At 63.7% G+C, this 56,194-nt stretch carries 53 protein-coding genes (1 of these 53 cut by a window edge); 28 read left to right on the forward strand and 25 right to left on the reverse strand.

Going from position 1 to position 56,194, the window contains the following annotated elements:
* Positions 1-75 precede the first annotated feature (75 nt).
* Entirely contained in the window at positions 76-1,149 is a 1,074-nt protein-coding gene (locus GEV38_RS21305; protein WP_043936262.1) for a diguanylate cyclase, read from the forward strand.
* 51 nt (positions 1,150-1,200) lie between these two features.
* Complete coding sequence (locus GEV38_RS21310) at positions 1,201-3,786, forward strand: EAL domain-containing protein (protein ID WP_015271518.1); 2,586 nt, start codon at positions 1,201-1,203, stop codon at positions 3,784-3,786.
* A gap of 42 nt (positions 3,787-3,828) precedes the next feature.
* Here the strand turns inward: GEV38_RS21310 and GEV38_RS21315 are convergent, their stop codons facing one another.
* Complete coding sequence (locus GEV38_RS21315) at positions 3,829-4,158, reverse strand: DUF2025 family protein (protein ID WP_015271519.1); 330 nt, start codon at positions 4,156-4,158, stop codon at positions 3,829-3,831.
* 123 nt (positions 4,159-4,281) lie between these two features.
* The gene (locus GEV38_RS21320) at positions 4,282-5,190 is read right to left on the reverse strand and encodes a LysR family transcriptional regulator (RefSeq protein WP_054573716.1); all 909 of its coding nucleotides are present in this window, start codon (positions 5,188-5,190) and stop codon (positions 4,282-4,284) included.
* 112 nt (positions 5,191-5,302) lie between these two features.
* Here GEV38_RS21320 and GEV38_RS21325 point away from each other — a divergent pair, with 112 nt between their 5' ends.
* The gene (locus tag GEV38_RS21325) at positions 5,303-6,061 is read left to right on the forward strand and encodes an SDR family NAD(P)-dependent oxidoreductase (protein WP_015271521.1); all 759 of its coding nucleotides are present in this window, start codon (positions 5,303-5,305) and stop codon (positions 6,059-6,061) included.
* A gap of 39 nt (positions 6,062-6,100) precedes the next feature.
* Here GEV38_RS21325 and GEV38_RS21330 read toward each other — a convergent pair whose 3' ends face one another.
* The 7 genes from GEV38_RS21330 to GEV38_RS21355 all read right to left on the reverse strand — a co-directional run bounded on the left by GEV38_RS21330 (position 6,101) and on the right by GEV38_RS21355 (position 11,006).
* Positions 6,101-6,970 carry an HlyD family secretion protein gene (locus GEV38_RS21330; RefSeq protein WP_015271522.1) on the reverse strand — a complete coding sequence of 290 codons (870 nt, stop codon included), beginning with the start codon at positions 6,968-6,970 and terminating at the stop codon, positions 6,101-6,103.
* A gap of 12 nt (positions 6,971-6,982) precedes the next feature.
* Positions 6,983-7,189, reverse strand: a complete 207-nt coding sequence (locus tag GEV38_RS21335) for a DUF1656 domain-containing protein (RefSeq protein WP_013973910.1) — start codon at positions 7,187-7,189, stop codon at positions 6,983-6,985.
* Positions 7,176-9,164 (reverse strand): FUSC family protein, encoded by a 1,989-nt coding sequence (locus GEV38_RS21340; RefSeq protein ID WP_054573717.1) that lies wholly within the window; start codon positions 9,162-9,164, stop codon positions 7,176-7,178. The genes GEV38_RS21335 and GEV38_RS21340 overlap by 14 nt, the downstream gene beginning before the upstream one ends.
* Before the next feature lie 272 nt (positions 9,165-9,436).
* On the reverse strand, positions 9,437-9,553 hold the full coding sequence (gene ccoM / locus GEV38_RS27945) for a cytochrome c oxidase subunit CcoM (protein ID WP_025340347.1): 117 nt from the start codon (positions 9,551-9,553) through the stop codon (positions 9,437-9,439).
* Between the two features lie 135 nt (positions 9,554-9,688).
* Complete coding sequence (locus GEV38_RS21345) at positions 9,689-9,850, reverse strand: hypothetical protein (RefSeq protein WP_173896008.1); 162 nt, start codon at positions 9,848-9,850, stop codon at positions 9,689-9,691.
* A 67-nt stretch (positions 9,851-9,917) separates the two neighbouring features.
* Positions 9,918-10,247, reverse strand: a complete 330-nt coding sequence (locus GEV38_RS21350) for a hypothetical protein (protein WP_003258942.1) — start codon at positions 10,245-10,247, stop codon at positions 9,918-9,920.
* 63 nt (positions 10,248-10,310) lie between these two features.
* The gene (locus GEV38_RS21355) at positions 10,311-11,006 is read right to left on the reverse strand and encodes a M949_RS01915 family surface polysaccharide biosynthesis protein (protein ID WP_015271525.1); all 696 of its coding nucleotides are present in this window, start codon (positions 11,004-11,006) and stop codon (positions 10,311-10,313) included.
* A gap of 161 nt (positions 11,007-11,167) precedes the next feature.
* On the opposite strand from GEV38_RS21355, the gene rapA reads away from it, so the two are divergent.
* Together rapA and GEV38_RS21365 are read left to right on the forward strand one after the other, a co-directional pair.
* Entirely contained in the window at positions 11,168-14,014 is a 2,847-nt protein-coding gene (gene rapA, locus GEV38_RS21360; RefSeq protein ID WP_041505639.1) for an RNA polymerase-associated protein RapA, read from the forward strand.
* 291 nt (positions 14,015-14,305) lie between these two features.
* Positions 14,306-16,570: a bifunctional diguanylate cyclase/phosphodiesterase gene (locus GEV38_RS21365; RefSeq protein WP_054573718.1), complete on the forward strand. Its 2,265-nt coding sequence runs from the start codon at positions 14,306-14,308 to the stop codon at positions 16,568-16,570.
* On the opposite strand, the gene GEV38_RS21370 is transcribed toward GEV38_RS21365, so the two are convergent.
* The gene (locus GEV38_RS21370; protein ID WP_173896010.1) at positions 16,470-17,357 is read right to left on the reverse strand and encodes an NAD(P)-dependent oxidoreductase; all 888 of its coding nucleotides are present in this window, start codon (positions 17,355-17,357) and stop codon (positions 16,470-16,472) included. The genes GEV38_RS21365 and GEV38_RS21370 overlap by 101 nt on opposite strands.
* A gap of 308 nt (positions 17,358-17,665) precedes the next feature.
* Positions 17,666-17,977, reverse strand: a complete 312-nt coding sequence (locus GEV38_RS21375; protein WP_003258939.1) for a DUF2288 domain-containing protein — start codon at positions 17,975-17,977, stop codon at positions 17,666-17,668.
* 359 nt (positions 17,978-18,336) lie between these two features.
* On the opposite strand from GEV38_RS21375, the gene GEV38_RS21380 reads away from it, so the two are divergent.
* The 8 genes from GEV38_RS21380 (at position 18,337) to nhaA (ending at position 27,334) form a co-directional block, all read left to right on the forward strand.
* Entirely contained in the window at positions 18,337-19,452 is a 1,116-nt protein-coding gene (locus GEV38_RS21380; protein WP_015271528.1) for a branched-chain amino acid ABC transporter substrate-binding protein, read from the forward strand.
* Between the two features lie 185 nt (positions 19,453-19,637).
* Complete coding sequence (livH, locus tag GEV38_RS21385) at positions 19,638-20,561, forward strand: high-affinity branched-chain amino acid ABC transporter permease LivH (protein WP_013973918.1); 924 nt, start codon at positions 19,638-19,640, stop codon at positions 20,559-20,561.
* Positions 20,558-21,814, forward strand: coding sequence for a high-affinity branched-chain amino acid ABC transporter permease LivM (locus GEV38_RS21390; protein ID WP_015271529.1), 1,257 nt, complete (start codon positions 20,558-20,560; stop codon positions 21,812-21,814). Before livH ends, GEV38_RS21390 begins: the two co-directional genes overlap by 4 nt.
* Complete coding sequence (livG, locus tag GEV38_RS21395; RefSeq protein WP_013973920.1) at positions 21,811-22,578, forward strand: high-affinity branched-chain amino acid ABC transporter ATP-binding protein LivG; 768 nt, start codon at positions 21,811-21,813, stop codon at positions 22,576-22,578. The genes GEV38_RS21390 and livG overlap by 4 nt, the downstream gene beginning before the upstream one ends.
* Complete coding sequence (locus GEV38_RS21400) at positions 22,579-23,280, forward strand: ABC transporter ATP-binding protein (RefSeq protein WP_013973921.1); 702 nt, start codon at positions 22,579-22,581, stop codon at positions 23,278-23,280.
* 243 nt (positions 23,281-23,523) lie between these two features.
* Positions 23,524-24,198: a COG3650 family protein gene (locus tag GEV38_RS21405; RefSeq protein WP_015271530.1), complete on the forward strand. Its 675-nt coding sequence runs from the start codon at positions 23,524-23,526 to the stop codon at positions 24,196-24,198.
* Between the two features lie 103 nt (positions 24,199-24,301).
* Positions 24,302-25,909, forward strand: coding sequence for an NAD(P)/FAD-dependent oxidoreductase (locus GEV38_RS21410; RefSeq protein ID WP_015271531.1), 1,608 nt, complete (start codon positions 24,302-24,304; stop codon positions 25,907-25,909).
* 249 nt (positions 25,910-26,158) lie between these two features.
* On the forward strand, positions 26,159-27,334 hold the full coding sequence (gene nhaA / locus GEV38_RS21415) for a Na+/H+ antiporter NhaA (RefSeq protein WP_015271532.1): 1,176 nt from the start codon (positions 26,159-26,161) through the stop codon (positions 27,332-27,334).
* 69 nt (positions 27,335-27,403) lie between these two features.
* Here the strand turns inward: nhaA and GEV38_RS21420 are convergent, their stop codons facing one another.
* Positions 27,404-27,868: a glycine zipper 2TM domain-containing protein gene (locus GEV38_RS21420; protein WP_013973925.1), complete on the reverse strand. Its 465-nt coding sequence runs from the start codon at positions 27,866-27,868 to the stop codon at positions 27,404-27,406.
* A 146-nt stretch (positions 27,869-28,014) separates the two neighbouring features.
* Between GEV38_RS21420 and GEV38_RS21425 the strand changes: the two genes are divergently transcribed.
* Complete coding sequence (locus tag GEV38_RS21425) at positions 28,015-28,248, forward strand: hypothetical protein (protein ID WP_015271533.1); 234 nt, start codon at positions 28,015-28,017, stop codon at positions 28,246-28,248.
* A 40-nt stretch (positions 28,249-28,288) separates the two neighbouring features.
* Here the strand turns inward: GEV38_RS21425 and pdxH are convergent, their stop codons facing one another.
* The 5 genes from pdxH to dinG all read right to left on the reverse strand — a co-directional run bounded on the left by pdxH (position 28,289) and on the right by dinG (position 35,895).
* A complete protein-coding gene (pdxH, locus tag GEV38_RS21430) occupies positions 28,289-28,936 on the reverse strand; it encodes a pyridoxamine 5'-phosphate oxidase (RefSeq protein WP_015271534.1) in 648 nt (215 codons plus the stop codon).
* 18 nt (positions 28,937-28,954) lie between these two features.
* Complete coding sequence (locus tag GEV38_RS21435) at positions 28,955-29,932, reverse strand: OmpA family protein (protein ID WP_054573720.1); 978 nt, start codon at positions 29,930-29,932, stop codon at positions 28,955-28,957.
* 99 nt (positions 29,933-30,031) lie between these two features.
* A complete protein-coding gene (locus tag GEV38_RS21440) occupies positions 30,032-31,177 on the reverse strand; it encodes a serine hydrolase domain-containing protein (RefSeq protein ID WP_054573721.1) in 1,146 nt (381 codons plus the stop codon).
* Between the two features lie 257 nt (positions 31,178-31,434).
* Entirely contained in the window at positions 31,435-33,669 is a 2,235-nt protein-coding gene (locus tag GEV38_RS21445) for a beta-galactosidase (protein ID WP_054573722.1), read from the reverse strand.
* Positions 33,670-33,750: 81 nt separating this feature from the next.
* Positions 33,751-35,895 carry an ATP-dependent DNA helicase DinG gene (gene dinG, locus GEV38_RS21450; RefSeq protein WP_013973931.1) on the reverse strand — a complete coding sequence of 715 codons (2,145 nt, stop codon included), beginning with the start codon at positions 35,893-35,895 and terminating at the stop codon, positions 33,751-33,753.
* Positions 35,896-35,993: 98 nt separating this feature from the next.
* Between dinG and GEV38_RS21455 the strand changes: the two genes are divergently transcribed.
* On the forward strand, positions 35,994-36,458 hold the full coding sequence (locus GEV38_RS21455; protein ID WP_015271538.1) for a CopD family protein: 465 nt from the start codon (positions 35,994-35,996) through the stop codon (positions 36,456-36,458).
* Between the two features lie 151 nt (positions 36,459-36,609).
* On the opposite strand, the gene GEV38_RS21460 is transcribed toward GEV38_RS21455, so the two are convergent.
* From GEV38_RS21460 to GEV38_RS21475, 4 genes are all read right to left on the reverse strand, one after another.
* Entirely contained in the window at positions 36,610-37,368 is a 759-nt protein-coding gene (locus GEV38_RS21460) for a hypothetical protein (protein WP_015271539.1), read from the reverse strand.
* Entirely contained in the window at positions 37,361-37,636 is a 276-nt protein-coding gene (locus tag GEV38_RS21465) for a DUF1145 domain-containing protein (RefSeq protein WP_013973933.1), read from the reverse strand. The genes GEV38_RS21460 and GEV38_RS21465 overlap by 8 nt, the downstream gene beginning before the upstream one ends.
* Before the next feature lie 98 nt (positions 37,637-37,734).
* Positions 37,735-38,454: an OmpA family protein gene (locus GEV38_RS21470; protein WP_054573723.1), complete on the reverse strand. Its 720-nt coding sequence runs from the start codon at positions 38,452-38,454 to the stop codon at positions 37,735-37,737.
* A gap of 89 nt (positions 38,455-38,543) precedes the next feature.
* Entirely contained in the window at positions 38,544-39,236 is a 693-nt protein-coding gene (locus GEV38_RS21475; RefSeq protein ID WP_003258902.1) for an OmpA family protein, read from the reverse strand.
* 159 nt (positions 39,237-39,395) lie between these two features.
* Here GEV38_RS21475 and GEV38_RS21480 point away from each other — a divergent pair, with 159 nt between their 5' ends.
* Genes GEV38_RS21480 through GEV38_RS21495 form a run of 4 tightly spaced genes read left to right on the forward strand, consistent with a single transcriptional unit; the run spans position 39,396 to position 41,062 of the window.
* Positions 39,396-39,890 (forward strand): DUF6231 family protein, encoded by a 495-nt coding sequence (locus GEV38_RS21480; protein WP_015271541.1) that lies wholly within the window; start codon positions 39,396-39,398, stop codon positions 39,888-39,890.
* A 2-nt stretch (positions 39,891-39,892) separates the two neighbouring features.
* On the forward strand, positions 39,893-40,369 hold the full coding sequence (locus tag GEV38_RS21485; protein WP_015271542.1) for a YchJ family protein: 477 nt from the start codon (positions 39,893-39,895) through the stop codon (positions 40,367-40,369).
* A gap of 2 nt (positions 40,370-40,371) precedes the next feature.
* Positions 40,372-40,857, forward strand: coding sequence for an LEA type 2 family protein (locus GEV38_RS21490; protein ID WP_015271543.1), 486 nt, complete (start codon positions 40,372-40,374; stop codon positions 40,855-40,857).
* Positions 40,858-40,864: 7 nt separating this feature from the next.
* Positions 40,865-41,062 (forward strand): SEC-C metal-binding domain-containing protein, encoded by a 198-nt coding sequence (locus GEV38_RS21495; RefSeq protein ID WP_054573724.1) that lies wholly within the window; start codon positions 40,865-40,867, stop codon positions 41,060-41,062.
* 54 nt (positions 41,063-41,116) lie between these two features.
* Here GEV38_RS21495 and GEV38_RS21500 read toward each other — a convergent pair whose 3' ends face one another.
* Positions 41,117-42,313: an MFS transporter gene (locus GEV38_RS21500; protein ID WP_173896012.1), complete on the reverse strand. Its 1,197-nt coding sequence runs from the start codon at positions 42,311-42,313 to the stop codon at positions 41,117-41,119.
* Positions 42,314-42,467: 154 nt separating this feature from the next.
* Between GEV38_RS21500 and GEV38_RS21505 the strand changes: the two genes are divergently transcribed.
* The 8 genes from GEV38_RS21505 to pdeM all read left to right on the forward strand — a co-directional run bounded on the left by GEV38_RS21505 (position 42,468) and on the right by pdeM (position 54,355).
* Positions 42,468-43,808: a PLP-dependent aminotransferase family protein gene (locus GEV38_RS21505; protein WP_015271545.1), complete on the forward strand. Its 1,341-nt coding sequence runs from the start codon at positions 42,468-42,470 to the stop codon at positions 43,806-43,808.
* A gap of 378 nt (positions 43,809-44,186) precedes the next feature.
* Positions 44,187-46,628 (forward strand): penicillin acylase family protein, encoded by a 2,442-nt coding sequence (locus tag GEV38_RS21510; RefSeq protein WP_054573726.1) that lies wholly within the window; start codon positions 44,187-44,189, stop codon positions 46,626-46,628.
* Positions 46,629-46,733: 105 nt separating this feature from the next.
* Entirely contained in the window at positions 46,734-47,075 is a 342-nt protein-coding gene (locus tag GEV38_RS21515) for a hypothetical protein (protein ID WP_054573727.1), read from the forward strand.
* A gap of 98 nt (positions 47,076-47,173) precedes the next feature.
* Positions 47,174-48,190 (forward strand): ligase-associated DNA damage response exonuclease, encoded by a 1,017-nt coding sequence (locus tag GEV38_RS21520; RefSeq protein ID WP_015271548.1) that lies wholly within the window; start codon positions 47,174-47,176, stop codon positions 48,188-48,190.
* On the forward strand, positions 48,187-49,845 hold the full coding sequence (locus GEV38_RS21525; protein ID WP_054573728.1) for an ATP-dependent DNA ligase: 1,659 nt from the start codon (positions 48,187-48,189) through the stop codon (positions 49,843-49,845). Before GEV38_RS21520 ends, GEV38_RS21525 begins: the two co-directional genes overlap by 4 nt.
* Before the next feature lie 223 nt (positions 49,846-50,068).
* Positions 50,069-51,184 carry a succinylglutamate desuccinylase/aspartoacylase family protein gene (locus tag GEV38_RS21530; protein WP_015271550.1) on the forward strand — a complete coding sequence of 372 codons (1,116 nt, stop codon included), beginning with the start codon at positions 50,069-50,071 and terminating at the stop codon, positions 51,182-51,184.
* Between the two features lie 67 nt (positions 51,185-51,251).
* Entirely contained in the window at positions 51,252-53,705 is a 2,454-nt protein-coding gene (locus tag GEV38_RS21535; RefSeq protein ID WP_054573729.1) for a ligase-associated DNA damage response DEXH box helicase, read from the forward strand.
* Positions 53,702-54,355 carry a ligase-associated DNA damage response endonuclease PdeM gene (gene pdeM, locus GEV38_RS21540; protein WP_015271552.1) on the forward strand — a complete coding sequence of 218 codons (654 nt, stop codon included), beginning with the start codon at positions 53,702-53,704 and terminating at the stop codon, positions 54,353-54,355. Before GEV38_RS21535 ends, pdeM begins: the two co-directional genes overlap by 4 nt.
* Before the next feature lie 10 nt (positions 54,356-54,365).
* Here pdeM and GEV38_RS21545 read toward each other — a convergent pair whose 3' ends face one another.
* Positions 54,366-54,593 carry a hypothetical protein gene (locus GEV38_RS21545; protein WP_015271553.1) on the reverse strand — a complete coding sequence of 76 codons (228 nt, stop codon included), beginning with the start codon at positions 54,591-54,593 and terminating at the stop codon, positions 54,366-54,368.
* Positions 54,594-54,686: 93 nt separating this feature from the next.
* Positions 54,687-55,253 (reverse strand): dCTP deaminase, encoded by a 567-nt coding sequence (gene dcd, locus GEV38_RS21550; RefSeq protein ID WP_003258001.1) that lies wholly within the window; start codon positions 55,251-55,253, stop codon positions 54,687-54,689.
* A gap of 328 nt (positions 55,254-55,581) precedes the next feature.
* On the opposite strand from dcd, the gene GEV38_RS21555 reads away from it, so the two are divergent.
* A complete protein-coding gene (locus GEV38_RS21555) occupies positions 55,582-55,791 on the forward strand; it encodes a cold-shock protein (protein ID WP_003254922.1) in 210 nt (69 codons plus the stop codon).
* Positions 55,792-55,915: 124 nt separating this feature from the next.
* Here GEV38_RS21555 and apbC read toward each other — a convergent pair whose 3' ends face one another.
* On the reverse strand, positions 55,916-56,194 hold the final stretch of the coding sequence (gene apbC, locus GEV38_RS21560; protein ID WP_015271554.1) for an iron-sulfur cluster carrier protein ApbC. 816 nt of this gene lie beyond the right edge of the window; only the last 279 of its 1,095 coding nucleotides appear in the window; its start codon lies off the right edge, out of view; it ends in the stop codon at positions 55,916-55,918.

The raw sequence follows: 56,194 nt of genomic DNA on the forward strand, positions 1-56,194 counted from the left end.
CGATGAAACACTGTTCAACAATATTCATGCGAGTTATGCGATAAACGGTGCTTCAGCAGAAGAACGATGATCAAGATGGATAAACGCAGCGGCAAAGGACTTTCATTCGCCAAACGCATCTACCTGCCGCGGGTCATCGGCCTGGGAATCGGCCTGTTCAGTGTCATGGCCGCCATGGCGCCGCTGTCACCGCCCATCTGGGCATGGCTGCTGGTGCTGTTCAACGGCCTGTTGTGGCCACATGTGGCCTACCTGTGGGCAGCCCGTTCGGCCACGCCCTACCAGGCAGAACAGCGCAACCTGGTTCTGGACTCCCTGATGGGTGGGTTCTGGACCGCCGCCATGCATTTCAATCCATTGCCCAGTGTGACCGTGCTTTCGATGATGACCATGAACAACGTCGCCGCCGGCGGCAAACGCATGGTCGTTCGCGGGATGCTGGCCCAGTTGGCCGGCATGCTCATCGCCACATTGTTGCTGGGCCCCGGCCTGCAACTGAATGCCACACCCCTGCAGGTCTATGCCTGCCTGCCGATGCTGACGCTCTATCCACTGGCGCTAGGCTGGGTCTGCTACCAGCTGGCGATCAAGCTGGCCGACCACAAGCGCCGACTGAGCACCCTGAGCCTCACCGACAGCCTGACCGGCCTGCTCAACCACGGTGCCTGGAAAGACCTGCTGCTGCTGAAGTTCCAGGCCTGCCAGCAGCAAAAGGGGCACGCGGTGATTGCCCTGATCGACATCGACCACTTCAAGACCATCAACGACACGTTCGGTCACGTTGTCGGCGACTGTGTGCTGCGCCAACTCGGCGCCGAGCTGCGGCACAACCTACGCGAAGGCGACCAGGCCGGGCGCTACGGCGGTGACGAATTCTGCGTAATCTTGCCGGATACCAGCGAAGCCGAAGCGTGCCTGGCCATGGAGCGCCTGCGCGAGCGGGTCGCCAGCTACCGCAACCCGCAGTTGCCGCACCTGCGCATCAGCCTGAGCATCGGCCTTTCGGCATTCGAGGCCGACCTGGAGTCACCCGAGCACTGGCTCGAACAGGCGGACAAGGCGCTGTATACCGCCAAGCATGCCGGGCGCGACCAGGTCAATTTTGCCCGCAGCGACGCTGCAACGCTCAGGCTGGCCTATCCTGATTGAACCTCCTTCCTGACTAACTGGCGGGAGGCTGCCTGAAGGAGCCGCTCGCGCATGGCCAGGACCGCCAACCCTCCACCCGCCAGCCCCACCCCGCGCTTCCAGGTGCGTCGCTTGATTGCCGGCTTCAGCGCAGTTTTCGGCCTGGCTTGCCTGGTCATCGTCGGCGCCCTGTTCAATATCGCGGGTACTCTTGACCATCAGGAGCGCCAGCGCAGCGCCTCGCAGGCATCCAAGGCGCTGGAGCAACGGTTGCTCGCATCGCGCCAATTCCTGTCCAGCTACGCCGTATGGGATGCTGCCTTCGAACACCTGGCGGGGCAGGCCGACTGGAAATGGGCCTACGAAGAAAAGAACGTGGGCGAGTCGCTGTACAGCGCCAGCGGCTATGAGGGAGTGTTCGTGGTGGAGGACGCACGCACCACCTACGCCTTGTTCAGAGGCCAGCCTACCCAGGCGGCGGCCAATACCTATATCGATGCAGCGCTGCAGCCAATCATCGACCAGGCCCGGGCGGCGGCCATCCCACGTGAACAGATCACCCGTTTCGTCCTGTTCAACGGTTGGCCGGCCGTGCTCAGTGCTGCGGCGGTGCGCCCGGACCGGGATGTTACCGAGAGCGAGGTCAGCCAGGCGCCGGTAATGCTGTTTGTCGACCAGCTCACCGAGGACAAGCTGGCGCAACTGAGCAGCGGTGCCGGCCTGACCGGCATGCACGTGGAGAAAGATGATGTGGGCGAGCACGGCCACCTGCGCATCGACCTCGGCGATACCGGCTACCACCTGTCCTGGAGCAGCCCGCTGCCAGGGCACCAGTTGCTGCGTGCTGTGTTGCCCCCGCTGTCGGGAGCCTTGCTGATACTTGGCCTGGTCATGCTCTACCTGTTCCGTCATGCCTTGCGCAGTTCGCGCGCGATCGACCTCACGCTCGCCGATCTGCAGCAGAGCAACCAGGCCCTGGAGGCCAGCGAGCAGCGTTTTCGCGCGGTGGCCGAGTCGGCATCCGACTGGATCTGGGAAACTGATCGGCAGCAACGCCTCACCTATCTGTCACAACGTTTTGTCAACGTTACCGGTTACCCGGTGGACGACTGGCTCGGCCACCCGCTCAATCAGTTACTGGCCTGCGATACCACGCCGCTCTCGCCGTGGCTGGATGCCCTGGCCGCGGCCGACCCGCAACAACTGGCCAACCTGCGCTGCACCTACCGCGACCAGAATGGCCAGAACCGCTACTGCCGGATTTCGGCCCGCGCCATCTGGTACGACGACAAGCCCGTCGGTTTCCGTGGCACCGCCAGTGACATCACCGACGAAGTCGATGCCCATGCACGCATCCAGCACCTGTCGCTGCACGACCCGCTGACCGGCCTGGCCAACCGCAACAAGCTAGCCCGCCACCTGGAACAGGCGCTGTTACGTGGGAGCGACTCGCCACCACTGACCTTGCTGCTGCTGGACCTGGACAACTTCAAGCCGATCAACGACTCTCTCGGCCATGCCGCCGGTGACGCGGTGCTGCAGGAGGTAGCGAACCGCCTGCGCGACACTACCCGCGACGGCGACCTGGTCGCGCGTTTGGGCGGCGACGAGTTCCTCCTGGTGCTCGGCGGCATGGACAACCGCAGCGAGATCGACCGTTTCTGTGCGCGCCTGATCAGCCTGCTGCAACAACCGATCATCTTCGATAACCAGCCCCTGCACGTTGGCGCCAGCATCGGAGTCGCCCAGACCCGTACCCAGGGCTTCGATGCCGGCGAGCTGATCCGCTGCGCCGATATCGCCCTGTACCAGGCCAAGGCCGACGGCAAGAGCACCTGGCGCTATTTCGCTGCCGAAATGAACCAGCAGATCCAGTACCGCCGCCAACTGGAGAACGACATGCGGCGAGCCCTGCGCAACCAGGAATTCGAGCTGCACTACCAGCCGCGCTACCGCCTCAGCGACCTGCGCATCGTCGCAGTCGAGGCCTTGCTGCGCTGGCAGCATCCGCAGGAAGGGTTGCTGGGGCCGGACACCTTCATCCCCTTGGCCGAACAGAGTGACATCATTGTCGCGCTGGGCCGCTGGGTGTTGCGCGAAGCCTGCCGCACTGCCCATGACTGGCCCGCCGATGTTCTGGTGTCTGTGAACCTGTCACCTGCGCAGTTCCAGCGCAGCGATGTGGTGGCGGATGTACGCGAGATCCTGCTGGAAACCGCTTTCCCCGCACAGCGCCTGGAGCTGGAAATTACCGAGAACGTGATGCTCAATGACATCGAAGGCGCACTGGGCACAATGCTGTCGCTCAAGGAGCTCGGCGTTCGCCTGAACATGGACGACTTCGGCACCGGCTACTCGTCGCTGGGCTACTTGCGCACCTACCCGTTCGACAGCATCAAGATCGACAAACGCTTTATCGGCGGGCTGAACAACACCGCTGGCAGCGACCGCGCCGTGGTCCAGGCCATCATCAACCTGGGCGAAGCGATGGGGCTGACGGTGACGGCCGAAGGAGTGGAAAGCGAGCAGCAGCTCAGGGCACTGCAGAAGGACCGTTGCCATGAAGTGCAAGGCTATTACCTGAGCAGGCCTCTGAACAGTGCGGGGCTCGAGGCGTTGTTGCAGCAGGCATCCCAGCGCTCGGCGCCCTACCTGTAGCGTAAGTTTGAAAGCTTGCGCAGCCCGCTCCTACAGGGATTTTCAGCACAGCTGCCGCAAGCTGCGCTCAGCCACGATTTCCGGCAGGTCGCGCCGGCGCAGGTAGGTGCGCAGCGGTTCACCGATGTTCAAACGGTCATCCACATGCTGCTCCAGCAACAGCGCCAGCCGTTCGCGGCAAAGAGCCATGCGCTGCCCTTGCTCGGGCCGCCAGACAAACTCGCTGCAGGGCGTGATGCTGGCATCGGCCACGTCCATGCCGAAAGAGTCTTCGGAAAAACGCACGATATGCACGCCGCGCTTGCCATGAAAACCGACAAAGCCCTTGAGCTGGTCGGCAGCGTTGCAGATGTCCTGTGAAGTGATGGCCATGACGTAACCTCGCAATGAAATCGGAAGATACGCACGCCAGGCGGGAAAGGGTTGCCTCTGCCGGGCAACTCGTGACTGGCAGCCTAACGCAAGCCATCACACAGGCGCCACGGTTTTCATCGATCAGCGACCACCGTCAACCTGTGAATGCAGCACCTCGCCCAACCATTGCATGAAGGCCTGCACCCGGCGTGGCACGTGCCGTTGCCGGGCATAAAGCAGTGATACGGGCATGGCCGGCGCCTGCCAGCCTTCCAGTACCGAAACCAGCTCACCGCGCTGCAGGTGCTCGGCCACGCCCACCGCCGGTACCTGGATCAGCCCCAGCCCGGCCAGGCAGGCCGCCGAGTAGGCCTCGGCATTGTTCACTGTGACCACGCCGGCCATGGCCTGGAAATGCAGTTCACCGTCCTGCAGAAATTCGAAACCGGCACTACGCCCCCCCAGAGTGCGCACGTAATGCACCAAGTGATGCTCGGCCAGGTCCTGCAGCGTGCGCGGCACGCCATGGCGGGCCAGGTAGGCAGGGCTGGCACAGTTGCGCATGCTCAGTTGCCCGACCGGGCGCGCCACCACGTCCAGGTCATGCAGGGCACCAATGCGCATCACGCAATCGAAGCCTTCACGCAGCAGGTCGACCTGGCGGTCGGTACAACTGAGCTCCACCTCCAGGCGCGGGAAGCGCTGCAGAAACTGCGGCAACGCCGGGATGATGACCCGCCGGGCCATCATTGTCGGCAGATCGACGCGCAGGCGCCCGGCCAGCTCGGCATCGTCGGCGCGGAACAAGCCCTCGATTTCGTCCATGCCCGACAGCAGGTCCTTGCTGCGCTCGTACAGCAAGGCGCCATCCTGGGTCGCCTGTACCCGGCGGGTGGTGCGGTTGAACAGCTGCGTACCCAGCAAACGCTCGAGCGCCCTGACCTGCTCCGACACAGTCGAACGGGGCAGCCCCAAGCTCTCGGCAGCCAGGGTGAAACTGCTGACCTCGCAGACACGAACAAAGGTGCGCAACAACTCCAGCTTGTTCAATTCAGCCCTCGTCTATCCGGTTTTACCGAACAGTATTTCCATATTCGCTGGATTTAACAGCACCACACCGACCAATAACCTGTGCTCATCAGCCCACCATGAGGTTTTCACCATGACCCGCAAGATTGCCCTGATCACTGGCGCCAGCCGCGGCCTGGGCCGCAACACCGCAGAACACCTGGCCGCACGCGGCATCGATGTCATCGGCACTTACCACAGCAAGGCGGAGGAAGCCCATGCCGTCGCCGCCCGGCTGGAGCAGGCCGGGGTCAAGGCCATCATGCTGCAACTGGACGTCAGCGACAGCGCCAGCTTTGCCGGCTTCGCCGAATGCCTCGGCGCAACCCTGCAGCAACACTTTGGCCACGAGCGCTTCGACTTTCTGGTGAACAATGCCGGGATCGGATTGAACGTGCCATACACCGAAACCAGCGAGGCACAGTTCGACCAGTTGCTGAAAATCCAGCTGAAAGGTCCGTTCTTCCTTACCCAGCGCCTGCTGCCGTTGCTGGTCGACAATGGCCGCATCGTCAACATTTCCACTGGCCTGGCGCGCTTTGCGCTACCGGGGTATGCCGCCTATGCCGCGATGAAGGGGGCGATGGAGGTGCTGACCCGCTATCAGGCCAAGGAACTGGGAGCACGTGGGATCCGTGTGAACATTCTGGCGCCGGGGGCGATCGAGACCGATTTTGGCGGCGGCGTGGTGCGGGATAACCGACAGGTTAATGAATACATTGCCGGCAACACGGCGCTGGGGCGGGTGGGCTTGCCGGATGATATCGGGGCAGCGATTGCGCTGTTGCTGGAAGATGGCAACGGCTGGATCAACGGGCAACGGCTGGAGGTTTCGGGCGGGATGTTCCTCTGAAATCGAGGATCTGGGGCTGCTTAGCAGCCCCTTTGGCCCTCACGGCCGACTCTGCTCCTCATGCACCTGCACACTGGCCGTCATTCCCGCACTCAGGGTCACCCCCTCCGGCACCTGGTCCAGGCGAATCCTTACCGGTATCCGCTGCGCCAGTCGCACCCAGTTGAAGGTCGGCTCGACCTCCGGCAGCAACTGGCTGTCGGGGTTGCTGTTGCGGTCGGTGATACCACGGCTGATGCTTTCCACATGCCCTTGCATCGGTTCGCCCGCGCCCATCAGCCAGACCTTCACCGCATCCCCCACACGAATGCGTGGCAGCTTGGTTTCCTCGAAATAGGCCTGGATATAGAAGGTTGAATCGTCCACCAGGGCCATCACCGCCTCCCCGGTATTCACATAGTTGCCCTCGGCCAGGCGCAGGTTGGTGATATGCCCGCTGCGCGGCGCCCGCACTTCACTGCGCGCCAGGTTGATTTTGGCGACCTGCAATTGTGCCTCGGCCTCATGCAGCTCACCGCGGGCGATGGCCGCATTGATCTGGGCGTTTTCCCGCAATTCGGCACTGATCGCCTCCGGCCCAAGTGCGGTACGCCGGGCCGCTTCACGCTCGCGCAGGCGCAGTTGCTGGCTGCGGGTTTCGGTCACCGCACTGGCTTGGTCGAAAGCCGCCTGGAAGCGTTCGCGGTCGATGCTCATCAGCAGGTCGCCGGCCTTGACCTGCTGATTGTCACGGGCCTTCAGCTCGCGCACCCAGCCGGACACATCGGGGGCGATCACCACCACATCGGCGCGCACACGGGCATCGCGGGTCCAGGGGGTGAGCATGTAGTACTGCCACAGCTGATAGCCGGCGAAGACGGCAAGGGCCACCACACACAAGGTGACCAGGGTACGTACGGCCGCACGCATCGAAACACTCCTTTATAAAGCTCCCAGCAGTCGCACTACCAGGAACAACACACAAACGAACAACGCCGCATCGAACAGCGCTTCATGCCAGATCCAGCGCCCCAAGGGCGTGGCCTGCACCACCAGACGCAACACGCCGGTAAGCACCAGCGCCATCAACACATAAACCAGGAAAGGGCTGAACAGCACGCCGCCCAATTCCCACTCACGCAACCCCATGGGATTCCTCCTGCCAACGGCACCACTTGCCCCAGCTTTTTTGCAGTTGCAGCACCGCCCCTTCGGCCAACCGCAGCGGATCGCTGGAGGGTAGTCGGCGCAAGGCGCCAATGAACTGTTCGCTTGCGGCATCCAGGCTCTGCCCACACCCTGGCGCCGGCCCTTTGGCCAGCACTGCCTCTACCTGCTGCAGGTATTCGCGCTCGGCCCGTCCCAACGGGGCCTGGGCGACCGCCAGGCACATGCGCAAATGCACCAGTTCGTCGCCGATATCCAGGCCGTGCAGGCCGTCGTCCCAGCGCTTGCGTTCGCTCTCGGGCAGGTCGCCGGCATGCCGCGCCAGTTGCATCAGGCGGTCGGCCATGCGCCCGCCAAACCAACTGTCGGCCCCGCGCAGGTCGCGCCGGGTCAGGCGCACCAGGTCATTCTGGGTCGCCGCGCGCAGGCGCTGGCCCAGCCAGGCCGGGTGGCGAAACACCAACAAGCGGAAGGCCATCACCGCCGCCGACACACCCACCAGCATGGCCAAGGCACTGTTGAGCATGGTGGCCACGCCGAACTGCATGGCGTTGAGCGGCGACACCAGCACGATGAAATGCAGGCAATAAGAAGTAGCCGTGGCCCCGGTCCGCGGGTGAGCCATGCCCAGCGCACCAAGAAACAGCGGCACCCCCATGCCCAGGCAGAGCATGGCGAAGCTGCTCCATTGCGGCAGCAGAATTTGCCCGACCAGAAACGCCGCCGGTATTGCCAGGAGGATCCCTCGTAAAAAGCTCAGGCCGATCTGCGCGCCATTCTCGCGGCTGGCGAACAGGCTGCAGACCACACAGGTCAGCACCAGGCCACCCGGTGCCGAAGGCCAGGCGGTGGCCAGCCAGAAACCACTCATCACCAGAAAGGCCAGCGCACTGCGTGAGCCGAACAGCAAGGCCAGCGACCAGTCGCGGTGCGCGGCCAGGCCCTGAGACACATCCTTGGGCGCCCTGCCCGCCTCCACATCCTCCAGCGCCTGGCTGGCAGCCATGGCGTAATCCAGCAGCAGTGCCATGCGTGCCAGGCAAAAGTGCTCCGCCGGGCTGATCTGATCATCGTGGGCAGCATCCCAGATGCGCTGGCGCAGAAGCAAAAGGCTCGGCTGATCGGGCTTGCCCAACAGTGCGCGCACCTCCTCCAGCCAGGGCGCCAGGCGTTCGGCCTCGCCCTCATCAAGTTGCCGCCACTGGCGGCGCACCGAACGGGAAATGCGCAGCAGCACCATCAGTTTCTGGCTCAGGCCGCGAATGGCACGAGCGCGTTGGCGCCCGCGATTGCCTTCGAACCAGGCGTGTTCGCGTTGGCTGTCGATGGCAACGATACGCCCCAGGCTCTCCAGCAGGCCTTTGCGCGCCTCGTCTTCACCGCCCAGCATGGCACTGGCGGCCTGCAGGCCGTTCTGCCAGGCCTGACGGGCCTGCCCGCCCAGTTGCTGCTCTACCCGCATGGGCCAGAGCAAGGCGCTGCTGGCGGTGGCACAGAAGATACCCAGGCAGATCTCGGTGCAGCGCGCCACGGCCTGGTCGAACACCTGCAATGGGTGATCGATGGCCGGCAGGGCAATGATCGCCGCCGTGTAGCCTGCCAACACGAAGGCATAGGCCCAGGCGCTGCGCAACTGTGTGGAGGCGGCGGTACACAGGGCCAGCCACAGGGCCAAGGTGAGCAGGAACAGACCGGGGGTCTGGGCAAACAGACCGATGAACAGCACCGACATAAATGTGCCGACCAGGGTGCCGGCCAGCCGCGCCAGGCCCTTCTGCACCACCATGCCTGACAGCGGCTGGGCGACGATGAAAGCGGTCATCAGGGCCCAGGACGGTTGCTCCAGGCCCCAGCGCATCGCCAGCCACAGGGCCAGGCCGCCACCGAGCAGGGTCTTGATGGCGAACTTGAGGGCGAGGCTGCTGGGAGCGAACAGGGCCTGGAAGGTGATGGGCACGAGACGGACCTTGAGGGGATGGTCTTGTAGAAAGATAGACAATGGTGGGAAGGATAAAGCGGAAACGATTAATTAGCTAGCTAATCATCTTTATAAGAGGTGCAGATGGTCCTGTCCCGGCCCTTTCGCAGCACAAGGCTGCTCCTACAGAAACTGTGTAGGAGCAGCCTTGTGCTGCGAAAGGGCCGGGACAGGCAACACAAAAATTGCAGGCAAAAAAATGGGCGACCGAAGTCGCCCTAAATGCCTTGCGTGCTCGTGTACCCGGAAGGTCAGCGCGGCTTGCGCTTGTTCGAGTCCTTCCAGATGAAAATGCCCAGACCGGCAAAGAAGACGACCATCAACCCGACCGTTACCACTCCGGCGATAACCACGTTGTCGAAGAACATGCTGGCCTCCCCATTCGTTTGCCGTTGTCCGATGGGTGCAAGTTAACCAATGTGGGGGCGGGGAAAATTGATCGGTGTCAATGGTGCCCGGGGCCGGGCACGCGAGGCGGGTGCAGGGTTGACCTGCGTCAAGTTTCAGCGCTTCTTCGGCTTGCCCTTGGGCTTCCTTTTCTTGGCACTGTTCAACGGCAGGGCCTGCTCGAACGCATTGCGCATTTCGTTCAGGCGCTTTTCCTTGAGGTCGTGGACGCGCTTGGCGCGTTCGGCATCGAAATCGATGAGGTTGTCTTGGCTCATGGGTGGGCTCGACGATCAACTGAGACTTGCATGATGAAGCCAGGCGCTGGCGCTGACCAGCCCCATGTCAGACTTCGATGTCCACCAGCAGCCCCTGGCGTACATGCTCGCCCATCAACGGCGCCACCGGCACGGTGTTGTCGGCGTTGACCTCGTCACCCGGCATTGCACTGTAGCGTTCGTCGTCGCCCTTCTGCCGACGTTGCTGCTGGCGGCGCTGCTCGTCGCGCAGCAGCAGCGCCTGCTCCTGCGGGTCACGCTGCTGCTTGAGGTCGATGGCACTTTCACCGGATGCAGGCTGGGTCGGCACCACCGGCTTGATGTCGGGTGTCGGCTTGACCGGGTCCTGTTGCGAGGTCACCGGGGCGGCACTGAGCGGAATGATCGGTGGCAGCATGGACGTTCTCCTATGCCCCCTGTATCGGCAGGCGCGGGTTTACCTTGATGGCATGCACAACACTTATTCGGCTTCGTCGTCAGGGTTGTCGTCGCTTGGCGGGCTGGCCTCACTCCAGGGCCGCTTGTACACCTGCTGCCAGACCGCGTCCATGTGCTCGCGCAGCACCTGCGGCGCGCCCTTGAGCGAGGCGCTGTCCTCACGCTCACCGCCGATCGGCTCTTCACCTGCCGGGGTGATCAGCGACTGGCCGGTGATGCTGTAGCTGGCCTGCCCTTCGCGCATCTCGATGGCGATGTCGTGCGGGTCGATGCCACCGCCACAGAATGCGTGGCTGGCAACCGTCACCTCGGCGACGCCGTCCTTGTTCAGGTCGCCGACATCGCTGACGTCGTTATAGAAGTCCACATCCAGGTCCAGGCCCGGGCAGGTGGTTTCCTGTTCGATCTGCCAGCGCGCCTTGAAAGCGTCATTTTCGGCCTTGCGCCCGTACAGCGTGGCCTTGAGTACAACCTTGTCAACTTCCTGCTCGCTTTCCGGGTCGCTGGCCTGGCCATCGCTGCGGCTCAACACCAGCAGGCCTTCACCGTCGCGGTCAAGAAAGTGCACGCTCTTGATCGGCGTCTGCACGCCCAGCACCTCGAGCTGCTCGATCGGGATGGCGGGCAAGGTCTCGAAGTTTTTCTGCTCGCAGGCGGCCAGCAGCAACAGGCTGCCCACGGCCATCGAAGCGCTGATCCAGCGGTGCTTGGCAGACATGTTGATCCGGAGCCCTCGTCGGCAGCACGGTGGGGGACGATGAAGCGGCTAGACTGTTGCTACCTATCGCACTTCGGCACCTTTCGATGCGCTCGGCACTTTGGTCTGACCGGCCGATCCGTTAACATAACCGGCTTTTTCATCGCGGGAGTTCAGGCAGTATGGCGCAGCAGTATCAACCGGGGCAACGCTGGATCAGCGACAGCGAAGCCGAGCTCGGCCTGGGTACCATCCTGGCGCAGGATGGCCGCCTGTTGACCGTGCTCTACCCGGCCACTGGCGACACCCGCCAGTATTCCCTGCGCAATGCGCCGCTGACCCGCGTGCGCTTCTCGCCAGGTGACCAGATCACCCACTTCGAAGGCTGGAAGTTGACCGTGCGCGAGGTCGAGGACATCGACGGGCTGATGGTCTACCACGGCCTGGACGGGCAGAACCAGCCGCGCACCCTGCCAGAAACCCAGTTGTCGAACTTCATCCAGTTCCGCCTGGCCAGCGACCGCCTGTTCGCCGGGCAGATCGACCCGCTGTCGTGGTTCAGCCTGCGCTACAACACCCTGCAGCACACCAGCAAGCAGATGCAGTCGGCGCTGTGGGGCCTGGGCGGCTGCCGTGCCCAACCCATCGCCCACCAGTTGCACATCGCCCGCGAAGTCGCCGACCGCAGCGCGCCGCGCGTCTTGCTGGCCGACGAAGTAGGCCTGGGCAAAACCATCGAAGCCGGCCTGGTGATCCACCGCCAGCTGCTGTCTGGCCGCGCCAGCCGCGTACTGATCCTGGTACCGGAAAACCTCCAGCACCAGTGGCTGGTGGAAATGCGCCGCCGCTTCAACCTGCAGGTGGCCTTGTTCGACGCTGAGCGTTTCATCGAAAGCGATGCCAGCAACCCGTTCGAGGATGCCCAGCTGGCGCTGGTGGCCCTGGAGTGGCTGGTAGAAGACGAAAAGGCCCAGGACGCGCTGTTCGCCGCTGGCTGGGACCTGATGGTGGTGGACGAAGCCCACCACCTTGTCTGGCACGAAGACCAGGTAAGCGCCGAATACGGCCTGGTCGAACAGCTGGCCCAGGTGATCCCGGGCGTGCTGCTGCTCACCGCCACCCCCGAGCAGCTCGGCCAGGACAGTCACTTCGCCCGCCTGCGCCTGCTCGACCCCAACCGTTTCCACGACCTGGCCGCCTTCCGCGCCGAGAGCGAGCACTATCGCCCGGTGGCCGAAGCCGTACAGGAACTGCTCGACGAAGGCCGCCTGTCGCCCAAGGCCCACGCCACCATCCAGGGCTTCCTGGGTGCCGAAGGCGAAGCCTTGCTGGCTGCGGTCAGCGACGGCGATACCCAGGCCAGCGCGCGCCTGATCCGTGAGCTGCTCGACCGCCACGGCACCGGCCGCGTGCTATTCCGTAACACCCGCGCGGCGATCCAGGGCTTCCCTGAGCGCCAGCTGCACCCTTACCCACTGGCGACGCCCGAGCAGTACCGCGACCTGCCAGCCGGCGAACATGCCGAGCTGTACCCGGAAGTCGCCTTCCAGGCCCAGGGCGAGGTGGCCGATGACGAGCGCTGGTGGCGTTTCGACCCGCGCGTCGACTGGCTGATCGACACCCTGAAGATGCTCAAGCGTACCAAGGTGCTGGTGATCTGCGCCCATGCCGAAACCGCGATGGACCTGGAGGACGCCCTGCGCGTGCGCTCCGGCATCCCGGCCTCGGTGTTCCATGAGGGCATGAGCATCCTCGAACGCGACCGCGCCGCCGCCTACTTCGCTGACGAAGAGTTCGGCGCGCAGGTGCTGATCTGCTCCGAGATCGGCAGTGAAGGCCGCAACTTCCAGTTTGCCCACCATCTGGTGATGTTCGACCTGCCAGCGCACCCCGACCTGCTCGAACAGCGCATCGGCCGCCTCGACCGTATCGGCCAGAAGCACACCATCCAGCTGCATATCCCGTACCTGCAGGACAGCCCGCAAGAGCGCCTGTTCCAGTGGTACCACGAAGGCCTCAACGCCTTCCTCAACACCTGCCCTACCGGCAACGCCCTGCAACATCAGTTCGGCCCGCGCCTGCTGCCACTGCTTGAAGGTGGCGAAAGCAAGGCCTGGGAAGCCCTGGTGGCCGACGCCCGCAGCGAACGCGAACGCCTGGAAGCCGAACTGCATACCGGCCGTGACCGTCTGCTGGAGCTCAACTCCGGCGGTGCCGGCGAAGGCCAGGCGCTGGTCGAGGACATTCTCGAACAGGACGACCAGTTCGCCCTGCCGATCTACATGGAAACCCTGTTCGACGCCTTCGGCATCGACAGCGAAGACCATTCCGAGAACGCCCTGATCCTCAAGCCGAGCGAAAAGATGCTCGACGCCAGCTTCCCGCTGGGTGACGACGAAGGCGTGACCATCACCTACGACCGTGGCCAGGCGCTGTCGCGCGAGGACATGCAGTTCCTCACCTGGGAACACCCGATGGTACAAGGCGGCATGGATCTGGTGCTGTCCGGCTCGATGGGCAACACCGCTGTGGCGCTGATCAAGAACAAGGCGCTCAAACCCGGGACCGTGCTGCTTGAACTGCTGTTCGTCAGCGAGGTGGTGGCACCGCGCAGCCTGCAACTGGGGCGTTACCTGCCACCGGCGGCATTGCGCTGCCTGCTCGATGCCAACGGCAACGACCTGGCGTCCCGCGTGGCCTTCGAAACCCTCAACGACCAGCTGGAAAGCGTGCCACGCGCCAGCGCCAACAAGTTCGTCCAGGCCCAGCGTGATGTGCTGGCCCAGCGCATCGGCAGCGGCGAGGCCAAGGTCATGCCGGCCCACGTCGAGCGCGTGGCCGAGGCCCAGCGCCGCCTTAAGGCGGAGGCCGACGAAGAACTGGCCCGTCTGGTCGCCCTGCAAGCGGTCAACCCGAGCGTGCGCGACAGCGAGATCGAAGCGCTGCGCAAGCAGCGTGAAGAGGGCCTGGCGATGCTGGAAAAGGCCGCCTTGCGCCTGGAAGCCATTCGCGTGCTGGTGGCTGGCTAGTCTTTCCCCGCACCCGTGTAGGAGCGGCCTTGTGTCGCGATGGGCTGCGCAGCAGCCCCAGCATTTTTGCGGTAGTGCAGAAATCTGGGGCTGCTGCGCAGCCCATCGCGACACAAGGCCGCTCCTACAAATGCGAGCCAATATTCTTGGCGGCGATTGATTCCATAACCAAATCGTAGGAATCAATGTGCCATTAGTCAGGAAGGCTTAAACACCTCTTCCTATACTGCCTCTGGACAGTCTGCACAGGGTTTAGCGCAGACGAGTGAAAACTCGATCATGAGGCATTCCATGGAATGGCTGGGGCTGCAACTGTTCGCCGACCTGCCGGCAACCGGGCGCATCGTCATCGATTGCCGGCATGAACCGTTCCTGGTTCTGCTTGCCTACCTCGTCGCCTGTGCGGCCTGCTTCGCCACGCTGGACATGGCCGAGCGACAATCCCACAGCGAAGACCCCACCGCCCACCGACAATGGAACATGCTCGGTGCCTGTTGCCTGGCAGGTGGCATCTGGGCCATGCATTTCATCAGCATGCTGGCCTTCCGGGCACCAGTGGAAGTGCACTACGACGCGTCCCTGACCATCCTTTCGCTGCTCATCGCACTGGCCGTCGCCTGGCTGGCCATGCACAGCCTCGACCGCAGCCAGATGCGCGCAATCCATTACCTGCGAAGTGCGGTACTGATCGGCCTGGGCATCATCCTGATGCACTTCGTAGGCATGGCCGCCCTGGAAACCGGTGCCCGCCAGTACTACCAGACCGGCCTGCTGCTGGCCTCTGCCACCATTGCCCTGCTCACCAGCCTGACCGCGCTATACCTGGCCCGCTACTTCCGGCAGGGCAGCGGTACCTTGCACCAGGCCATGAAGTACGGCGCCAGCCTGCTGATGGCTGGTGGTATCGTTGCCACCCACTTTACCGCGATGTCGGCCATGACCCTGGTCATCCCGGCCGACACCGCCCTGCGCCTGCCCTCTGGCGACAACAGCCTGCAACTGGCACTGGGCATCGGCTTCATCACCATGCTGATCAGTGCTGCCAGCATCAGTACCGCACTGGCCGACAAGAAGCTGCAAAGCAAGGAGCACGACCTGCGCCGGGTCAGCGTGCTGCTCAGCCAACTGGACCAGGCCCGCGCTTCGCTGCAGCAGGCCGCGCACTACGACGCCCTGACCAACCTGGTCAACCGCCGCGGTTTCAACCAGGTGTTCGCCGAACGCCTGGCCGAGCACCAGGCCACGCAAAGCCACCTGGCGGTGATGTTCCTCGACATCGACCATTTCAAGCGCATAAACGACAGCCTCGGTCACGACGCCGGCGACGAACTGCTCAAAGTGATCGCCGGACACATCAAGGCCGCCACCCGAAACCGCGACCTGGTCGCACGCCTGGGCGGCGACGAGTTCTGCGTGGTCACCAGCCTCACAAACCGCGACGAAGCCCGCCACCTGGCCCAGCGCATCATGCAGAGGATGAAAGAGCCCATAAACCTGGGCGGCCGGCGCATGGTCATGACCACCAGCATCGGCATCAGCATCTTCCCCGACGACGGCACCACCGCCGAAGAGCTGCTCAAGCATGCAGACCTTGCCCTGTACCAGTCCAAGGGTAACGGGCGCAACAGCCTGAACTTCTTCAACGACAGCCTGAAGACCCAGGCCTCGATTGCTCTGCAACTGGAAGAGGAACTGCGGGTGGCGCTGCTCGAGGAACATGGGCTATGCGTGCACTACCAGCCGATCTTCGACCTGCGCAGCAGGCAAGTGGCCAAACTTGAGGCCCTGGTGCGCTGGCAACACCCGCAACACGGCCTGCTCGGGCCCGATCGTTTTGTCGCCATCGCCGAGGCCAACGGGCTGATCATCGACCTCGATCTGTGGGTGCTGCGCCACGCCTGCGCCGACCTGGCCTATCTGCAGCGCCACGGTCATGGAAACCTCAAGGTCACGGTCAATTGTTCGGCCGTCACCCTCAGTCACGACGAACTGCCCAACGAAGTGGAAAAGGCGCTGTTCCACGCCGGGCTCGCACCCCGACAGCTGGAACTGGAAGTGACCGAGAACGCCTTGATGGGTGACATCCAGCGCACGGTAAACCTGCTCACGCGCATACGCGCCCTGGGCGTGGCGCTGTCGATCGATGACTTCGGCACCGGCTACTCGTCGCTGGCCTACCTCAAGCGCCTGCCGCTGGACGTGCTTAAGGTCGACCGCAGCTTCCTGCAGGATGTGCCGGGCAGCCAGAAGGATCGCGAAATTGTCCAGGCGATCATCGTCATGGCGCATACCCTGCATCTGCAGGTGGTCAGCGAGGGCGTGGAAACCGCCGAACAGCTGGCGTTTCTCCAAGCCCACGGCTGCGACTACCTGCAGGGCTACCTGCTGGGCCGCCCGGAGCCGCTTGCCGAACTACGCTCGCTACTGGAGCGGGTTCGGCACAAGGGCGGCGTATTCAGCCCTTGCTGCGATACAGCTCAACCAGGGTCGCCGGATCCTTTTGCAGGTACCCCTGGCTTGCGTGCAGGCGCATCAATTGTGCGGCAAGGCCACTGAGCGGCGTCGCCGAGCCTTGCTCGCGGGAGAACTTGACCGCGCCATCGAGGTCCTTGAGCAGCGTGCGCACATGCCACTTGATCGGCTCGAAGCGGCTCTCGGCCATTTGCGGAGCGAGGATCTGCAACGGTCTGGAGTCGGCAAAACCGCCCGCCAGCGCTTCGGCGATCAGCGTCGCGTCGACACCGGACTGTTCAGCCAAGGCAACCACTTCGGCGATTACCAGAGCATTGCAGGCCACGATCATCTGGTTGCAGGCCTTGGTCACCTGGCCTGCGCCCACCGCGCCCATATGCGTCACGCGCTGGCCAAGTACCTGCAGTACCGGGCGCGCACGCGCCAGGTCGGCTGCCTCGCCACCGACCATGATCGCCAGGGTGCCGGCTTCGGCCCCGGGGGTGCCCCCGGACACTGGCGCGTCCAGCCAGGCCATGCCGCACAGCGCTGCCAGTTCAGCGGCCATTTCACGAGTGGCGGTTGGCTCCAGGCTGGAGAAATCGACCAGTAACTGGCCGCTGCGTCCGCCCTGGGCAATGCCTTGCTCGCCGAACACCACCTCGCGGACCACGGCCGTGTCGGCCAGGCACAGCAGCACCAAGTCGCTGTCGCGGCACAGTTCGGCAGGGCTGCTGGCCAGGCGCGCGCCAGCCGCGACCAGTGCAGTGCACTTGTCCGGGCTGCGGTTCCATACCGTCAGCGGGTAACCCGCTGCCAGCAGGCGCCGACACATGGGCAGGCCCATCAGGCCGATGCCGGCGAATCCAAGCGAAGGTAGTGCAGTGCTCATCAATGACTCCTGACTGGTTCGAACTTTACCCATGCGGGCCAGGAACCTGTAGGAGCGGCCTTGTGTCGCGATGGGCTGCGCAGCAGCCCCAGATCTCCGCATCGATGCAAAAAATGCCGGGGCTGCTGCGCAGCCCATCGCGACACAAGGCCGCTCCTACAGGTTTCGCGTTGCCTGGCAGAACGGTGGGGCATTACGCATCCCGTAAACTGTTACCGCCACGCCGAATTGTTACTTCCCTCCACCCGCCTTGAGCGCCTTCAAGCACCAAAACGGGGCTGCTGCGCATTTTTGCGCACCAAAAGCGATCATGCCTCTGTCGGGCGCTTTGCCTGAATCACGATGAACGGCGAAACCACCACCGCCCAGATCTCTGGATCGCGGCTTTGCAGGTCCAGGGCCTGCTCGGCGGTTACCGGACCAACAGTGCCATCACTACGCCACTTGGCGAAGATCTCGCTGCGATTCTCGGCCATCGCCTCGGCAACGGCAATCAGGTCGAGGCTCGGGTCGACCCAAATCAGGTCACCCTTGGCCCAGAAACGCTCCAGCGCTTTCCACTCGATGATTGCCGTCTCGCCAAGCAATTTGGCATAGAGGGTGCTTGTTTGATCAGTCATGGGTGGTTTCCGCAAAAATCGGCCAATAAAAAAGGTCGGCATTTTTGCAGAAAAACCCGGTTTCAAATATGTAATTTGGTCGATTGATCCCGAACTTGTGGGGCGGGGTCGCAGATGCAGGCAGTTTGATGGCGCCTTTCTGTATCTTTGTGTCGACCATGCGACAACCCAGGAAGCAGGCACTTTTCGACCGCTTTTCAAGCGCTCGAACAGCGCTCTACACTGTACCGGTACAGTTCCGGGACATGTTCCGGGGGAAGGTGGGCTTGCGCGTTGGCATGGCCACGCCGCAAATCCCGCCCGGTCTGTAGCCCTGGCCGCCAGGACTATAAGAATTACAACAGAATGAGTGGAGCACTATGATCAAGATTTCCAAGCTGTTCGCCGCAATGGTTCTGGCAGGGGTAGCCAGCCATTCGTTTGCCGCCGATACCATCAAGATCGGGATTGCCGGCCCCAAGACCGGCCCTGTGACCCAGTACGGCGACATGCAGTTCATCGGCGCAAAGCAAGCCATCAAGGATATCAACGCCGCGGGCGGCGTGGATGGCAAGATGCTCGAAGCCAAGGAATACGACGACGCCTGCGATCCTAAACAGGCCGTGGCAGTCGCCAACAAAGTGGTCAACGACGGCGTCAAGTTCGTCATTGGTCACCTGTGCTCCAGCTCTACCCAGCCTGCGTCCGACATCTACGAAGACGAAGGCGTGATCATGATCACCCCGGCCGCGACCTCCCCGGAAATCACCGCACGTGGCTACAAGCTGATCTTCCGCACCATCGGTCTGGACAGCGCCCAGGGCCCGGCTGCCGGCAACTACATCGCCGACCACGTCAAGCCGAAGGTTGTCGCCGTTCTGCACGACAAGCAGCAGTACGGTGAAGGCATCGCCACCGCGGTCAAGCAGACCCTGGAAGGCAAAGGCACCAAGGTTGCCGTGTTCGAAGGCCTGAACGCCGGTGACAAGGACTTCTCCTCGATCATCCAGAAGCTCAAGCAGAACAACGTCGACTTCGTCTACTACGGCGGCTACCACCCAGAGCTGGGCCTGATCCTGCGCCAGGCTCAGGAAAAGGGCCTGAAAGCCAAGTTCATGGGCCCGGAAGGCGTGGGCAACGACTCCATCTCGCAGATCGCCCAGAACGCCTCCGAAGGCCTGCTGGTGACCCTGCCGAAGTCGTTCGATGCGGACCCTGCGAACAAGAAGATCGTCGACGCCATCAAGGCTGACGGCAAGGACCCAAGCGGCCCGTTCGTGTTCCCGGCCTACTCGGCTGTCGAGCTGATCGCCCAAGGCATCAAGAAAGCCAAGTCCGAAGATGCCGACAAGGTGGCAGCCGCCATCCACGAAGGTACCTTCAAGACCCCGACCGGTGACCTGTCGTTCGACGACAAAGGCGACCTGAAAGACTTCAAGTTCGTGGTCTACGAATGGCACTTCGGCAAGCCGAAGACCGAAGTCTCCCCTCAGTAACTGCGTGACTAATAGCTGACCGTAGAAGCCCACTGTGCGAGCAGTGGGCTTTGTTTTACGAGGTTCATGGGCCTGATCCCCGCGATCCGGGGGCGGGCTCACCTGAAAATCTTAAAACCGTCACCCGCGGTTTCCTGGCCTACCCCCGCCAGCGAAATGCAAATCAGGTTTTTAGGAGCGCTGTAATGCCTGAGATCTACCATTTCTTCCAACAACTGGTTAATGGATTGACCATCGGCAGCACCTATGCCTTGATCGCCATCGGCTACACGATGGTGTACGGCATCATTGGCATGATCAACTTCGCCCACGGCGAGGTGTACATGATCGGTTCCTACGTGGCCTTCATCGCCCTGGCGGGCCTGGCCATGATGGGTATCCATTCGCTGCCTGTCCTGATGACCGTCGCCTTTGTCGCGACGATCTTCGTCACCAGTGCCTATGGCTACAGCATCGAACGGGTTGCCTACCGCCCCCTGCGCAACAGCAACCGCCTGATCCCGCTGATTTCCGCCATCGGCATGTCGATCTTCCTGCAGAACACCGTCCTGCTGTCGCAAGATTCCAAGGACAAGTCCATCCCCAACCTGATCCCCGGAAGCTTCTCGTTCGGGCCAGGCGGCGCGGAGGAAGTACTGATCAGCTACATGCAGATCCTGGTGTTCGTGGTCACCCTGGTGGCCATGACCTGCCTCACCCTGTTCATCTCCCGTTCCCGCCTGGGCCGCGCCTGCCGCGCCTGCGCCGAGGACATCAAGATGGCCAACCTGCTGGGCATCAACACCAACAACATCATCGCCCTCACCTTCGTCATCGGTGCCGCCCTGGCGGCGGTGGCGGCCGTGCTGCTGAGCATGCAGTACGGGGTGATCAACCCCAACGCCGGTTTCCTGGTGGGCCTGAAGGCCTTCACCGCGGCGGTGCTGGGTGGCATTGGCAGCATTCCGGGCGCCATGCTCGGCGGGCTGGTGCTGGGCGTGGCCGAAGCGTTCGGTGCCGATATCTTCGGCGACCAGTACAAGGACGTTGTGGCATTCGGCTTGTTGGTTCTTGTCCTGCTATTCCGGCCGACCGGCATCCTGGGCCGCCCGGAGGTTGAAAAAGTATGAACAGAAATCTCAAACAGGCGTTCTTCAGCGCCTTGCTGGTATGGGCCGTGGCCTTCCCGGTACTGGGCCTGAAACTGAGCATCGATGGCATCAGCCTGGTGGTGCACAGCCAGGGCTCGTTCACCATCGGCATCATCGCCGTGTGTTCGGTGTTGATGTTCCTGCGCGTGCTGTTCGACAAGCAGTGGAGCTCGGTGATGGGCCGCCGCTCGGATCGCAAGCTGATCCCGCCAGCGGTCAGCAACTACCTGACCCTGCCGAAAACCCAGCGCTACGTGATCATGGGCCTGATCGTCGCGGCACTGGTGTGGCCGTTCTTCGGCTCGCGCGGCGCGGTCGACATTGCCACGCTGATCCTGATCTACGTGTTGCTGGGCCTGGGCCTGAACATCGTGGTCGGTTTGGCAGGCCTGCTCGACCTTGGTTACGTCGGCTTCTACGCCGTCGGTGCCTACAGCTACGCCATGCTCTCGCACTACCTGGGCTGGAGCTTCTGGGTATGCCTGCCGATCGCCGGCCTCATGGCCGCTACCTTCGGCTTCCTGCTCGGCTTCCCGGTGCTGCGCCTGCGCGGTGACTACCTGGCGATCGTGACCCTCGGCTTCGGCGAGATCATCCGCCTGTTCCTGCGTAACCTCACCGACTGGACCGGCGGCCCCAACGGCATCAGCAACATTCCCAAGCCGGAGTTCTTCGGCCTGACCTTCGAACGCCGTGCCGCCGAAGGCATGCAGACGTTCCATGAGTTCTTCGGGCTTGAATACAACTCGATCAACAAGGTCATCTTCCTCTATCTGGTGGCCCTGCTGCTGGCCCTGCTGGCGCTGTTCGTGATCAACCGCCTGCTGCGCATGCCGATCGGCCGCGCCTGGGAAGCCCTGCGCGAAGACGAGATCGCCTGCCGCGCTCTGGGCCTGAACCCGACCGTGATCAAGCTGTCGGCATTCACCCTGGGCGCCTGCTTCGCCGGTTTCGCCGGCAGCTTCTTCGCTGCGCGCCAAGGCCTGGTGACGCCGGAGTCGTTCACCTTCATCGAGTCGGCGATCATCCTCGCCATCGTCGTGCTCGGCGGCATGGGCTCACAACTGGGCGTGATCCTCGCGGCCATCGTGATGATCCTGCTGCCCGAGCTGATGCGTGAGTTCAGCGAATACCGGATGCTGATGTTCGGTGCGCTGATGGTGTTGATGATGATCTGGCGTCCGCAAGGCCTGCTGCCTATGCAACGTCCACACATGGAGCTGCGTCGATGAGCCGCGAAATTCTGCAAGTCAGCGGCCTGAGCATGCGCTTCGGCGGCTTGTTGGCGGTCAACGGCGTGGGCCTGACCGTCAAGGAAAAACAGGTGGTGGCACTGATCGGCCCGAACGGCGCCGGCAAGACCACCGTGTTCAACTGCCTGACCGGCTTCTACAAGCCCAGCGGCGGCACCATCCTGCTCGATGGCCAGCCGATCCAGGGCCTGGCCGGGCATCAGATCGCCCGCAAGGGCGTGGTGCGGACATTCCAGAACGTGCGCCTGTTCAAGGAAATGACCGCGCTGGAAAACCTGCTGATCGCCCAGCACCGCCACCTCAACACCAACTTCTTCGCCGGCCTGTTCAAGACCCCAAGCTTCCGCCGCAGCGAGAAGGAGGCCATGGAGCGCGCGCAGTACTGGCTGGAGAAGGTCAACCTGACCGAGTTCGCCAACCGTACCGCCGGCACCCTCGCCTACGGGCAGCAGCGCCGCCTGGAAATCGCCCGCTGCATGATGACCCAACCGCGCATCATCATGCTCGACGAACCGGCTGCGGGCCTGAACCCGAAGGAAACCGAAGACCTCAAGGCGCTGATCGCCTACCTGCGTGAGTCGCACAACGTCACCGTGCTGCTGATCGAGCACGACATGAAGCTGGTGATGAGCATTTCCGACCATATCGTGGTGATCAACCAGGGCACACCCCTGGCCCACGGCACACCGGAAGAGATCCGCGACAACCCTGATGTGATCAAAGCCTACCTGGGGGAAGCGTAAATGCTGAAGTTCGAGAACGTTTCCACCTTCTACGGCAAGATCCAGGCGCTGCACAGCGTCAATGTGGAGATCAACCAGGGTGAGATCGTCACCCTGATCGGCGCCAACGGCGCCGGCAAGTCGACCTTGCTGATGACCTTGTGCGGCTCGCCGCAGGCGCACAGCGGCAGCATCAAGTACCTGGGTGAAGAGCTGGTCGGCCAGCCGTCTTCGCACATCATGCGCAAGAGCATCGCGGTGGTACCGGAAGGCCGCCGCGTGTTCTCCCGCCTGACCGTCGAGGAAAACCTGGCAATGGGTGGTTTCTTCACCGACAAGGGCGATTACCAGGAGCAGCTGGACAAGGTGTTGCAGCTGTTCCCGCGCCTGAAGGAGCGTTATATCCAGCGTGGCGGCACCATGTCCGGTGGCGAGCAGCAGATGCTCGCCATTGGCCGGGCGCTGATGAGCAAGCCCAAGCTGCTGCTGCTCGACGAGCCATCGCTGGGCCTGGCGCCAATCATCATCCAGCAGATCTTCGACATCATCGAACAGCTGCGCCGTGATGGCGTGACGGTGTTCCTGGTGGAGCAGAACGCCAACCAGGCGCTGAAGATCGCTGACCGGGCGTATGTGCTGGAGAACGGCCGGGTGGTGATGCAGGGTACTGGGGAAGCACTGTTGACCGACCCGAAGGTGCGCGACGCGTACCTGGGGGGTTGACCGGGAAAAGGGCCATCTACTGGCCCTTTTTTCTACCTGTCAGAAATGTATTGCCTGTACTGGCCCTATCGCCGGCAAGCCAGCTCCCACAGGTACCCCCACAGTTCCTGAAAGTTGTGGGAGCCTGTGGGAGCTGGCTTGCCGGCGATAGGGCCAGCACAGGCAACCATTAACTTGTGATCCAGCGCCAGCCTGAGTAACGTGGCCGGCTTTCATGGCAAAGATTTCCCCGGAGCCCGCCCCATGCGCCTCACCCCCACCCTGCTGCTCACCGCCCTGCTGCCCTTGTTCGCAGGCTGCCAGCTCATGGCTGACACCCCCAGCGACCCGAACATCGGCACTACGCGCATGCAGGGCGAGCTGCGTGCCGGCGGTGGCCAGCTGCTGTTCAAGCCGTGCAGCGAAAACCGCACTTTCGTGATCAACGACGTCGCCGCAACCGGCATCCTGCAGGAAGCCGCCAACCTCGCCAAGGACGCCAACGACAAACTGTTCGCCGACGTCCGTGGCCGCCTCACCGGCAGCAGGCAGGCCAACAACGACGGCCAGCTTGAAGTTCGCCGCCTGTACCGCCTGGAACCTTCCACCCGCGCCTGTGAAGACCCCAACTTCAAGCAGCTGACCCTGCGCGCCAACGGCCATGAGCCGGAATGGGACATCAAGGCCAGCGGCAAAGGCATGGTGCTCAACCGCGTCGGCCAGGATCCCCTGCCCCTGCCCTTTCTGGAAGAAGAAGTGCCCGGCGGCGGCCTGACCCTGACCAGCGAAGCCAACGGCCAGCACGTGGAGCTGTGGGTCGCGCCACAACGCTGTGTAGACACCGCCACCGGTGCCATCCACCACTTACGTGCCGAACTGCGCATCGACGGCAAGACCCTGCTGGGCTGCGGTTACTATGGCGGTGCACGCGACAACTGATCGCCGGGCGCTTTTATCCTGCCAGTCGGGGCGGCGAACAGCTTATACTTGGCGGTTTGTGTAAAGCCGCCGGCCGCCCATGGCCGGGATACTGGACCCTGCCATGCTACGAATCACCGAACTGAAGCTGCCCCTGGACCATCCCGACGAAGCCCTGCGTGAAGCGATCGTCCAGCGCCTGGGCATCCGCGACGAGCAACTGCTCAGCTTCAACCTGTTCAAGCGCAGCTACGATGCGCGCAAGAAGAACAGCGAACTGCTGTTCATCTACACCATCGACCTGGAAGCCAGCAACGAAGCCGAGCTGCTCAGCAAGTTCGCCGACGATCGCAATATCGGCCCGGCGCCAGACGTAACCTACAAGTTCGTCGGCAAGGCCCCTGCCGATCTGCAGGAGCGCCCGATCGTGGTCGGCTTCGGCCCGTGCGGCATCTTCGCCGGCCTGTTGCTGGCACAGATGGGCTTCAAGCCGATCATCCTCGAGCGCGGCAAGGAAGTACGCCAGCGCACCAAGGACACCTGGGGCCTGTGGCGCAAGAGCGTGCTCAACCCCGAGTCCAACGTGCAGTTCGGCGAAGGCGGCGCCGGTACCTTCTCCGACGGCAAGCTGTACAGCCAGATCAAGGACCCGCAGCACCACGGCCGCAAGGTGCTGGAAGAGTTCGTCAAGGCCGGTGCACCGGACGAGATCCTGTACATCAACAAACCGCACATCGGCACCTTCCGCCTCACCGGCATGGTCGAGCAGATGCGTCAGGACATGATTGCCCTTGGCGCCGAAGTGCGCTTCCAGCAGAAGGTCACCGACCTGCTGATCGAGGATGGGCAACTGACCGGCGTGGTGCTGGAGAGCGGCGAACAGCTGCACTCGCGCCATGTGGTGCTGGCACTGGGCCACAGTGCCCGCGACACCTTCCGCATGCTGCACGCCAAAGGCGTGTACATGGAAGCCAAGCCGTTCTCGGTGGGCTTCCGTATCGAGCACCCGCAAACGCTGATCGACAAGGCTCGCCTAGGCAAGTACGCCGGTCACCCGAAACTCGGTGCCGCCGACTACAAACTGGTGTATCACGCCAAGAATGGCCGCTCTGTGTACAGCTTCTGCATGTGCCCGGGCGGCACCGTGGTCGCAGCAACCAGCGAGCCAGGCCGGGTGGTTACCAACGGCATGAGCCAGTACTCGCGTAACGAGCGCAACGCCAACTCAGGCATCGTCGTCGGCATCGACCCCGAGCGCGATTACCCGGGCGGCCCGCTGGCCGGCATCGAGCTGCAGGAACGCCTGGAAGCCCACGCCTACGTGATGGGCGGCAGCAACTACCAGGCCCCGGCACAGCTGGTGGGTGACTTCGTCGCTGGCCGGCCGTCGACTGCACTGGGCAGTGTCGAGCCGTCCTACAAACCGGGCGTGACCCTGGGCGACCTGGCGCCGAGCCTGCCGGACTTCGCCATCGAAGCCATTCGCGAGGCGCTGCCAGCGTTCGACCGGCAGATCAAGGGCTACAACCTGCATGATGCAGTGCTGACCGGGATCGAGACCCGCACCTCCTCGCCGCTGCGCATTACCCGCGGTGAGGACTTCCAGAGCCTGAACCTCAAGGGGCTGTTCCCGGCGGGTGAAGGGGCCGGGTATGCGGGCGGGATCCTGTCGGCGGGTGTCGATGGGATTCGCATCGCTGAGGCGGTGGCGCGGGATATGCTCGGCCTCTGAGCCTTTTACATGCCAGGGCCTCTTCGCGGGTAAAACCGCGAAAGGGCCACTGCAGACATCAGAAAAATCCACAACAAAGATCAGGCTTCCCCTCCCCACTCCTTCCCCATCTGCGTCTAGGCTTTCCCGCAGCCCAGCCAGCAATACCATATAACAAAAACGAATATGGTTTTTGTTTGAAAGCATATCGCCAAAGGCTAGGGTGTACGCCCGTTCCATTGTCAACTGCTCATGGAGAGCCTATAGCCCGTGCGTAGCCTGTTCACCCGCTTCTTCCAGCTCGAAGCCGCCAGTGGCCTGTTGCTGATCGCTGCGGCCATCCTGGCCCTGATAATCAATAACTCGCCGCTGTCCTACCTGTACAGCGGCCTGCTCGACGTTCCCGTCGCCGTTCAGGTCGGTGCGCTGCACATCGCCAAACCGCTGTTGCTTTGGATCAACGACGGCCTGATGGCCCTGTTCTTCCTGCTGATCGGCCTGGAGGTCAAGCGCGAGGTAGTCGACGGCCACCTGTCCAAGCCCTCCCAGGTAATCCTGCCAGCCACCGCCGCCGTGGGCGGCATGGTGATACCGGCACTGATCTACTGGTTCATCAACCGTGACAACCCTGCCGCCATAGCCGGCTGGGCTATCCCCACAGCCACCGACATCGCCTTCGCCCTCGGCGTACTGGCCCTGCTGGGCAAGCGCGTGCCGGTGTCGCTGAAACTGTTCCTGATGACCCTGGCGATCATCGACGACCTGGGTGCGATCATCGTCATTGCCCTGTTCTACTCGGGCACCCTGTCGAGCATGTCGCTGCTGCTGGCTGCCGCCTGCCTGGTATTGCTGGTGTCGATGAATCGGCTTGGCGTGGTCAAGCTTGGGCCCTACATGGTCGTTGGCCTGATCCTGTGGGTCTGCGTGCTCAAGAGCGGCGTGCATGCCACCCTGGCCGGCGTCGCCCTGGCCCTGTGCATCCCGCTGCGCACGCGCCATGCCGAACGCTCACCACTGCTTGCCCTGGAACAAGCCCTGCATCCTTGGGTTGCCTACGCCATCCTGCCGCTGTTCGCTTTCGCCAACGCCGGTGTATCGCTGTCAGGCGTGACCTTAGAAAGCTTCACCCACCCGGTGCCACTGGGCATCGCCGTGGGGCTGTTGCTGGGCAAGACCGTGGGTGTCTTCGGCCTGACATGGGTCGCGGTCAAGCTGCGCCTGGCCGCACTGCCTGCAGGCGCCAGTTGGGGGCAATTGCTGGGTGTGGCGATACTTTGCGGTATCGGCTTCACCATGAGCCTGTTCGTCGGCTCGCTCGCCTTTGTGCCTGGAAGCAGTGATTACGCCGGGATGGACCGCATGGGTATTCTCACCGGATCGTTCTTCGCCGCCGTGTTCGGCTATGCAGTAACCGCCATGGCCAGCCGCAAGTCCAACGTCGGCTGACCTGGCCGCAGCATGAAAAAACCCCGACTGGCGAGCGCCATGTCGGGGTTTTTTCTTGTTGGGCTACGGTCAGTGCGTGACGCGGCTGGTGCCATCGACGGTCATGATGCGCACGCGGTCGCCAACGCGGAAGATCTCGTTCTGCTGCACGGCCTGCACATAGGCACGCATGCTGCCATCGTCCTCACGCACGGTGATCTCGACACCCTGGGTACGGGTCAGGCCCTCTTCGGCGGCGGAACCGGCCAGGCCACCGGCAACGGCACCGATCACGGCGGCGACGATGCTGCCACGGCCACCACCCACGGCGCTCCCGGCCACGCCACCCACGATGGCGCCAGCACCGCCACCGATCGGGGTCTTGGTGCCTTCGATCTTGACCGGACGCAGGGACTCGATAGTGCCCATGCGCACAGTTTGCACGCGGCGGGCCTCATCACGGGAGTAGCTGTCACCGGTCAGGCTCGAGGCACAGCCACCCAGCAACAGCGACATGGTGGTAAAGGTCGCCACCAGCAAAGCGGATTTACGCATGGGTAAGGTCTCCATAAGTCAGGTGCTCATTAGACGCTGCACGTTGACGGCTGTCACGGTACAAACGTAATAAAATTGTTTTCATTCAGCCAAGGGACAGCCTGCACGGCTGTGTCGAGGCCTTTCAAGTGAGACCAAGGATAGCCATGGATTACTTCATCGTCGTGGTCACCACCGTTGCGGGGCTGTATTTCCACTGGTGGCTGTATGTGCGCATGCGCCGCTGGATGGACCGTGACCTGGCGTTGTCGCTGGCAGGGGCGGACCCGGAAAAACGCGCGTATATGCTGCAAAGGCTGGAGCAGGCGCGGGTGGAGAAGGTGGGGCGCAAGCAGTTGGCGGGGTGGTTGGAACGGCAGGCTACAGGGTATCCGGGGTAGCCTGATGGAGCGCCGGGGCCGCAAAGCGGCCCCGACAAACTCAGGGCGCCAACCGCTCCCGCAGCCATTGCCCGTCCACCAGCCGGTAGTTCAGTCGGTCATGCAGGCGGCTGGCCCGCCCCTGCCAGAACTCGATGCGCTCAGGTAGCAAACGATACCCACCCCAATGCTCCGGACAATGCGGCTGGGTGTCGGAAAAGCGCGCCTCAGTGGCCTTGACCAGTCCCTCCAGCTCCTCACGACCGGCAATCACCTGGCTCTGTGGCGAAGCCCAAGCACCCAGGCGGCTACCCAGCGGGCGCACCTGGTAGTAGGCGTCAGACTCCTGGGGGGTGACCTTTTCCACCCGCCCTTCGATGCGCACCTGGCGCTCCAGCGCCGGCCAGAAGAAGGTCATGGCGGCGAAAGGGTTGACCAGCAGTTGCTGGCCCTTGGCACTATCGTAGTTGGTGAAGAAAGTGAAGCCACGCTCATCGAGCCCCTTCAGCAACAAGATACGGCAGTGCGGGCGGCCTTCACCGTCGACAGTGGCCAAGGTCATGGCGTTGGCTTCCACCGGCACCTGCTCGGTTTTCACCGCTTCGGCGAACCACTGGTGGAACAGGGCGAACGGCTCTCCCGGGGCCTGGGATTCGGCCAGGCCATCACGGGTGTAGTCGCGGCGCATATCGGCCAGGGATTGGGTCATTGCTGCGTTCCTTGACGATCAGTTGGTCTTCGCAGGGCTGTTGGCAGCTACTTTCTTTTCAGTGGTAGCTTTCTTGGCAACCGGCTTGGCCGGTGCAGCTTTTTTCTTGGCCGTGGTCTTGGCTGGCGCCTTGGCCTTGGCTTTGGTCACAGGCTTCTTCGCCGCAGCCTTGATGGCCGGCTTGCTGTCGGCAGGCTTGGCAGCAGGTGCTTTGACATCTTGCACCGCCACCATTGGCGCGCGCGCCGGGGCGGCTTGCTGGTACTTGGCCAGCAGGGCGACCATGGTGTTCTGCGGGGTCAACAGCATTTCCACACGGCGGTTCAGGGCACGGCCCTCGGCGCTGTCGTTGGCGGCGCGCGGCATTTCCGAGCCCATGCCCTTGAGGTTCAGACGGTCACGCTGCAGGCCGCTGAGGCGGAAGATGGCCGACACCGAAGCGGCGCGCTCCAGGCTTAGCTTCTGGTTGGCGGCAGCGACCCCGCTGCTGTCGGCATGGCCGAGCACCAGCACAGCGGTCTTGGCATCGCCTTCGACAGTCTTGGCCACACGAGTAATCGGGCCCAGGGTCATCGGCAGCAGCATGTTCGGACGATCGGGGTTGTACGAACTGTCCACCGGGATGGTTACGGCCAGCACGTTGTCACGACGCTCCAGCTCCAGCTTGCTGCCCTTGATCGCCTCACGCAGCTTTGGCTCGTACTCGTCCAGCCAGGCCTGGGTGGCCTTCTGGTCGACCTTCGGCACCACCGGCCCCTTGGCCTGCTTCTCTTCACCGCCGAACGGCCACCACCAACGGCTGGCGTTGTCGGACTTGGCGTCGGCCTTGGCCACATTTTCCGTGACGGCTTGCTTCACTTCCTGCTCGGCAACCTTGTCCGAACCGAAGGGCCACCAGCTAGAGGTGCTGTCCTTCGAGCCGTCCTGGGGGTGACTGGCGCAGCCGGTAACGGCGGTCAGGCACAGGGCGAGTGCTAAGGTTTTGTGTGAAGACATCAGCGATACACCATGAAATAGAAAGAAATTTTGCTTACGCCCTTCAGGCGTTGGCATTGAGGATAGTCAAAGGGCTGGGGCAATACCCGCATTACCCGATCAAAGGCAATTGGCAAGGACGCGTACCAGTTTCTGGGCTCGCGGGTCCATGAGCACATAAGGGCCAAGGGTATTGACCACGAAACCGAAGGCCACATCGTGTTCCGGGTCAGCGAAACCAACCGAGCCGCCGGCGCCTGGGTGGCCGAAGGCGCGGGCCCCGAGGCCGAACGTGGCATTGGCCACGTCTGGCTGGTCGAGCATGCAGCCCAGGCCAAAACGGGTCTGGGTGAGCAGGGTGCGATCCTGGCCGAGGCTGTGCTCACGGGTGAGTTCGTCGAGCAGCTCTGATTCGAGCAGGCTACCGTCCAACAGCCCGGCATAGAAGCCCGCCAGGCTGCGCGCATTGCCATGGCCATTGGCCGCTGGCTGCTGCATGCGCCGCCACTCCGGCTTGTTGGTACTGGTCAGGATCGCCGGCGGGTTGGTGAAGGCACGGGTCGACAGGGCCTCGGGCTCGCGCATGGTCACCTGCAGCAGGCGCTGAGCCGCAGCGTCCCCGGCGTTGCCCTTGCCACGGGCGATATGCGCTACGCGATGAAACTCATCGTCCGCCAGGCCGATATGAAAATCCAGCCCCAACGGCCGAGCGGTACGGGCCACGATCGAGTCGCCGGGGCCACGGCCGTCGGCACGGCGGATCAGCTCGCCAATCAGCCAGCCGTAGGTAATTGCGGCATAGCCATGCTCGGTGCCGGGTGTCCACCAGGGCGTTTCGGCAGCCAGCGCATCGACCATGGCCTGCCAGTCATACAGTGCCTCGGCCGGCAGCAGCTCACGGATGGCCGGCAAGCCGGCGCGGTGGCTGAGCAGCTGGCGCAGGGTAATCGTCTGTTTGCCTGCCTGGGCGAACTCGGGCCAGTAGTTGGCCACCGGCGCATCAAGCGCCAGCTTGCCCTCGCCGACCAGTTGCAGGGCGGTGACAGCGGTGAAGGTCTTGGTGCAGGAAAACAGGTTGGCGATGGTATCGCTGTGCCAGGCCTGCTGGCCGTCCTTGTCGGCACTGCCAGCCCACAGGTCGACCACGGTTTCGCCACCAACCTGGATGCACAGCGCGGCGCCACGCTCCTGGGGATCATCGAACAGCGCGGCGAAGGCTTCGCGCACTGCTTCGAACTTCAGCTCATAGTGACCCTGGATCTGCACCCGCTGTTCTCCGTACGACCAATTCCGAAAATGGTGTGCATTGTTTCAGTAGTTGCGTGTTTTGCAAACTGGCTTGGGCCAAGTGGTCGCGACGAATGGCAGCCAGGACGAACGGTGCCCCTGTAGGAGCGGCCTTGCGTCGCGATGGGCTGCGCAGCAGCCCCGGTAATTTGTGCATTGCGGCTGAGATCCTGGGGCTGCTGTGCAGCCCATCGCGACACAAGGCCGCTCCTACACAAGACCGCGTCAGCCGGTTGCTAGGGCGCCGGTTTTTCCAGTTGGACGCGCAGCTGGCTCATTGCCTGCAAGTTGCTCTTGCGCACGGCATCGACAAACCCCGGGTATGGCATATCGGTGATCGCCACCAACCCTAGGTGACCGTTCTCGCCATCGAGCAGGCGGCCGCTGGCCGGCTGGTCGAGGTACTGGAACCAGTGCGCGCCAACGATCATCGGCTGCGCCAGGGCCGCCTTGAGGAAGTTGCCGTAGGCCGGGCCACGGTCCTCTTCCCGCGCCACTTCCAGCGGCCCCGGCCAGAACGGCCCGCGATCGCGCGAGCCGAACTGGAACTCGGACACCAACACCGGCTTGTCCAGCTCGGCCAGGCGGGTGAAGTCGTAGCCATCCTGCGGCTTGAGGGTATAGAAGTTGAAGCTGAGCACATCGCAGAACTCGGCGCAGGCCTTGACCGCCTCCGGCGTGCTGACGGCATAGCGGCCACCCAGCAGCAAGTGATTGGGCGCATGCCACTTCAACGAGTCGGCAATGGTCCTGAAGTAGGTTTCGGCGAACACCTGCTGGAAGTGCTGGTAGTCACGCTCGATTTCCGGGTGCTCCGGGTTCGGCAACGGTGCCTCGAAACCCGGGTCCTCCATCAGTTCCCAGGCGCTCAGCTCGATGCCCCAGGCCTTGGACAACCCTTCCTGGTTGCGGTACTTGTCACGCAGTTGCTTGAGGAAGGCGCGCTTGGCCGGTACGTCGGTAGTCAGGCGCAAGGTTCCGTAGGCCAGGCCGTAACGCGCCTTTGGGTCGCTACCGGGGGCGGCCCAGGCCAGTTCGTTGTCGGCGAAATAGCCGATCAGCCAGGGGTCGTCACGGTGATCGCGGGCGGCAATGGCCACGGCGCGCTCGGTGGCCATGGCAAAACGCGGGTCGAACGGGTCGGGCATGCGGCCCCACCAGTCCATGCCAGTGCTGATGCTGGCGTAATCCCCCACGATCGATAGCGGCAAGGTGTACGGCATGCGCCTGGTCTGGCCCAGGGCCGGTTCGCTCCAGTTGCCGACCGTGTTGAAACCCCAGGCCTGCAGGCGGTCGAGCGCATGCGCCTTCCAGCGGGCGGTATCCAGCGCCAATGGTGGGCAGCTTGCTGGCTGCCCCTCTACCGCGGGCGGGCAGGGTTTGCCATAGGTGCGCTGCAGGTTGGCGGCATAGAAATCGAACCAGCGCCCCTGCTTGAAGTTGCGACCTTGCGACGAGGGGTTGCCATCGTCGTTGTTGCCATCACCATAGAATGCGGCCAGTGCATCCCCCTCAACCGGCAACCCCTTGAACATCCCCTCACGCCCGGCGACGTAGGTACGCCCGCCATCCGCGGCGACGGCATTCACCCCCAGGGAATAGAACGGATGCCCCTCGGGCGTTACCAGGTACCAGCGGCCGTCACGCTTTTCGGTGCGGAAGAAGCCTTTGGCCTCGAACGCCGGCCCGGCCAGCAGGCCTCCGTAAGCGTCCAGCTGCTGCTTGCCACGCTCTGCCAGCCAGCCTTTGAGCTGTTGCTGCTCGCGTACATCGGCCGCCTTGAGCTGCTCGTCATTGGTAACCTTTTCTGGCCAATGGCCGCGGGTGGACTGGCCATAGGCATCGATCAGTTCCTGGTAGGCCGCCTTGTATGCCTGGTCGTCATCCTGGATGCCCACCCGCTCGATCAGCAGGTTCTGCGCCACCTTGGGGTTGGGGATACTCAGGCTGACCGACGTCACCTGCTTGAGGTCGACCGCACCCGCGCTGCTGGTCAGCAGCAGGCGCTGGCCGCCATGGTTCCAGGGCATGGGCGGGCCGGCGCGCATGCCTTGGCTCAATGGCGAACTGGCCGTCAGCGGTACCATCACGGTTTGTGCAGGACCGGCCGGAAGGTCGATGCGGCTGGTCAACGTGCGCCCATCACTGCCCTGCACCACCACGTCCACGGTCAGCGCCCAATCCATCGCGCTTTGCAGGCGCAAAGTCAGGAACTGACCGCCGGACCAGTCCCACACACCGCTTTGCGGGCTCAGGCGCAGGGTCGGCCGCTCGGCCGGGTTGAACACCACGCGCCGCAACACTTCACCTTCGGCCGTCTGCTCCGCGTTGTACTGCGGCATGCCGGCATCCTCGGTCGCCACATTGACCACCGAGGCCGGGCGCACGAAGCTGAAAAGCGTCTGCTGCCCAGCCAGCAACGGCGAGCTGAACAACAGGGCAAAAACGGCGGGCAGGGTACGGCGGACCATAAGGCTGGGGCTCTCCTTCAGGGCCCTCATGGCCCACGACTGAGTAATGGACAACGCACCGGAGCAAGTGTGCTCCGGCGGTCAGGAAATCTCCCGCCGGAACGGCGGCAGCGCATTGAGAATAGCCTTGCCGTAGCGCTGGGTGACCAGGCGCCGGTCAAGCAAGGTGATAACACCGCGGTCCTGTTCGGTTCGCAGCAGGCGGCCGCAGGCCTGGATCAGCCGCAGCGAGGCATCGGGCACGGCAATTTCCATGAACGGGTTGCCGCCGCGAGCTTCGATCCACTCGGCCAACGCCGCTTCGACCGGATCATCAGGCACGGCAAAAGGAATCTTGGCGATAACCACGTGCTCGCAGTAGGCACCCGGCAGGTCGACACCCTCGGCAAAGCTGGCCAGGCCGAACAGCACGCTGTGCTGGCCATCGTCGACCCGTGCCTTGTGCTTGTTCAGGGTTTCCTGCTTGGACAGGTTGCCTTGGATCAGCACTAGCTTGCGCCAGTCACGGTCCAGGCCATCGAACACGTCCTGCATCTGCTTGCGCGAGGAGAACAGCACCAGCGCGCCACGGGCATCTTCGACGATGTTCGGCAGTTCGCGGATGATCGCTGCGGTATGCGCCGCAGCATCGCGCGGGTCGGCCTTTAGGTCGGGGACCCGCAGCAGGCCGGCATCGCCATGCACGAACGGGCTGGGCACCACGCAAGTGACCGCGTCACGGGGCAACCCCGAGCGCATGCGGAAGCGGTCGAACTTGCCCAGCGCAGTCAGCGTCGCCGAGGTCACCAGTGCGCCATGTGCCACGCTCCACAGGCTGCGGCGAAGCATTTCGGCGGCCAGGATGGGGCTGGCATTGACTTCGATGTCGAACAGCGCACCGCTCTCGGCCAGGGTCAGCCAACGGGCCATGGGTGGGCTGTCTTCCGGATCTTCGGCGGTAAAGGCCGTCCACAGTTCCCAGTTGCCCTGGGCACGGGTGACCAGGCTACCGAACAGCGGGTACCACTCCTCGGCCTGGTGGCTGGCGATGCCGATGTTGACCTCACCGTCCATGCCTTCCTTGAGCAGGTCGGCCAAGCGGGTGAACAGGTCGTTGAGGCGGGCAAAGCCTTTTTTCAGCTCGATGCCCACTTCGCGAATCTGCTCCGGCACCACGCCGCCTTCAAAGCGGTAGCGCGGGCGCTCACGGCCTTCGTTGTCCTCGCTGGGGCGGAAGTCGGCAACCTGCTCGCACAGGGTGAACATGAACTGCTGCTGGGTGCGCACTTCCCGCGCAAGCTCCGGCACCTGCTCGATGTACTTGCCCAGGTCACCGGGCAGCGGGTGCTGGGCCAGCAGCTTGGTCAGGTTCTTGGCGGTCTGCTCCAGCCAGTCGGCAGTAGAGCGCAGGCGCGAATAGTGGGCGAAATGGCCGATAGCCTTGTCCGGCAGGTGGTGGCCTTCGTCGAACACGTACATGGTGTCGCGCGGGTCGGGCAATACCGCGCCGCCGCCCAGGGCCAGGTCGGCCAGCACCATGTCGTGGTTGGTGACGATCACGTCGACCTTGCCCATGCCTTCGCGGGCCTTGTAGAACACGCACTGCTGGAAGTTCGGGCAATGACGGCCGGTACACTGGCTGTGGTCGGTGGTCAGGCGCGCCCAGTCCTGGTCTTCCAGGGCTTCGGGCCAGCTGTCGCGGTCACCGTCCCAGCGGTTGCCGGCAAGCTTCTCGATCATGCTGTTGAACAGCTTCTGGCTGCGCTCGTCGACTTCGATGTGGAAGCCTTCTTCCTCGAACAGCTGGGCGGTGGCCGACTGGGCGTGGCCCTCCTGCAGCAGGATGTCGAGCTTGGACAGGCACAGGTAGCGGCCACGGCCCTTGGCCAGGGCGAAGCTGAAGTTCAGCCCGCTGCTGCGCATCAGGTCGGGCAGGTCCTTGAAGACAATCTGCTCCTGCAGCGCCACGGTGGCGGTGGCGATCACCAAACGCTTGCCGGCGGCCTTGGCGGCCGGAATGGCAGCCAGGCTGTAGGCCACCGTCTTGCCGGTACCGGTGCCCGCCTCCACTGCCACCACGGCAGGCTCGCCGGCACGGCGGCCTTCTTCGTCGCAGGCGATGTCGCCGAGCACCTTGGCCACTTCGGCGATCATCAGGCGCTGGCCATAGCGCGGCTTGAGGCTCTTGGCTTCGAGAAAACGCGTATAGGCGCCCTGGATGGTGGCTTTGAGTTCGTTGCTGATCATGGTCTGCAGGCGCCCGGAGGGCTGGATATATTTTCAGTGTTTCGCATGGGGCGGCTATCATACCCCGCTATTGCCCTTTATGCCGCATGGAGATCCGGATGCTTGCCTTTGCCCTGCCCTACACACTGCATGTCCTGGCCGCCCTGGTGTGGGTCGGCGGCATGTTCTTCGCCTGGCTGGTGCTGCGCCCGGCAACGGTTGCAGCCCTTGAAGGGCCTGCCCGGCTGCGCTTGTGGGTGGAAGTTTTCCGACGCTTCTTCGGTTGGGTCTGGCTGGCAGTGGCGATTTTGGCGATAAGTGGTATCGGCATGTTGCACATGCGCTTCAGCGGCTTCGAGACTGCACCGAAATATGTGCAGGTGATGATCGGTGGGGGCATCGCCATGTTTGCCCTGTTCATGCGCATCCAGGCGCTGCTGCTGCCGGAATTGAGGGGGGCAGTGCAGGCCGAGGACTGGCCGGCGGGTGCGGCAGTGCTGGGACGGATTCGGCGGATGGTGGGGATCAACCTGCTGCTCGGTCTGGCGGTGGTAGCCGTGGCCAGTTCGCGGCTGATGCTCTGACAGGATCTGCTCGGCCCCTGTAGGAGCGGCCTTGTGTCGCGATGGGCTGCGCAGCAGCCCCGGCAATTTGTGCGAAGGCGCTGAAATCCTGGGGCTGCTGCGCAGCCCATCGCGACACAAGGCCGCTCCTACAGGGGGGCGCGGCAAGGCTTCAGAGGCGCTGCAGAATCAGCTCACCTACAGCGCCGGCCAACCCAGGTTGGCCCGGCTGCCCCGGCCGGCCGTTGGCGCCGGCGTCTGTGCGGTAAACCAGGCAACCCTTGCTAGCGCCGCCCTTGCCGGCCTTGCCAGCAGCCCCGGCCTTGCCCGGTGCGCCGCCGTCCAGGCGGACCACGATGCGTTCCTGCGGGAAGCCCTGCGGCACGCTCAGGCGGATGCGCCCACCCGGCGCGCCATCGTGCCCGTTGCCGCCGTCATCGCCGTTGGCACCGCGGCTGGCCTGGCCCCAGGTGCAGCCACCGGCCTGGCCGTTGGCGCCATCCAGCCCCACGTACCCCGGCGCACCGGCACCGCCACGGGCATCGATGGCCAGGCGCTCGGCATCCACTTCAGCCAGTTTCAGGTCCAGGCTGCGGCCTGACCGGGCCCCCCGCTGGTAAGTACCCGCCGCTCCCGGCGCACTGAATTCGCTACCCTCACCCAGCCGCGCACTGCGCGCCTCGATCAGCAACGGGCTATCGGAAGGTGCAATGGCGATACGCGCATCGCGCCCCAGCTCCAGCTGGTCGACCTTCAATTCCGCGAGCGTGGCAGGCAGCAGCAGGGTTGCGGCATCGGCGACACGCAACTGTGCCAGGTGCACGCTGGCAGACTTGTCGGGCAGGCGCAGCATGGAATTGGCAGCGACCTCCAGGCTTTCGGCCTGGGCCAGGGGAGCGGCCAACATGGCCAATAACATCAGATTACGCATTTCGCGGCGCCTCCTGCACACGGGGGATGGACATGACATGGAAGATACCCGTCAACAGGATCTGCAAACGATCGAACCAGCGGTGGCTGCGGCCGCGCAAGCTGCCATTGAAGAACAGCACTTCAAGCAGGTGCAGGCCCAGCAAGGTGATGCCGGCGGCGTTGATCAGCAGGTTGAAGGGCAAGGGTTGTGGCATGAACTGATTGAACAGCACCACCCCCCAGAAAGCGACAGTCAGGACCTTGCCCAAGCCCAGGATGAACTTCATATCCCGCCCCCATGGATTGTTGTTATGTCGAGACGGCCCGTTCGAGCGGGCCGTGCGACCAACATTAACTGCAATGCCCGGACAGGCGCCAGCACCACTCAGTTGAGGTGCAGTTCCACCCGTCGGTTGCGGGCACGGCCCTCCTCGCTTTCGTTGTCGGTGAGCGGTTCACTCTCGCCGCGCCCCTGGCTGGTGACCTTGCCCGCCTCCAGCCCCTGGCCGATCAGGTAAACGGCCACGCTGCTGGCGCGGCGTTCGGAAAGTGCCTGGTTGTAGCTGTCGGAGCCGACGTTGTCGGTATGCCCGATCACGCTTACCTTGGCCACCGTCGGTGAATCGAGTTTTGCCACCAGGCCTTGCAGACGCTGCTGGGCCGCCGGGGTCAGCTCGGCGGAATCGAAGGCGAACATCACCGCGCCGTTGTCATCCAGGATGATCACCTCCGGCGAGGGTTCAGGTTCAGTGGCAGGCGGCGATGCGGGGTACACCCTCAACGGGCAACCCATGTGGTCGACCGCAGTGTTGGCGGGGGTATCGGGGCAACGATCACGGCGGTCGAAAATGCCGTCGCCATCTTCGTCGCCATCCTGGGCGTAACAGATCAGGCCCCCGGCGATGGCGCCAAGGGCACCGCCGCCAGCCGCCCAACTCGAACTTTCGATGGCGCCCAGGCCACCACCGACCAGGCCGCCGAGCAGGCTGCAGATGGGCCAGGTCCTCTGGTTGAGCGGCGCGCTGCCATCGCTGTGGGTGGCGCAGCCCGCTAGCAGGCTGGCAGCCACCAACAGCGGCAGCGCCGCCTTCGACGTCACATTCATGCTGAATGCTCCTGTGTCATTGGCCACGGACGGCTGACCGCCGTGAAGACGCGCCCGTGCCACTGCTCAAGGCACGGGCGCACGCCGGTCTACCGCTGGATCTTGATCTCGGTACGGCGGTTCATGGCACGCCCCTCGGCCGTGGCGTTGTCTGCCACCGGCTGGGTTTCACCAGCACCGACCACCGACACGAAGCTGCTGCGCGGCACACCGCTCTCGACCAGGTAATCGGTCACCGAGTGGGCACGGCGCTCGGACAGTTTCTGGTTGTAGCTGTCGGAGCCGACGCTATCGGTATGGCCGCTGACGCTCAGGCGGGCGGACGGCGCCTCCTGTTTCAGGCGCGTGGCAATGGTGTTGAGGCGCTCCTTGTCGCTGGCGGTCAGGCGCGCAGAGTCGAACTCGAAGTGCACATCGCGGATGACGATGACTTCTTCCTTCTGCACCACCACTTCCTCGACCACCGCGGCCGGCTCCGGTGGGCAGCCGTTGGCATCGACCTGCACACCGCGCGGGGTGCCTGGGCACTTGTCACGGCTGTCCGGCACACCGTCACCATCCTCGTCGCCATCGCCATGGGCCCAGCAATAGCCCGCCGCCAGGCCACCGCCCAGCAACGCGCCCCAACCAGCCCAGCTGGAGCTCTCGATGGCGCCCAGGGCAGCGCCGCTTACACCCCCGACGGCGGCACATTTCGGCCAGTCGGTCTTTTGCAAACCTGCACAACCAGTCAACACACTGGTGAGCAGAACCAGGGGTATCGCTGTGCGTACTATGCTCATTTCATTGCTTCTCCTAGGGGGAATCGGCATAAGGCCGATTTCAGGGAGTAAAGACCGAGCATCTGATCCCTGCCACCAATAAGCCACGACACAGTCACATGCCTCTTTGCCCGCACGCTGCGGCCCGCTAGTCTTGGATGACTTCAACGAGGATTGGCAATGACCGACGGTTTTTCCCAGCGCACCCCGCAGCAGGCCTTGGCGGCCCTGCTCGATCGCTTCACTCCGCAACGCCTGCTGCTGGTGGGCACGCGCTTCCCGGCGCTGGACGCCTTCGCCCAGGCGCACCCACAGGTAACCATCGCCACGGCCGCCCCAGGCCCGCTGCCGGCAGAACTGGCAGCCCAGCGCTTTGACCTGGCGGTACTGGTGGACTGCCTGGAGCACCTGCCAAAACGCACCGGCCTGGAATTGCTCGGTGGCATTCGCAACCTCAATGCCAGCCGGGTCGCTGTGCTGGCCGACCTGGCCGCCTGTGGCTGGCAGGACACCGATTTCTTTGCCCTTGCCCTGTCGGCCAGCGAGAAATTCCGCCGTGACCAGCAGGTATTGAGCCTGTTCACCTATGATCTACATGACTACAAGCAGGTACCGGACTGGCTGAATGCCAAGTTCTGGGCCAACCCTGAAAACTTCGGCAAGTACTGGTGGTGATGATGAGTGTCTCGGTCTGCCCTTGTGGCAGTGGCAACCTGCTCGACGCCTGCTGCGGGCACTACCATGCCGGCACCCCGGCGCCGGATGCCCAGGCGCTGATGCGCTCACGCTACAGTGCCTACGTGCTGGGCCTGGTCGACTACCTGGTGGCCACCACCCTGCCGGCCCAGCAAGCCGGCCTGGACCGTGCCGCCATGGCCGCCTGGAGCGCCCAGAGCACCTGGCTGGGCCTGGAGGTGGAAAGCGCAGAGGTGCTGGGCGGCCAGCCAGAGCACGGTTTTGTCACCTTCACTGCACGCTGGCACGACCAGGAGGGTGACCATCAGCACCGCGAGCGCTCGGCATTCGTCCAGCACGCCGGGCGCTGGTACTTCATCGACCCCACGGTCGGGCTCAAGGCCGGGCGCAACGACCCCTGCCCCTGCGCCAGCGGCCAGAAGTTCAAGAAATGCTGCGCCAGTTACGTGGGTAGCTGACCATGATCGCCCGCACCCGCCCGCTGCTGCTCGCCACCCTGATGGCATGGCTTGCACTGCTGGCGGGCTGCGCCAGCTGGGGCGGTGACGACTGGCGCGAACCCGAGGTGCACCTGGTCGAGGTGGAGACGGTCAAGGCCAGGTTGCTGGAGCAGGAGTTCGTGCTGCATCTGCGAATCGACAACCCCAATGACAGCCGCCTGTTCATCCGCAACCTGTCGTATGCCATACGCCTCAACGACCTGTTGCTGGTGCAGGATGAAACCAGCGTGTGGCGCAGTGTCGGCGGGCATGCACGGCGTACTTTCAAGATCACCGCACGGACCAACCTGTGGCAGCACCTGAAACCGCTGGCCAAGCTGCTGAAAAGCGAACAACCACTGCATTACAGCCTGCAGGGCGAGCTGGCGACCGGGTTGCTCATCCATCGGGACCTGCACTTGTCGCGCAGTGGTGAGATAATCCCCGGCGATTACAAACCGGAGTGACCCTGCAATGTCCCAGCAACCCCACGTTCATGGCCTTGACTGCAACCACGATCATGATCACCACCACGATCATGGCCATGTACACGGCCCGCACTGCAACCACGGCCACCAGGAGCCGGTACGCAACGCCCTGAAGGACGTTGGCCGTAACGACCCATGCCCGTGCGGTAGCCAGAAAAAGTTCAAGAAGTGCCACGGCGCCTGACCTGAACAGCACTCGCGCGTCCCTGCTGCGGGCCGCGCGGAGGGTAGCCGGGGTCTAACTGGCCCTGGCAGGCCCTGAAACCTTGCGCTGCAGCAACCCTGCGGTGGCCATGAGCAGCACGATGCAGAGGGCCATGCAAATGGCATTGGTGCCATCCCAGCCGACCGTACCCAGCAACAGCGATGGGCTGAATGCACCAACGGTCGCGAACACCGCAATGGCCAGATCGTTCTTCCCCTGCATCTGCATCGCTGCCGGGCTGTTTTGCAGCGTCTGCGCCAACAGCGCCCCACCGCCCACGTAGGTCAGGTTCCAACCCAGGCCCAGGGCTATCAGTGACAAGGTCATCATCGCGTAGCTGTGCGACCACATGTTCATGGCCGTGCAACCGATCAGCAGGCACAGGCCGAGACAGATGGTGGCCCTGATGCCGAGCTTGTGGATGATGGCGCCGGTGAAGAACGACGGCGCAAACATGGCAATCACATGCCATTGAATCGCCAAGCGAACGTCGGAAAAGTCCTCATGCATGTGTTTCATGTGCATGGACGCCTGGATCATCAGCAAATTCATGATGCCGTAGCCCAGCGCGGCCACCGCCATGGCCACGGCAACCACCGGGCTCAGCGGCTCGGCGGTCGTGCCAGCCGGTTTCGCTGCACGGTCGTTACTGGCGGTGCCGGTATCGCCGGGCAGGCAGGCCGCTGTCAGCAACGACATCACCGCCAGGCCGACAAAAGCGGCGTAGCACAGCGAAAACAGCGGATACCCACCAACGTCCCTCAGCCACTCGGTGAGCGCCGGCCCGACCACGGCAGCGATCACCCCACCGGCCACCACCAGGGAAAGCGCCTTGGGCTTCAGGTTCTGGGCCAGATTGTCGGTGGCCGCGAAGCGATTGAAGTTGGCAAACGCAATGTAGATGCCCAATGCCGAATGGCTGATCACCAGCGTCGGGAAGTGCTGGTACTGCACCGCCAGGTAACCACTGATGCCAGACACCGCCAAAGGGACCGAGCCCAGCATGAAGGCGCGCATGCGGCCAATGCGGCTCATCAGCCTGGAGACCGGATAGGTAGCCAGCATCAGGCAAAGGAACTGGAACCCATAGGGCACAGTGGACCATGTGGCAGCAGGCGCCAGCGCCGCCCCGACAATGGCCGCCATGGTCACGGACATGACCGCAGTCGTCAGGTTGATCGATTGCGCGGTGAAATACAGGTACGTGCGCCGTGGAAGGGGGCTCGACATGGCGTGTGCTCACGGTTGGTGGACGGGTGGAATTCTGCATTGGAAAGATGCCGACAGGTGCATGGTGGCATCTGCCGCGCCCTGTAGTTCGAACAGTCGACGCGCTTTCCAGTTAACTGTTAGGCTGTTTTTTCTAACAGCTGCTGGACCCGCCATGCGCCCGCACAGCCTTCATGACCAGTTGAAACAGCGCCTCGAAGCCGGCGAATGGCTGCCTGGCCAGCGCATGCCGTCCATCCGCAAGCTGACGGCGGCGGTTGGCTGCAGCTACCACGATGTCGTCTCCAGCTATGCCCGATTGGTAAGCGAAGGTGTGTTGACCGCCATTCCTGGCCGCGGCTACTTCGTCGCCAGCCACACACGGCAAACCGGCACAGTGGATACGCCCGCAGGCATGGCCGACGACCCGCTGTTCAAGTTGCTGCAGGGGGGCCAGCACTACACCAAACTGGGCAGCGGCTGGCTGCCACCCGCCTGGCGAGACACCGAGCTGCTGGCCAGGGCAATTCGGCGCACGGCACGCCTGGAGCAGAGTTCGCTGGCAGAATATGGCGACATCCAGGGCTACCTGCCCATGCGCAAGCAGTTGTGCGTGCACCTGAAACGCCTGACCCGTGTGGATGCCCGGCCAAGTCAGTTGCTGACTACGCTGGGCGCCACACAAGCGCTGGACCTGGTGGCGCGGTTGTTGATCAAGCCAGGCGATCACGTGTTCGTCGACGAGCCTGGCAATGGCAACCTGATCAAGCTGATCCAGTTGGCCGGCGGCCATGTGGTCGGGGTGCGCCGAACCCAGGACGGACCGAACGTTGAAGACATGAAGGAGCACCTGGCCAGGCACAAGGTCAAGGCACTCTTCTGCAACAGCACCTTCCACAACCCGACCGGCGGCAACATCAGCCCGCACAATGCCTTCAGCGTCCTGCGCCTGGCGGTGGAACACGACTTCTTCGTGGTCGAGGACGATGTCTACGGCGACTTCAGCCCGGGTGTGCGCCAGACCTTTGCCGAACTGGACAACCTTGAGCGGGTCATCTACATCGGCAGCTTCTCGAAATGCCTGTCCGCCTCATTGCGCGTGGGCTACATCGCCTGCTCGGCAGAGCTGATGGAGCCGCTGACACGCCTGAAGCTGCTGACCTGCGTGGCGGTACCGGCGTTTTGCGAGCGCTTCGTCAACACCATCTTGTCCGACGGCACCTATGCCCGGCACATGCAAGACCTGCAGCAGCGCCTGATCCGGCAGCAGGCGCAGACCCAGCAGTTGTTGCGGGCGCGTGGCTGGCAATTCGACATAACGCCCCAAGGTGGCATGTTCCTGTGGGTCTACCACCCCGAACTGGCCGACCTGCAGCCCTTCATGCGTCGCCTGGAACAGCACAAGGTGCTATTGATGCCAGGCTCGGCCTTCGCCGTCAGCCGTGACTATCAACGCCTTGCTCGCATCAATTGCACGCACTTTTCCGACGCCGTGGCCGAACATTTCAAGGTTTGAGTGCATGTCTTGATTTTTGAGGTGGCGCGCAAATCGAGCGCCGCCCGCGCGGCGCTTCGCAGCACAAGGCTGCTCCTACATCTGTTTCGGGCCAGTAATGCCTATGCCAGTGCACGCGACCGCCTTGTTCGTACAACGCGATATCGAGCCATGCGCCAAAGCGTTCGCGCACAAACCTCACAGGAATAATTGGCCTGAAACAAATGTAGGAGCAGCCTTGTGCTGCGAAGCGCCGCGCGGGCGGCGCTCGATCTCACAGGCACCACACACCCCACGCCAAGCACAAAAAATAAACCGCCCAGGGACCTTGCACGGCGCCTGCGCGCTCACTACCTTAGCGCCTTTCGAAACCCGCCACGCCTTGCAGGAGCCCTTGTCATGGCCGCCTCCGCCTTTCCTCCATTCCGCCCGCGGTTCGCAACCGCTGCCACGCTGCTCGGCATGCTCGGGCTGGCCGGCTGCCAGACGGGCGGCTACCAGGGCAGCGTGCCACCGACCAGCGGCGTGCAGCCGCTCAAGGGCCTGGCGCAGAACGTCTCGGTACGGCGCAACGCAATGGGCGCACCACTGATCGAAAGCAGCAGCTTCCATGACGCCCTGTTCAGCCTGGGCTATGTGCATGCCGGCGACCGCATCGAGCAGATGGTCGCCATGCGCCTGCTGGCCCAGGGCCGCCTGGCAGAACTGGCCGGCAGCGACGCGCTGGACATCGACCGCCTGATGCGCGCGGCCAACCTCAAGCAAAGCGCCGCCCAGCAGTACGCCGACGCGTCGCCACGGCTCAAGCGCTTCTTCGAAGTGTATGCACGCGGGGTCAACGCCTACCTGTTCCGCTACCGCGACAAGCTGCCCGCCGGCCTGGCCAGCAGTGGATACCGCCCCGAATACTGGAAGCCCGAGGACTCGGCACTGATCTTCAGCCTGTATGCGTTCAGCCAGTCGGTGAACCTGCAGGAAGAACTGAGCGCCCTGACCCTGGCGCAAAAAGCCGGCAGCGACAAGCTGGCCTGGCTGCTACCCGGTGCCCCGGACGAGCCGTTGGCCGAAGCCGAAGTGGACAAGCTCAAGGGCCTGAACCTGGCCAGCCAGTTGCCGGGGCTGCCAGCCCTGGCAGCCGCCAGCCAGAAGCTGGCCGACCTCGACCTTCTGGGCAGCCCGGGCTCGGCCAACCTGGCCCTGGCGCCGCAGCGCAGCCGCAGCGGCAAAAGCTTGCTGGCCTGCGACAGCCGAGCCGCCTGGGCCCTGAGCCCGGTGCAGATCCACACCGGCAAGTACCAGGTCGCCGGCCTGTCGTTGCCTGGCCTGCCGATCGTGCTGGCCGGCTACAACGGCAAGCTGGCCTGGAGCAGCAGCGCGGTCATGGCCGACAACCAGGACTTGTATCTGGAGCAACTGCGCCACCAGGGCAGCCAACTGAGCTACCTCGCCGACGGCAAATGGCTGCCGGCCCGCGCCCGTAGCGAAACCTTCTTCGTCCGCGGCCAGCGCCCGCTGCGCGAGGTGATGTACGACACCCGCCACGGCACCCTGCTGGCCCAGCCAGGCAATGCCAGCCTGGGCCTGGCGCTGAACCTGCCACAGTTCAAGGGCGACCGCAGCCTGGATGCGCTGTTCGACCTGACCCGTGCCAAGAGCGTGGAGCGTGCCTTCGACAGTACCCGTGAAGTGACCGCCGCCGCCCTCAACTTCGTCTTCGCCGAACCCGAGCACATCGGCTGGCAAGTCAGTGGCCGCTACCCCAACCGCCGCGAAGGCCAGGGCCTGCTGCCGTCGCCTGGCTGGGACGGGCGCTACGACTGGGACGGCTATGCCGACCCGATGCTGCACCCTTACGATCAGGACCCGCCCGCCGGCTGGATCGGCCACGCCAACCAGCGCAGCCTTCCGCGTGGCTATGGCATGCAGCTGTCCAGCACCTGGTACTACCCAGAACGCGCCGAGCGCCTGGCCCAGTTGGCCGGCAATGGCCGCCACGACAGCCGCAGCCTGATGGCCCTGCAGAACGACCAGACCACCCTGCTGGCCGACAAGCTCAAGCAGATGTTCGACGCCCCGGGCATGGCCCAGCCGCTCAAGCAGGCGATCGACGCCCTGCCCGCCGCACAGCGCGACAAGGCCAGCGACGCGCTGGCCCGGCTCAAGGCCTTCGATGGCCGCCTGAGCCCGGTGTCGGCCGATGCCGCACTGTACGAACTGTTCCTCCAGGAAGTCGCCCGGCAAACCTTCCTTGATGACCTGGGCCCGGAATCCGGCCCGGCCTGGCAGGCGTTCGTCAGCAATGCCCGCTTGTCGTTCTCGGCGCAGGCCGACCACCTGCTGGGCCGCGACGACAGCCCGTTCTGGGATGACCGCAATACCCCGCAGAAAGAAGACAAGCCGGCCATTCTCGCCCGCAGCCTGGCTGGTGCTGTGGATGCCGGCACCGCTCAACTGGGAGCCGACCGCCGCGCCTGGCAGTGGGGCAAGCTGCACCAGTACCGCTGGCCTGCACCGGCCTACCATGGCCTGGGCGATGCCCTCGGTCGCCCGCCGCTGGCTGCCGGTGGCGACTTTACCACCCTGGCCCTGACGCCATACGCTTGGGGCAGCGACTTCGACACCCGCCTGCCGGCCTCGGCACGGATGATCGTCGACTTCGGCCAGGCCGAGCCGTTGCAGGTGCTGACCAGCAGCGGGCAGTCCGGCAACCCGGCCAGCACGCATTACAGCGATGGGCTGGATGCCTGGTTCAAAGGGCGCTTCATGAGCCTGCCACTGCAGCAGCAGAACTTCGGGCGGGCGTATGGCAACCAGCGTTTGACGTTGGTGCCTGGGCGCTAGTGGAGCCTTTCCTGCTTACCGGCAGCCACCCAGCTACCTAGCATCCTCGGTGCCGCACTGTTCCCGGACAGGTGCGGCACACTTTCCATCAAGAGGATGATGAACATGGCTACAGAAACCCTGAAAATTGAAATTTCCTGGCCTGATACGCTCAAAGTTCCAGCTGGCGCTACCGTCAATGCACAACTTTGGCTGGGAACCGCAATCGCCGACTACCGCATGATCAGCGACGGAGATGCCAGCGCCCCTGCGGTTTCTTCACCGGTCACCCTGGAAATCGCTTATGACACCGAGGACCTGCTGCCCGACAGCGTCGATACCACTTGGGATCACTTCCGCGCTTCGCCATATCTGATGCATGACGGCAAACGCCTGAACATCGCCCGCGTCGCCAAGATCAGCATCGAAGAAGCCCGAAAATCGGGCTGGAAGGTCGCTATTTCCTGACGCGGGTCTGGCAGCCCTCGAGAGGGCTGCCTCACACATAGAACTTGTCGCAGGCCTCGCCACTCTGACCTAGCAAGCCCTACTCCAGACGTTGAGCCATGGACCTCGTCATCGCCCGCCCCGAAGGCCTGTACTGCCCGCCCGGTGATTTCTACATCGACCCGTGGCGCCCCGTAGACCGCGCTGTTATTACCCATGGTCACGGCGACCATGCCCGCGTCGGCAACCGCCATTACCTCACCGCCGCCTCAGGCGCCGGCATCCTGCGCAGCCGCCTGGGCCAGGACATCCACCTGCAAACCCTGCCGTACGGCGAACGCCTGCTGCACCATGGCGTAACCCTGAGCCTGCACCCGGCCGGGCATGTACTGGGCTCGGCGCAAGTGCGCCTGGAGTACCAGGGCGAGGTCTGGGTCGCCTCCGGCGACTACAAAGTGGAACCCGACGGCACCTGCACGCCGTTCGAACCGGTGCGCTGCCACACGTTCATCAGCGAATCGACCTTCGGCCTGCCCATCTACCGTTGGCCCAGCCAGGGCGAGATTTTCACCGGCATCAATAACTGGTGGCGCGCCAATAGCGAACAGGGCAAAGCCAGCGTGCTGTTCTGCTATGCCTTCGGCAAGGCCCAGCGAATCCTCCACGGGCTGGACGCCAACATTGGCCCTGTCCTCGTGCATGGTGCTGTCGAACCACTCAACCGGGTTTACCGGGACGCTGGCGTCTACCTTCCGCAAACCCGCTATGTCGGCGATATCCCTCGCAACGACCCGCTGCTGCGCCAGGCACTGGTCCTGGCACCGCCTTCGGCGGGTGGCAGCAGTTGGATGCGCCGTTTCGGCGACTACAGCGATGCCTTTGCCAGTGGCTGGATGCTGTTGCGCGGCACCCGACGCCGGCGTGGGGTAGACCGAGGTTTCGTGCTCTCGGACCATGCCGATTGGCCGGGATTGCTCTGGGCCATCGGCCAGACCGGCGCAGAACGCGTGATGGTCACCCATGGTTCGGTCAATGTGCTGGTGCGCTACCTCATCGAACAAGGCCTCGATGCCCGCGCCTTCGTGACCGAGTACGGTGAGGAAGATGACATTGTGACCACGGAGCCAGGCGCATGAAAGCATTCGCCGAGCTGTACATGAGGCTGGATGCGACCACCTCCAGCACTGCAAAGCTCAAGGCGCTACGCGACTACTTCAACACCGCCCCGCCTGTGGATGCCGCCTGGGCGGTGTACTTCCTGGCAGGTGGCCGCCCCCGCCAACTGGTGCCTACACGCGTGCTACGGGAGCTGGCCGGCAGGTTGGCGGGGCTGCCTGACTGGCTTTTCGAGGAGTGCTACCAGGCCGTTGGCGACCTGGCCGAAACCATTTCCCTGCTGGTTCCGGAAAGCCGCCACCCTGGCGACGACGGCCTCGCCCGCTGGGTCGAAGCCCATCTGCTGCCATTGCGGAACCTGCCGGTCGAGGAGATCCAGCAACGCCTGCCGCCTCTTTGGGCCCAGCTGGACCGCCCCAGCCTGATGCTCTGCCTGAAACTCATCACTGGCAGCTTTCGCGTGGGCGTATCGAAGCTGTTGGTCACTCGCGCCCTCGCGCAACTGGCCGGGCTGGATGCCAAACGCGTGGCCCAGCGCCTGGTTGGCTACACCGACATCAGCCACCGCCCGACGGCAGTCAGCTATCAACGGCTGATAGCCCCGGAATCAGACGATGAACATAGCTTGCGTGGCGGCCAGCCCTACCCGTTTTTCCTGGCCCACCCCCTGCAGGTATCAACCGAACAGCTCGATACACTGCTCGGGCCGCCGAGCGAATGGCAAATCGAGTGGAAATGGGACGGCATTCGCGCCCAGGTGGTCAAGCGCGAAGGCCAGCTGTGGGTCTGGTCGCGCGGTGAGGAACTGGTCACCGAACGCTTCCCCGAATTGCACGGCCTGGCGCAGACGTTACCCGACGGTGTCGTGCTCGATGGCGAGATCCTGGTTTGGAAACCTGGTGGCTCAGCGGCTGAGCTGGCCGTGCAGCCATTTGCCCTGTTGCAGCAGCGCCTGGGACGCAAGACCTTGGGCAAGAAGCTGCTGAGCGACGCCCCGGTCGTGCTGCAGGCCTACGACCTGCTGGAATGGCAAGGCGAGGACTGGCGCAGCCGTCCGCAGCATGTACGCCGCCAGCAGCTGGAGCTGGTACTTGAGCAGCACCCATTGGCCCCGGTATTGCTCTCGCCTCTGCTCGAAGGCCAGGACTGGGCCGACCTTGCCCGCCAGCGCGAACAGTCCCGCAGCCTGGGGGTGGAAGGGCTGATGCTGAAACAGCGAGAGGCGTTGTATGGCGTGGGGCGCACCAAGGACATGGGCACCTGGTGGAAGTGGAAGATCGACCCGTTCAGCGTCGATGCCGTGCTGATCTATGCTCAGCGCGGCCACGGCCGGCGGGCCAGCTTGTACAGCGACTACACCTTCGCCGTGTGGGACGCGCCAGCCGGTACGCCGGGTCGGGCACTGGTCCCCTTTGCCAAGGCCTATTCAGGGCTCAGTGACGAAGAAATGCGCAAGGTCGACGCCATCATCCGCAAGACCACGGTTGAAACCTTCGGGCCGGTGCGCAGCGTGACGCCGACGCTGGTGTTCGAGTTGGGCTTCGAGGGCATCGCCCTGTCCAGGAGACACAAGAGCGGCATCGCCGTGCGCTTTCCGCGGATGGTGCGCTGGCGGCTGGACAAGCCAGTGGAAGAAGCGGATGACCTGGCTACATTGCAGGCGCTGCTGGCCTGAAACCATTTCGATACGGCGTTGGCTTTTTCGCGGGCACGCCCGCTCCCGCAGGTTCATCACAGGCCGGGAGGATTGTGAGGTTCCTTGTGGGAGCAGGCACGCCCGCGAAGAAGCCGACGGGGTAATCGGGACGCAATCGAAGGAGGCGCAAGCCCGAAAACTGTGCTTCCATCTTTGTGCCGACTGTGTCGCAGACCGTTTTCGCCACGCACCCAGGACCACCATGCACCACTCAACTCACGACCTGCTCTCGCCCGTTCCGGGCATCACCCGCCAGTTGCACAGCTTCCACTTCGGACCTCGCGGTGGCGGCAAAGTCTATATCCAGGCCTCGCTGCATGCCGACGAGCTGCCCGGCATGCTGGTGGCCTGGCACCTCAAAAGCCGCCTGGGTGAACTGGAACAGCAAGGCCGCCTGCAGCGCGAGATCATCCTGGTGCCGGTGGCCAACCCGGTCGGCCTGGAACAAGTGCTGCTGGACGCGCCGCTGGGACGATTCGAACTGCAAAGCGGCGAGAACTTCAACCGTAACTTCGTCGATCTTTCCGACAGCATCGGCGACCAGATCGAAGAACACCTGACCGAAGACCCGGCACACAACCTCGCGCTGATCCGCGAATACCTGCGGCGGGGGCTGGACGCACACCCGGCGCGCACACCGCTGCAGGCTCAACGCCTGATATTGCAGCGCCTTGCCTGCGATGCCGACATGGTGCTGGACCTGCACTGCGACTTCGAGGCGGTCGAGCACCTGTACACCACGCCAGACGCCTGGCCGCAGATCGAACCTCTGGCCCGCTACCTGGGTGCCCAAGCCAGCCTGCTTGCCACCGACTCTGGCGGGCAGTCGTTCGATGAATGCTTCAGCCTGGTCTGGTGGCAGCTGCAACAACGCTTCGGCAAACGTTTCCCGATTCCGCTGGGCTGCTGCTCGGTCACCGTCGAGTTGCGCGGCCAGGCCGATGTCAGCCACGACCTGGCCAGCAAGGACTGCCAGGCGATCCTCGACTTCCTTACCCATGCGGGGGTCATCGAAGGCGCAAGCCCGGCCCTGCCCGCCTTGCGCTGCCCGGCCACACCACTGGCCGCAGTAGAACCGGTGATAACGCCACTGGGCGGGTTGCTGGTGTACCACGCCCGGCCAGGCCAGCACCTGGAGGCGGGCCAGTTGATCGCTGAAGTCATCGACCCGCTCAGCGACCGGGTGACGGCCATCCGCAACAGCCAGCCCGGCCTGCTGTATGCACGTAACGTACGGCGCATGGCTACCGCAGGCATGGTCATCGCCCACGTCGCAGGCGAGCAGGTGTGCCGCAGCGGCTATCTGCTGGCAAACTGATCCGGTAAAACCATTGCGCCTGGCTGGTTGTCTGTAGAAACACAGCCACCGAAGGACCCTATGCCCCATGCCCGCCGCCACCGACCTCGCCAAGGCCTGGTTCGCCAAGCGTGGCTGGAAGCCTTTCGCTTTCCAGCGCCGCGTCTGGGCCGCCGTGGAACGGGGCGAATCCGGCTTGCTGCATGCCAGTACCGGTGCCGGCAAGACCTACGCGGTATGGCTCGCCGCACTGAGGGCCTTCAAGGCCGAAGCCCAAGGACGTCATGCTGCACCCTTGCAGGTGGTGTGGGTTACCCCCATGCGAGCCTTGGCCGCCGACACCGCCCGCGCACTGCAGATGCCGCTGGACGACCTGGGCCTGCCCTGGAGCGTGGGCATTCGCAGCGGCGACACCGGCAGTGCCGAACGTGCCCGGCAAGCACGGCGCCTGCCCAGCGTACTGGTCACTACCCCTGAAAGCCTTACGCTGCTGTTGACCCGGGCACAAGCTCGCGAAGACTTCGCCACACTGCGCCTGGTAGTGGTGGACGAATGGCACGAACTACTGGGCAACAAGCGTGGAGTACAACTGCAACTGGCTTTGGCCCGCCTGCGCCACTGGCACCCGAGCCTGCCGACCTGGGGCCTGTCCGCGACCCTCGGCAATCTCCAACATGCGCTGGACGTATTGCTGCCACAAGGCGGCCTGCTGGTACAAGGCCGACAGGACAAGCAGTTGCAGGTCGATACCCTGCTGCCAACGGCCATCGAGCGCTTCCCCTGGGCCGGGCACATGGGTTTGAAGATGCTCGATCAGGTCAGCCGGGAGATAGATGCCAGCACTAGTTGCCTTGTCTTCACCAACACTCGGGCGCAGGCCGAACTCTGGTACCAGGCCCTGCTCGAGGTACGCCCCGAGTGGGCCGGGCTGATTGCCTTGCACCATGCCTCACTGGCCCGCGATACCCGTGACTGGGTCGAGCGCAACCTCAAGCAAGGCAACCTGAAGGCAGTGATCTGCACCTCCAGCCTGGACCTGGGGGTGGACTTCCTGCCCGTGGAGCGAGTACTGCAGATCGGTTCCGCCAAGGGCATTGCCCGTCTCGTGCAACGGGCCGGGCGCTCCGGCCATGCGCCGGGGCGGCGCTCCCGGGTGACTCTGGTGCCCACCCACAGCCTGGAACTGGTGGAAGCAGCCGCCGCCAGGCACGCCCTGGCAGCCGGGCACATCGAAGCCCGGCATTCGCCGCGCTTGTGCATGGACGTGCTGGTGCAACACTTGGTAAGCATGGCTTTGGGCAGCGGCTTTCACCCGCAGCAGTTGCTGGCCGAAGTGCGCAGTACCTGGGCCTTCAGCGAATTGCGTGACAGCCAGTGGCAATGGGCGCTGGACTTCGTCTGCCATGGCGGCAGCTCACTCAGCGCCTACCCAGACTACCAGCGCGTCGAGCGCCAGCCCGACGGCACTTACAAGGTTGCCAGCGAACGTTTGGCACGTCGCCACCGCATGAGTATCGGTACCATCGTCAGCGACGCCAGCCTGCAGCTCAAGTACTGGAGCAAGGGTGGCGGGGGCAAGGCGCTGGGCAGCGTCGAAGAGGCGTTCATTGCCCGTTTGCGCCCTGGCGACACCTTGGTGTTCGCCGGGCGAGTGCTGGAACTGGTGCGCGTGGAAAACATGACGGCCTACGTACGCCGCAGTACCGCGCGCAAGGCAGCGGTTGCACGCTGGAATGGTGGCCGCATGCCGCTCTCCAGCGAACTGGCCGACGCACTGGTCGAGCAGCTCGGCGCAGCATCCCAAGGGCGCTTTCAAAGCCCGGAGATGCGTGCAGTACGCCCCCTGCTGGCCTTGCAGGCGCAATGGTCGGCGCTGCCCACCCCCGAAACGCTGCTGGCAGAAACCTTCAAGTCGCGCCAGGGTTGGCACCTGTTCCTGTATCCGTTCGCCGGGCGCATGGCCAACCTTGGCCTGGCCAACCTGATCGCCTGGCGGGTGAGCCGCGTGCAGCCGCTTTCGGTTTCGATTGCGGTCAATGACTACGGTTTCGAACTGCTCAGTCCAGGCAAGGTGGACTGGACGACGCACCTGCCGCAGGCACTTGGTACCGAACACCTGCTGGATGATGTGCTGGCCAGCCTCAACGCAGGAGAAATGGCGTTGCGTCGTTTTCGCGAGATCGCACAGATTGCCGGGTTGGTGTTTGGCGGGTATCCGGCGGCGCAGAAAAGCCTCAGGCAGATCCAGGCCTCCAGCGGCTTGTTTTATGAGGTATTTCGCAAGCATGACACCGGCAACCTGCTGCTGGCCCAGGCACGGGACGAGGTGCTGAATGAGGAACTGGAGATCGAGCGGTTGCACCGGCAATTGCTGAAGATGGGCCAGTTACAGCTGGAACTGCGACCACTCAAACGGCCCGGACCGTTGGCATTTGCCTTGCTGGTGGAAGGCATGCGCGAAACGTTGAGCACCGAGAGACTGGCGGACCGGATTGCGAGGATGGTCGCGGAGCTGAACAGTGCGGCGGACGCTACGGAATGACCAACCTTCTACCCATCGAACACCATGGCCAAGTGCTCTGGCTGCTTTCGGACAAGGCCATCTACTGGCCAGCCCGTCATGCTCTGCTGGTGGCCGACGTGCACATCGGCAAGGCAGCAAGCTATCGCGCCTTGCACCAACCGGTACCGCGCGGCACCACCGAGGCGACACTCTCCCGCCTGGATGCATTGCTGGCAAGGCATGATTGCGAGCAACTGATCATTCTTGGCGATTTTCTGCATGCGCGCGCAGCGCAGGCGCCGGCAACTTTGGCAACGCTGCAGGCCTGGCGAGAGCGCCACAGAACCCTGAAAATCGTGCTGATCCGCGGCAATCACGATCGAAACGCCGGTGACCCGCCCGCGTCACTTGGTATCGAAGTCGTGAGCGAACCTTGGCTGTTGGAACCCTTTGCGCTACAGCACGAACCCCGCCCCCACCCGACCCAACCGGTGTTGGCAGGGCACGTACACCCGGTATTCGTCCTGCGCGGCAAGGCTCGGCAACGCCTGCGATTGCCCTGCTTCCTGATCGATGGACAGGTCAGCCTGCTGCCGGCGTTCGGTGAGTTTACCGGGGGTTGGGAAATCGCCCCCACGGGCGCCAGCCGGGTGTTCCTGACCGGTGCAGACCGCGTCTGGCCGCTCTAGCCCGGATCACTCAGGCTACAGGTGCCGGTGGAGGCTCGTCCGGCAGGGTCGGCTCGCCCGGCTCCATGGGTGGTGTATCACCGGGCTCCGGCGGTTGCGGGGTATCCGGGTCAGGCTGGTGGGGCACGCCCCCCGCCTGCATCGGCAGCGGGTGTGCCAGCAGTGACCATGGTAGCAACCCGACGTGGTTGGGCTGCAGGCCTGCCAGCTTGGCACTGATTGCGGGGTGGAGTTTCATTGGCTGCTCCTGGCAAGGCCGCTACGCGTCATGCGCACCGGCGTTATCCAGTTGGAGTGCCAAAGGCGCGGGGAATTCCCCGCGCTTGTCGGCTCAGGTACGCGGCAGGGTGACGCCGCGCTGGCCCTGGTACTTGCCGCCACGGTCCTTGTACGACACTTCACATTCTTCGTCGGACTGCAGGAACAGCATCTGGGCCACACCTTCGTTGGCGTAGATCTTCGCCGGCAGCGTGGTGGTATTGGAGAACTCCAGTGTCACATGGCCTTCCCACTCGGGCTCGAGCGGGGTGACATTGACGATGATGCCGCAACGGGCGTAGGTGCTCTTGCCCAGGCAAATGGTCAACACATCACGCGGAATGCGGAAATACTCGACGGTACGCGCCAGGGCGAAGGAGTTCGGCGGGATGATGCACACGTCGCTCTTGATGTCGACGAAACTGCCTGCATCGAAGTTCTTCGGGTCGACGGTGGCCGAGTTGATATTGGTAAACACCTTGAATTCGTCGGCGCAGCGCACGTCGTAGCCGTAGCTGGAGACGCCGAAGGAGATCACCCGGCTGTCCTGTTCGCCGCGCACCTGGCGCTCGACGAACGGTTCGATCATGCCGTGTTCCTGCGCCATGCGGCGAATCCACTTGTCCGATTTGATGCTCATGGCGGGGTGTCCTGAAGAGTTGCGAGGTGAAAATTCGAGACGCGCATCTTACCGGTCCCGGCGCCCAGGTTAAAGTTCCATGCCTCATCCCGCGCCGGGCGGGGGCTTCAGCCGCCGTCGATCCGAATTTGCGTAAAGCGCCTTCTGACCATTGGCAGGTTGCGGAAAGTGGGGTAAGGTGGCGCCACTGTGCTGCACGTGACACCGAGAATCTCTAGTTTGATGCACGATCCTGATCGGCCCATCGCTGAATTTTCTGCTCTCTTTGCGCTCAGTCCCGGCCAGGGTTTTTCCTGACCGTTATCAAATTGTCCAAGGAGACAGAAAAATGTCCAACCGTCAATCCGGTGTTGTTAAGTGGTTCAACGATGAGAAAGGCTACGGCTTCATCACCCCTCAGTCGGGCGACGACCTGTTCGTGCACTTCAAAGCCATCCAAGCTGACGGCTTCAAAACCCTGAAAGAAGGCCAGGCTGTTACTTTCGTCGCTACCCGCGGCCAGAAAGGCATGCAGGCTGAAGAAGTTCAGATCGCCTAAGTCGATCGAAGCTTCCTAGCTTTCAAAAAACCCGCCTTCCGGCGGGTTTTTTTATGCCTGGCCGAAAGACCGTGTCGCCTGCTTCGCGGGCTTGCCCGCGAAGAGAGCGACGCGATCTGACAGATCAATCTTCGCTGATGGTAATGCTAGGCATCGCCGGCGCAGCAGCTTCCTGCAGCACGATCCGCGCGCCCACCTGACGGGCCAGCTCCTGATAGACCATCGCAATCTGGCTTTCCGGCTCGGCGATCGCCGTCGGCTTGCCACTATCGGCCTGCTCGCGAATCAGCATCGACAGCGGCAACGACGCCAACAGGTCGACGCCATACTGGCTCGCCAGCTTCTCGCCACCGCCTTCGCCGAACAGGTGCTCGGCATGACCGCAGTTCGAGCAGATGTGCAC

Source organism: Pseudomonas sp. 13159349, from assembly GCF_013305685.1.
Classification (GTDB): domain Bacteria; phylum Pseudomonadota; class Gammaproteobacteria; order Pseudomonadales; family Pseudomonadaceae; genus Aquipseudomonas; species Aquipseudomonas asiatica.

Excerpts from the sequence above, each read along its gene's own strand:
- GEV38_RS21305 (WP_043936262.1), top strand. The coding sequence starts at position 76 with ATGGATAAACGCAGCGGCAAAGGACTTTCATTCGCCAAACGCATCTAC.
- GEV38_RS21310 (WP_015271518.1), top strand. The coding sequence starts at position 1,201 with ATGGCCAGGACCGCCAACCCTCCACCCGCCAGCCCCACCCCGCGCTTC.
- GEV38_RS21315 (WP_015271519.1), bottom strand. The coding sequence starts at position 4,158 with ATGGCCATCACTTCACAGGACATCTGCAACGCTGCCGACCAGCTCAAG.
- GEV38_RS21325 (WP_015271521.1), top strand. The coding sequence starts at position 5,303 with ATGACCCGCAAGATTGCCCTGATCACTGGCGCCAGCCGCGGCCTGGGC.
- GEV38_RS21330 (WP_015271522.1), bottom strand. The coding sequence starts at position 6,970 with ATGCGTGCGGCCGTACGTACCCTGGTCACCTTGTGTGTGGTGGCCCTT.
- GEV38_RS21335 (WP_013973910.1), bottom strand. The coding sequence starts at position 7,189 with ATGGGGTTGCGTGAGTGGGAATTGGGCGGCGTGCTGTTCAGCCCTTTC.
- ccoM (WP_025340347.1), bottom strand. The coding sequence starts at position 9,553 with ATGTTCTTCGACAACGTGGTTATCGCCGGAGTGGTAACGGTCGGGTTG.
- GEV38_RS21345 (WP_173896008.1), bottom strand. The coding sequence starts at position 9,850 with ATGAGCCAAGACAACCTCATCGATTTCGATGCCGAACGCGCCAAGCGC.
- GEV38_RS21350 (WP_003258942.1), bottom strand. The coding sequence starts at position 10,247 with ATGCTGCCACCGATCATTCCGCTCAGTGCCGCCCCGGTGACCTCGCAA.
- GEV38_RS21355 (WP_015271525.1), bottom strand. The coding sequence starts at position 11,006 with ATGTCTGCCAAGCACCGCTGGATCAGCGCTTCGATGGCCGTGGGCAGC.
- rapA (WP_041505639.1), top strand. The coding sequence starts at position 11,168 with ATGGCGCAGCAGTATCAACCGGGGCAACGCTGGATCAGCGACAGCGAA.
- GEV38_RS21365 (WP_054573718.1), top strand. The coding sequence starts at position 14,306 with ATGGAATGGCTGGGGCTGCAACTGTTCGCCGACCTGCCGGCAACCGGG.
- GEV38_RS21370 (WP_173896010.1), bottom strand. The coding sequence starts at position 17,357 with ATGAGCACTGCACTACCTTCGCTTGGATTCGCCGGCATCGGCCTGATG.
- GEV38_RS21375 (WP_003258939.1), bottom strand. The coding sequence starts at position 17,977 with ATGACTGATCAAACAAGCACCCTCTATGCCAAATTGCTTGGCGAGACG.
- GEV38_RS21380 (WP_015271528.1), top strand. The coding sequence starts at position 18,337 with ATGATCAAGATTTCCAAGCTGTTCGCCGCAATGGTTCTGGCAGGGGTA.
- livH (WP_013973918.1), top strand. The coding sequence starts at position 19,638 with ATGCCTGAGATCTACCATTTCTTCCAACAACTGGTTAATGGATTGACC.
- GEV38_RS21390 (WP_015271529.1), top strand. The coding sequence starts at position 20,558 with ATGAACAGAAATCTCAAACAGGCGTTCTTCAGCGCCTTGCTGGTATGG.
- livG (WP_013973920.1), top strand. The coding sequence starts at position 21,811 with ATGAGCCGCGAAATTCTGCAAGTCAGCGGCCTGAGCATGCGCTTCGGC.
- GEV38_RS21400 (WP_013973921.1), top strand. The coding sequence starts at position 22,579 with ATGCTGAAGTTCGAGAACGTTTCCACCTTCTACGGCAAGATCCAGGCG.
- GEV38_RS21405 (WP_015271530.1), top strand. The coding sequence starts at position 23,524 with ATGCGCCTCACCCCCACCCTGCTGCTCACCGCCCTGCTGCCCTTGTTC.
- GEV38_RS21410 (WP_015271531.1), top strand. The coding sequence starts at position 24,302 with ATGCTACGAATCACCGAACTGAAGCTGCCCCTGGACCATCCCGACGAA.
- GEV38_RS21420 (WP_013973925.1), bottom strand. The coding sequence starts at position 27,868 with ATGCGTAAATCCGCTTTGCTGGTGGCGACCTTTACCACCATGTCGCTG.
- GEV38_RS21425 (WP_015271533.1), top strand. The coding sequence starts at position 28,015 with ATGGATTACTTCATCGTCGTGGTCACCACCGTTGCGGGGCTGTATTTC.
- pdxH (WP_015271534.1), bottom strand. The coding sequence starts at position 28,936 with ATGACCCAATCCCTGGCCGATATGCGCCGCGACTACACCCGTGATGGC.
- GEV38_RS21435 (WP_054573720.1), bottom strand. The coding sequence starts at position 29,932 with ATGTCTTCACACAAAACCTTAGCACTCGCCCTGTGCCTGACCGCCGTT.
- GEV38_RS21445 (WP_054573722.1), bottom strand. The coding sequence starts at position 33,669 with ATGGTCCGCCGTACCCTGCCCGCCGTTTTTGCCCTGTTGTTCAGCTCG.
- dinG (WP_013973931.1), bottom strand. The coding sequence starts at position 35,895 with ATGATCAGCAACGAACTCAAAGCCACCATCCAGGGCGCCTATACGCGT.
- GEV38_RS21455 (WP_015271538.1), top strand. The coding sequence starts at position 35,994 with ATGCTTGCCTTTGCCCTGCCCTACACACTGCATGTCCTGGCCGCCCTG.
- GEV38_RS21460 (WP_015271539.1), bottom strand. The coding sequence starts at position 37,368 with ATGCGTAATCTGATGTTATTGGCCATGTTGGCCGCTCCCCTGGCCCAG.
- GEV38_RS21465 (WP_013973933.1), bottom strand. The coding sequence starts at position 37,636 with ATGAAGTTCATCCTGGGCTTGGGCAAGGTCCTGACTGTCGCTTTCTGG.
- GEV38_RS21470 (WP_054573723.1), bottom strand. The coding sequence starts at position 38,454 with ATGAATGTGACGTCGAAGGCGGCGCTGCCGCTGTTGGTGGCTGCCAGC.
- GEV38_RS21475 (WP_003258902.1), bottom strand. The coding sequence starts at position 39,236 with ATGAGCATAGTACGCACAGCGATACCCCTGGTTCTGCTCACCAGTGTG.
- GEV38_RS21480 (WP_015271541.1), top strand. The coding sequence starts at position 39,396 with ATGACCGACGGTTTTTCCCAGCGCACCCCGCAGCAGGCCTTGGCGGCC.
- GEV38_RS21485 (WP_015271542.1), top strand. The coding sequence starts at position 39,893 with ATGAGTGTCTCGGTCTGCCCTTGTGGCAGTGGCAACCTGCTCGACGCC.
- GEV38_RS21490 (WP_015271543.1), top strand. The coding sequence starts at position 40,372 with ATGATCGCCCGCACCCGCCCGCTGCTGCTCGCCACCCTGATGGCATGG.
- GEV38_RS21495 (WP_054573724.1), top strand. The coding sequence starts at position 40,865 with ATGTCCCAGCAACCCCACGTTCATGGCCTTGACTGCAACCACGATCAT.
- GEV38_RS21500 (WP_173896012.1), bottom strand. The coding sequence starts at position 42,313 with ATGTCGAGCCCCCTTCCACGGCGCACGTACCTGTATTTCACCGCGCAA.
- GEV38_RS21505 (WP_015271545.1), top strand. The coding sequence starts at position 42,468 with ATGCGCCCGCACAGCCTTCATGACCAGTTGAAACAGCGCCTCGAAGCC.
- GEV38_RS21510 (WP_054573726.1), top strand. The coding sequence starts at position 44,187 with ATGGCCGCCTCCGCCTTTCCTCCATTCCGCCCGCGGTTCGCAACCGCT.
- GEV38_RS21515 (WP_054573727.1), top strand. The coding sequence starts at position 46,734 with ATGGCTACAGAAACCCTGAAAATTGAAATTTCCTGGCCTGATACGCTC.
- GEV38_RS21520 (WP_015271548.1), top strand. The coding sequence starts at position 47,174 with ATGGACCTCGTCATCGCCCGCCCCGAAGGCCTGTACTGCCCGCCCGGT.
- GEV38_RS21525 (WP_054573728.1), top strand. The coding sequence starts at position 48,187 with ATGAAAGCATTCGCCGAGCTGTACATGAGGCTGGATGCGACCACCTCC.
- GEV38_RS21530 (WP_015271550.1), top strand. The coding sequence starts at position 50,069 with ATGCACCACTCAACTCACGACCTGCTCTCGCCCGTTCCGGGCATCACC.
- GEV38_RS21535 (WP_054573729.1), top strand. The coding sequence starts at position 51,252 with ATGCCCGCCGCCACCGACCTCGCCAAGGCCTGGTTCGCCAAGCGTGGC.
- pdeM (WP_015271552.1), top strand. The coding sequence starts at position 53,702 with ATGACCAACCTTCTACCCATCGAACACCATGGCCAAGTGCTCTGGCTG.
- GEV38_RS21545 (WP_015271553.1), bottom strand. The coding sequence starts at position 54,593 with ATGAAACTCCACCCCGCAATCAGTGCCAAGCTGGCAGGCCTGCAGCCC.
- dcd (WP_003258001.1), bottom strand. The coding sequence starts at position 55,253 with ATGAGCATCAAATCGGACAAGTGGATTCGCCGCATGGCGCAGGAACAC.
- GEV38_RS21555 (WP_003254922.1), top strand. The coding sequence starts at position 55,582 with ATGTCCAACCGTCAATCCGGTGTTGTTAAGTGGTTCAACGATGAGAAA.